The sequence below is a fragment of the Acinetobacter entericus genome (assembly GCF_026168575.1).
GTDB lineage: Bacteria > Pseudomonadota > Gammaproteobacteria > Pseudomonadales > Moraxellaceae > Acinetobacter > Acinetobacter bouvetii.
In genome coordinates, this window is sequence record NZ_JAPEQW010000015.1 from 1 (window position 1) to 57,074 (window position 57,074).

Annotated in this window: 58 protein-coding genes and 2 pseudogenes (1 of these 60 running past the window's edge); 15 read left to right on the top strand and 45 right to left on the bottom strand. The window is 44.7% G+C overall.

Annotation, left to right across the window (positions count from 1 at the left end; genetic code table 11):
* From OKC24_RS12115 to OKC24_RS12135, 5 genes and pseudogenes are all read right to left on the bottom strand, one after another.
* A pseudogene (locus OKC24_RS12115) lies at positions 1-63 on the bottom strand (GTP-binding protein); the annotation flags it as partial.
* Positions 64-156: 93 nt separating this feature from the next.
* Entirely contained in the window at positions 157-2,292 is a 2,136-nt protein-coding gene (gene fusA / locus OKC24_RS12120; RefSeq protein ID WP_005011812.1) for an elongation factor G, read from the bottom strand.
* A gap of 130 nt (positions 2,293-2,422) precedes the next feature.
* Positions 2,423-2,893, bottom strand: a complete 471-nt coding sequence (gene rpsG / locus OKC24_RS12125; RefSeq protein ID WP_005011815.1) for a 30S ribosomal protein S7 — start codon at positions 2,891-2,893, stop codon at positions 2,423-2,425.
* 179 nt (positions 2,894-3,072) lie between these two features.
* On the bottom strand, positions 3,073-3,447 hold the full coding sequence (gene rpsL, locus OKC24_RS12130) for a 30S ribosomal protein S12 (RefSeq protein WP_004648013.1): 375 nt from the start codon (positions 3,445-3,447) through the stop codon (positions 3,073-3,075).
* Between the two features lie 155 nt (positions 3,448-3,602).
* Positions 3,603-5,075, bottom strand: coding sequence for an EcsC family protein (locus OKC24_RS12135; RefSeq protein WP_131277678.1), 1,473 nt, complete (start codon positions 5,073-5,075; stop codon positions 3,603-3,605).
* A 271-nt stretch (positions 5,076-5,346) separates the two neighbouring features.
* Between OKC24_RS12135 and OKC24_RS12140 the strand changes: the two genes are divergently transcribed.
* Positions 5,347-6,576 carry a beta-ketoacyl synthase N-terminal-like domain-containing protein gene (locus OKC24_RS12140; protein WP_131277680.1) on the top strand — a complete coding sequence of 410 codons (1,230 nt, stop codon included), beginning with the start codon at positions 5,347-5,349 and terminating at the stop codon, positions 6,574-6,576.
* Positions 6,577-6,599: 23 nt separating this feature from the next.
* Positions 6,600-7,052, top strand: a complete 453-nt coding sequence (gene hemJ, locus OKC24_RS12145; RefSeq protein ID WP_131277682.1) for a protoporphyrinogen oxidase HemJ — start codon at positions 6,600-6,602, stop codon at positions 7,050-7,052.
* A gap of 56 nt (positions 7,053-7,108) precedes the next feature.
* Here hemJ and OKC24_RS12150 read toward each other — a convergent pair whose 3' ends face one another.
* The 7 genes from OKC24_RS12150 to OKC24_RS12180 all read right to left on the bottom strand — a co-directional run bounded on the left by OKC24_RS12150 (position 7,109) and on the right by OKC24_RS12180 (position 14,453).
* Positions 7,109-7,336, bottom strand: a complete 228-nt coding sequence (locus OKC24_RS12150) for a hypothetical protein (RefSeq protein ID WP_131277684.1) — start codon at positions 7,334-7,336, stop codon at positions 7,109-7,111.
* A 50-nt stretch (positions 7,337-7,386) separates the two neighbouring features.
* A complete protein-coding gene (locus OKC24_RS12155; RefSeq protein WP_131277687.1) occupies positions 7,387-8,400 on the bottom strand; it encodes a hypothetical protein in 1,014 nt (337 codons plus the stop codon).
* Positions 8,401-8,474: 74 nt separating this feature from the next.
* A complete protein-coding gene (locus OKC24_RS12160; protein ID WP_265465367.1) occupies positions 8,475-9,575 on the bottom strand; it encodes an acyltransferase family protein in 1,101 nt (366 codons plus the stop codon).
* 502 nt (positions 9,576-10,077) lie between these two features.
* Positions 10,078-11,520, bottom strand: coding sequence for an amino acid permease (locus OKC24_RS12165; protein WP_086210756.1), 1,443 nt, complete (start codon positions 11,518-11,520; stop codon positions 10,078-10,080).
* Between the two features lie 142 nt (positions 11,521-11,662).
* The gene (locus tag OKC24_RS12170) at positions 11,663-12,022 is read right to left on the bottom strand and encodes a RidA family protein (protein ID WP_131277690.1); all 360 of its coding nucleotides are present in this window, start codon (positions 12,020-12,022) and stop codon (positions 11,663-11,665) included.
* A gap of 37 nt (positions 12,023-12,059) precedes the next feature.
* Positions 12,060-13,157 (bottom strand): alanine racemase, encoded by a 1,098-nt coding sequence (gene alr / locus OKC24_RS12175; protein WP_131277692.1) that lies wholly within the window; start codon positions 13,155-13,157, stop codon positions 12,060-12,062.
* 36 nt (positions 13,158-13,193) lie between these two features.
* Positions 13,194-14,453, bottom strand: a complete 1,260-nt coding sequence (locus OKC24_RS12180; RefSeq protein WP_131277694.1) for a D-amino acid dehydrogenase — start codon at positions 14,451-14,453, stop codon at positions 13,194-13,196.
* A gap of 137 nt (positions 14,454-14,590) precedes the next feature.
* Here OKC24_RS12180 and OKC24_RS12185 point away from each other — a divergent pair, with 137 nt between their 5' ends.
* Complete coding sequence (locus OKC24_RS12185) at positions 14,591-15,058, top strand: Lrp/AsnC ligand binding domain-containing protein (RefSeq protein ID WP_018572660.1); 468 nt, start codon at positions 14,591-14,593, stop codon at positions 15,056-15,058.
* A gap of 62 nt (positions 15,059-15,120) precedes the next feature.
* Here OKC24_RS12185 and OKC24_RS12190 read toward each other — a convergent pair whose 3' ends face one another.
* From OKC24_RS12190 to OKC24_RS12215, 6 genes are all read right to left on the bottom strand, one after another.
* On the bottom strand, positions 15,121-15,255 hold the full coding sequence (locus OKC24_RS12190; protein ID WP_265465375.1) for a hypothetical protein: 135 nt from the start codon (positions 15,253-15,255) through the stop codon (positions 15,121-15,123).
* Between the two features lie 209 nt (positions 15,256-15,464).
* Positions 15,465-15,701, bottom strand: coding sequence for an acyl carrier protein (acpP, locus tag OKC24_RS12195; RefSeq protein WP_005011841.1), 237 nt, complete (start codon positions 15,699-15,701; stop codon positions 15,465-15,467).
* Between the two features lie 83 nt (positions 15,702-15,784).
* Positions 15,785-16,519, bottom strand: coding sequence for a 3-oxoacyl-ACP reductase FabG (fabG, locus tag OKC24_RS12200; RefSeq protein ID WP_265465379.1), 735 nt, complete (start codon positions 16,517-16,519; stop codon positions 15,785-15,787).
* The gene (gene fabD, locus OKC24_RS12205) at positions 16,516-17,502 is read right to left on the bottom strand and encodes an ACP S-malonyltransferase (protein ID WP_131277696.1); all 987 of its coding nucleotides are present in this window, start codon (positions 17,500-17,502) and stop codon (positions 16,516-16,518) included. The genes fabG and fabD overlap by 4 nt, the downstream gene beginning before the upstream one ends.
* A gap of 206 nt (positions 17,503-17,708) precedes the next feature.
* Positions 17,709-17,891: a 50S ribosomal protein L32 gene (gene rpmF, locus OKC24_RS12210; RefSeq protein ID WP_005011848.1), complete on the bottom strand. Its 183-nt coding sequence runs from the start codon at positions 17,889-17,891 to the stop codon at positions 17,709-17,711.
* Between the two features lie 75 nt (positions 17,892-17,966).
* Positions 17,967-18,524, bottom strand: coding sequence for a YceD family protein (locus OKC24_RS12215; RefSeq protein WP_131277698.1), 558 nt, complete (start codon positions 18,522-18,524; stop codon positions 17,967-17,969).
* A gap of 97 nt (positions 18,525-18,621) precedes the next feature.
* Between OKC24_RS12215 and OKC24_RS12220 the strand changes: the two genes are divergently transcribed.
* Entirely contained in the window at positions 18,622-19,284 is a 663-nt protein-coding gene (locus tag OKC24_RS12220) for an elongation factor P hydroxylase (RefSeq protein WP_131277700.1), read from the top strand.
* Between the two features lie 107 nt (positions 19,285-19,391).
* Positions 19,392-20,009 carry an L-threonylcarbamoyladenylate synthase gene (locus OKC24_RS12225; RefSeq protein WP_005011862.1) on the top strand — a complete coding sequence of 206 codons (618 nt, stop codon included), beginning with the start codon at positions 19,392-19,394 and terminating at the stop codon, positions 20,007-20,009.
* A 157-nt stretch (positions 20,010-20,166) separates the two neighbouring features.
* Here OKC24_RS12225 and OKC24_RS12230 read toward each other — a convergent pair whose 3' ends face one another.
* Together OKC24_RS12230 and OKC24_RS12235 are read right to left on the bottom strand one after the other, a co-directional pair.
* On the bottom strand, positions 20,167-20,760 hold the full coding sequence (locus tag OKC24_RS12230; RefSeq protein ID WP_130147646.1) for a hypothetical protein: 594 nt from the start codon (positions 20,758-20,760) through the stop codon (positions 20,167-20,169).
* A gap of 289 nt (positions 20,761-21,049) precedes the next feature.
* Positions 21,050-21,775 (bottom strand): GNAT family N-acetyltransferase, encoded by a 726-nt coding sequence (locus OKC24_RS12235; RefSeq protein ID WP_130147644.1) that lies wholly within the window; start codon positions 21,773-21,775, stop codon positions 21,050-21,052.
* 288 nt (positions 21,776-22,063) lie between these two features.
* On the opposite strand from OKC24_RS12235, the gene OKC24_RS12240 reads away from it, so the two are divergent.
* The 3 genes and pseudogenes from OKC24_RS12240 to rluB form a co-directional block, all read left to right on the top strand.
* Complete coding sequence (locus OKC24_RS12240) at positions 22,064-22,858, top strand: segregation and condensation protein A (RefSeq protein ID WP_130147642.1); 795 nt, start codon at positions 22,064-22,066, stop codon at positions 22,856-22,858.
* Positions 22,855-23,460 carry an SMC-Scp complex subunit ScpB gene (gene scpB / locus OKC24_RS12245; protein WP_130147640.1) on the top strand — a complete coding sequence of 202 codons (606 nt, stop codon included), beginning with the start codon at positions 22,855-22,857 and terminating at the stop codon, positions 23,458-23,460. The genes OKC24_RS12240 and scpB overlap by 4 nt, the downstream gene beginning before the upstream one ends.
* Positions 23,461-23,501: 41 nt before the next feature.
* A pseudogene (gene rluB / locus OKC24_RS12250) lies at positions 23,502-24,359 on the top strand (23S rRNA pseudouridine(2605) synthase RluB); the annotation flags it as partial.
* A gap of 491 nt (positions 24,360-24,850) precedes the next feature.
* Here the strand turns inward: rluB and bioD are convergent.
* The 7 genes from bioD to OKC24_RS12285 form a co-directional block, all read right to left on the bottom strand.
* On the bottom strand, positions 24,851-25,495 hold the full coding sequence (bioD, locus tag OKC24_RS12255; RefSeq protein WP_131277702.1) for a dethiobiotin synthase: 645 nt from the start codon (positions 25,493-25,495) through the stop codon (positions 24,851-24,853).
* The gene (gene bioC, locus OKC24_RS12260; RefSeq protein ID WP_171458889.1) at positions 25,492-26,277 is read right to left on the bottom strand and encodes a malonyl-ACP O-methyltransferase BioC; all 786 of its coding nucleotides are present in this window, start codon (positions 26,275-26,277) and stop codon (positions 25,492-25,494) included. The genes bioD and bioC overlap by 4 nt, the downstream gene beginning before the upstream one ends.
* A 10-nt stretch (positions 26,278-26,287) precedes the next feature.
* Positions 26,288-27,451 carry an 8-amino-7-oxononanoate synthase gene (locus tag OKC24_RS12265; protein ID WP_131277704.1) on the bottom strand — a complete coding sequence of 388 codons (1,164 nt, stop codon included), beginning with the start codon at positions 27,449-27,451 and terminating at the stop codon, positions 26,288-26,290.
* Entirely contained in the window at positions 27,448-28,764 is a 1,317-nt protein-coding gene (gene bioA, locus OKC24_RS12270; RefSeq protein ID WP_131277706.1) for an adenosylmethionine--8-amino-7-oxononanoate transaminase, read from the bottom strand. The genes OKC24_RS12265 and bioA overlap by 4 nt, the downstream gene beginning before the upstream one ends.
* 94 nt (positions 28,765-28,858) lie before the next feature.
* Entirely contained in the window at positions 28,859-29,599 is a 741-nt protein-coding gene (locus tag OKC24_RS12275; protein ID WP_265465391.1) for an alpha/beta hydrolase family protein, read from the bottom strand.
* A gap of 63 nt (positions 29,600-29,662) precedes the next feature.
* Positions 29,663-30,160, bottom strand: a complete 498-nt coding sequence (locus tag OKC24_RS12280) for a hypothetical protein (RefSeq protein ID WP_130147628.1) — start codon at positions 30,158-30,160, stop codon at positions 29,663-29,665.
* The gene (locus OKC24_RS12285; RefSeq protein WP_131277708.1) at positions 30,161-30,490 is read right to left on the bottom strand and encodes a DUF6176 family protein; all 330 of its coding nucleotides are present in this window, start codon (positions 30,488-30,490) and stop codon (positions 30,161-30,163) included.
* A 130-nt stretch (positions 30,491-30,620) separates the two neighbouring features.
* Between OKC24_RS12285 and OKC24_RS12290 the strand changes: the two genes are divergently transcribed.
* On the top strand, positions 30,621-31,193 hold the full coding sequence (locus tag OKC24_RS12290) for a peroxiredoxin (RefSeq protein WP_130147624.1): 573 nt from the start codon (positions 30,621-30,623) through the stop codon (positions 31,191-31,193).
* Between the two features lie 72 nt (positions 31,194-31,265).
* Here OKC24_RS12290 and ftn read toward each other — a convergent pair whose 3' ends face one another.
* Positions 31,266-31,730: a heteropolymeric bacterioferritin subunit Ftn gene (ftn, locus tag OKC24_RS12295; RefSeq protein ID WP_130147622.1), complete on the bottom strand. Its 465-nt coding sequence runs from the start codon at positions 31,728-31,730 to the stop codon at positions 31,266-31,268.
* Between the two features lie 374 nt (positions 31,731-32,104).
* Complete coding sequence (gene rlmF / locus OKC24_RS12300; RefSeq protein ID WP_130147620.1) at positions 32,105-33,079, bottom strand: 23S rRNA (adenine(1618)-N(6))-methyltransferase RlmF; 975 nt, start codon at positions 33,077-33,079, stop codon at positions 32,105-32,107.
* A gap of 289 nt (positions 33,080-33,368) precedes the next feature.
* On the opposite strand from rlmF, the gene OKC24_RS12305 reads away from it, so the two are divergent.
* The gene (locus tag OKC24_RS12305) at positions 33,369-34,454 is read left to right on the top strand and encodes an SDR family oxidoreductase (protein ID WP_130147618.1); all 1,086 of its coding nucleotides are present in this window, start codon (positions 33,369-33,371) and stop codon (positions 34,452-34,454) included.
* A gap of 66 nt (positions 34,455-34,520) precedes the next feature.
* Here the strand turns inward: OKC24_RS12305 and ligA are convergent, their stop codons facing one another.
* The 5 genes from ligA to OKC24_RS12330 form a co-directional block, all read right to left on the bottom strand.
* Positions 34,521-36,545 carry an NAD-dependent DNA ligase LigA gene (gene ligA, locus OKC24_RS12310; RefSeq protein WP_130147616.1) on the bottom strand — a complete coding sequence of 675 codons (2,025 nt, stop codon included), beginning with the start codon at positions 36,543-36,545 and terminating at the stop codon, positions 34,521-34,523.
* Between the two features lie 93 nt (positions 36,546-36,638).
* The gene (locus OKC24_RS12315; protein ID WP_130147614.1) at positions 36,639-37,631 is read right to left on the bottom strand and encodes a cell division protein ZipA C-terminal FtsZ-binding domain-containing protein; all 993 of its coding nucleotides are present in this window, start codon (positions 37,629-37,631) and stop codon (positions 36,639-36,641) included.
* A 1-nt stretch (position 37,632) separates the two neighbouring features.
* Complete coding sequence (gene smc, locus OKC24_RS12320; protein ID WP_131277710.1) at positions 37,633-41,085, bottom strand: chromosome segregation protein SMC; 3,453 nt, start codon at positions 41,083-41,085, stop codon at positions 37,633-37,635.
* Between the two features lie 10 nt (positions 41,086-41,095).
* Complete coding sequence (locus OKC24_RS12325; RefSeq protein WP_130147612.1) at positions 41,096-41,791, bottom strand: GntR family transcriptional regulator; 696 nt, start codon at positions 41,789-41,791, stop codon at positions 41,096-41,098.
* A 146-nt stretch (positions 41,792-41,937) separates the two neighbouring features.
* Positions 41,938-42,747 carry a sulfite exporter TauE/SafE family protein gene (locus OKC24_RS12330; RefSeq protein WP_130147610.1) on the bottom strand — a complete coding sequence of 270 codons (810 nt, stop codon included), beginning with the start codon at positions 42,745-42,747 and terminating at the stop codon, positions 41,938-41,940.
* A gap of 27 nt (positions 42,748-42,774) precedes the next feature.
* On the opposite strand from OKC24_RS12330, the gene OKC24_RS12335 reads away from it, so the two are divergent.
* Together OKC24_RS12335 and OKC24_RS12340 are read left to right on the top strand one after the other, a co-directional pair.
* Positions 42,775-43,536, top strand: coding sequence for a biotin--[acetyl-CoA-carboxylase] ligase (locus OKC24_RS12335; protein ID WP_131277712.1), 762 nt, complete (start codon positions 42,775-42,777; stop codon positions 43,534-43,536).
* Between the two features lie 15 nt (positions 43,537-43,551).
* Positions 43,552-44,295, top strand: a complete 744-nt coding sequence (locus OKC24_RS12340; RefSeq protein ID WP_130147606.1) for a type III pantothenate kinase — start codon at positions 43,552-43,554, stop codon at positions 44,293-44,295.
* Positions 44,296-44,451: 156 nt separating this feature from the next.
* Here OKC24_RS12340 and OKC24_RS12345 read toward each other — a convergent pair whose 3' ends face one another.
* Both OKC24_RS12345 and ffh read right to left on the bottom strand, forming a co-directional pair.
* The gene (locus OKC24_RS12345; protein ID WP_265465400.1) at positions 44,452-45,036 is read right to left on the bottom strand and encodes an RBBP9/YdeN family alpha/beta hydrolase; all 585 of its coding nucleotides are present in this window, start codon (positions 45,034-45,036) and stop codon (positions 44,452-44,454) included.
* Positions 45,037-45,227: 191 nt separating this feature from the next.
* Complete coding sequence (gene ffh / locus OKC24_RS12350; protein WP_130147602.1) at positions 45,228-46,634, bottom strand: signal recognition particle protein; 1,407 nt, start codon at positions 46,632-46,634, stop codon at positions 45,228-45,230.
* Between the two features lie 137 nt (positions 46,635-46,771).
* On the opposite strand from ffh, the gene OKC24_RS12355 reads away from it, so the two are divergent.
* Positions 46,772-47,581, top strand: coding sequence for a cytochrome C assembly family protein (locus OKC24_RS12355; protein WP_130147600.1), 810 nt, complete (start codon positions 46,772-46,774; stop codon positions 47,579-47,581).
* A 16-nt stretch (positions 47,582-47,597) separates the two neighbouring features.
* Positions 47,598-48,020, top strand: coding sequence for an NUDIX domain-containing protein (locus tag OKC24_RS12360; RefSeq protein WP_131277714.1), 423 nt, complete (start codon positions 47,598-47,600; stop codon positions 48,018-48,020).
* A gap of 109 nt (positions 48,021-48,129) precedes the next feature.
* Here the strand turns inward: OKC24_RS12360 and OKC24_RS12365 are convergent, their stop codons facing one another.
* From OKC24_RS12365 to OKC24_RS12385, 5 genes are all read right to left on the bottom strand, one after another.
* Positions 48,130-49,218: a fimbrial protein gene (locus tag OKC24_RS12365; RefSeq protein ID WP_131277716.1), complete on the bottom strand. Its 1,089-nt coding sequence runs from the start codon at positions 49,216-49,218 to the stop codon at positions 48,130-48,132.
* Complete coding sequence (locus tag OKC24_RS12370) at positions 49,215-51,764, bottom strand: fimbria/pilus outer membrane usher protein (protein WP_265465405.1); 2,550 nt, start codon at positions 51,762-51,764, stop codon at positions 49,215-49,217. The genes OKC24_RS12365 and OKC24_RS12370 overlap by 4 nt, the downstream gene beginning before the upstream one ends.
* Positions 51,765-51,791: 27 nt before the next feature.
* Positions 51,792-52,490: a fimbrial biogenesis chaperone gene (locus tag OKC24_RS12375; RefSeq protein ID WP_130147592.1), complete on the bottom strand. Its 699-nt coding sequence runs from the start codon at positions 52,488-52,490 to the stop codon at positions 51,792-51,794.
* Positions 52,491-52,512: 22 nt separating this feature from the next.
* Positions 52,513-53,049 (bottom strand): fimbrial protein, encoded by a 537-nt coding sequence (locus OKC24_RS12380; protein ID WP_130147590.1) that lies wholly within the window; start codon positions 53,047-53,049, stop codon positions 52,513-52,515.
* A 352-nt stretch (positions 53,050-53,401) separates the two neighbouring features.
* Positions 53,402-53,725, bottom strand: coding sequence for a fimbrial protein (locus OKC24_RS12385; RefSeq protein ID WP_130147589.1), 324 nt, complete (start codon positions 53,723-53,725; stop codon positions 53,402-53,404).
* A gap of 693 nt (positions 53,726-54,418) precedes the next feature.
* On the opposite strand from OKC24_RS12385, the gene OKC24_RS12390 reads away from it, so the two are divergent.
* Positions 54,419-55,351 carry a tRNA dihydrouridine synthase gene (locus tag OKC24_RS12390; protein WP_130147587.1) on the top strand — a complete coding sequence of 311 codons (933 nt, stop codon included), beginning with the start codon at positions 54,419-54,421 and terminating at the stop codon, positions 55,349-55,351.
* Positions 55,352-55,427: 76 nt separating this feature from the next.
* Here OKC24_RS12390 and OKC24_RS12395 read toward each other — a convergent pair whose 3' ends face one another.
* The 4 genes from OKC24_RS12395 to OKC24_RS12410 all read right to left on the bottom strand — a co-directional run.
* Entirely contained in the window at positions 55,428-55,553 is a 126-nt protein-coding gene (locus OKC24_RS12395) for a hypothetical protein (protein ID WP_228257635.1), read from the bottom strand.
* Between the two features lie 43 nt (positions 55,554-55,596).
* Positions 55,597-55,791, bottom strand: a complete 195-nt coding sequence (locus OKC24_RS12400) for a hypothetical protein (protein ID WP_228257634.1) — start codon at positions 55,789-55,791, stop codon at positions 55,597-55,599.
* Between the two features lie 104 nt (positions 55,792-55,895).
* The gene (locus OKC24_RS12405) at positions 55,896-56,555 is read right to left on the bottom strand and encodes a nuclease-related domain-containing protein (protein WP_130147585.1); all 660 of its coding nucleotides are present in this window, start codon (positions 56,553-56,555) and stop codon (positions 55,896-55,898) included.
* Positions 56,556-56,607: 52 nt separating this feature from the next.
* Positions 56,608-57,074 carry the 3' portion of a methylated-DNA--[protein]-cysteine S-methyltransferase gene (locus OKC24_RS12410; RefSeq protein ID WP_130147583.1) on the bottom strand. Its footprint extends 13 nt past the window's final position, so the window shows 467 of its 480 coding nt (coding positions 14-480); its start codon lies off the right edge, out of view; its stop codon occupies positions 56,608-56,610.

The window sequence follows — 57,074 nt, forward strand, 5'->3', positions numbered from 1 at the left end:
AACGTGACCAATTGTGCCCACGTTAACGTGTGGCTTATTACGTTCGAACTTAGCCTTAGCCATGAGATCTTCCTTTTTTAACTACTCATGCAGGGACACTGCATGAGCACTTGGTTTTTAACTATGAATTAGTTTGGGCTTATAGTAATCGAAAGATTACTCGTCGTCACCTTTTTTACCGCCAGACTGGAACTTAGAAATGATGCCTTCAGCCACGTTACGTGGAGTTTCAGCATATTTAGAAAATTCCATTGAATAAGTTGCACGGCCTTGAGACATAGAACGCATTTGAGTCGCGTAACCAAACATCTCTGCAAGTGGAACTTCAGCTTTAATTGCTTTAGTACCGCCAGGCAAATCATCCATACCTTGAACCATACCGCGGCGACGGTTTAAGTCACCCATGATATCGCCCATGTAGTCTTCTGGAGTTTCTACTTCAACTTTCATGATCGGTTCAAGCAAGATTGGATCTGCTTTCATGAAACCGTCACGGAAGGCATAAGAACCTGCCATTTTGAACGATAATTCGTCAGAGTCGACATCGTGGTAAGAACCGTCGAACAATGTAGCTTTAATGCCAACAACTGGGTAACCAGCCAAGACACCATTCTTCATACGCTCTTGGATACCTTTATCCACAGCGCCGAAGAATTCTTTAGGTACTACACCGCCTACAACTTCTTCTACGAATTCGTAATCTTTTCCTGATTCAGGATCAAGCGGTTCTAAACGTACGTATACGTGACCGAATTTACCTTTACCACCAGTTTGACGTACGAACTTGCCTTCTTGCTCAACTGACTTTTTGATCGTTTCACGGTAAGAAACCATTGGCTTACCAATGTTTGCTTCTACGCCGAATTCACGCTTCATACGGTCAACAATGATGTCAAGGTGAAGCTCACCCATACCAGCAATAATTGTTTGACCAGATTCTTCATCTGTACGAACGCGGAATGATGGATCTTCCTTAGCCAAACGGCCTAAAGCGATAGACATTTTTTCTTGGTCAGCTTTAGTCTTTGGTTCAACAGCCAATGCAATTACTGGCTCTGGGAATTCCATACGTTCTAAAGTGATGATATTTTTCTCATCACACAGCGTATCACCAGTAGTTACGTCTTTAAGACCTACACACGCAGCGATATCACCGGCACGGATTTCTTCAACGTCTTGACGATCGTTTGCGTGCATTTGCACGATACGGCCGATACGCTCACGCTTAGATTTAACTGGGTTATAAACCGAGTCGCCTTGCTTAAGAACACCAGAGTAAACGCGTACGAAAGTCAAGTTACCTACGAATTTGTCGTTCATGATTTTGAACGCAAGCGCAGAGAACGGAGCTTCATCAGATGCTTCACGAACAGCTTTAGTTTCAGCTTTGTCGTCAAGAACACCTTCAATCGCTTTAACTTCTGTAGGCGACGGCAAGAATTCAATTACAGCATCCAACATACGTTGAACACCTTTGTTTTTGAACGCAGTACCGCAAAGCATTGGCTGAATTTGACAAGCCAAAGTTTGAACACGCAGACCAGCTACGATTTGCTCTTTGCTCAAATCGCCATTGTTCAGGTATTCATCCATCAACTCTTCAGAAGCTTCAGCAGCAGCTTCTACCATGTTGGTGCGCCATTCTTCAGCAGTCGCTTGAAGTTCAGCCGGGATTTCACCGTATTCGAACTGCATGCCTTGTGAAGCTTCATCCCAAATGATCGCTTTCATTTCGATCAAGTCGATTACGCCTTGGAAGTTTTCTTCAGCGCCAACAGGGATAACTACAGGTACAGGGTGCGCACCAAGGCGTGTCTTCATTTGTTCAACAACACGGAAGAAGTTGGCGCCAGTACGGTCCATCTTGTTCACGAATGCTAAACGAGGCACTTGGTATTTGTTCGCTTGACGCCATACAGTTTCAGACTGAGGCTGAACACCGCCTACAGCACAGTAAACCATGCACGCGCCGTCAAGAACACGCATAGAACGTTCAACTTCGATTGTGAAGTCAACGTGTCCCGGAGTATCAATTACGTTGATACGGTGTTCAGGGAACTGCTTAGACATACCTGACCAGAATGTAGTCGTCGCAGCAGAAGTAATGGTAATACCACGTTCCTGCTCTTGCTCCATCCAGTCCATTGTTGCTGCACCGTCATGTACTTCACCAATTTTGTGAGATACACCTGTGTAGAACAAGATACGTTCAGTTGTTGTGGTCTTACCCGCATCGATGTGCGCAGAAATACCAATGTTACGATAACGAGAAATTGGGGTTTGACGAGCCATGATTTCTTGCATTCCTAAATTTTGTTATTAAAACAGGACGCTTTAAGCTGCAGAGCAGCTTAAAGCGATTCGATGACAAAACAGTGAAAACTGCTTTGCCACCCTCCTGAATAGGGGCTGTTTTATCCGCTTAGAAACGGTAGTGAGAGAAGGCTTTGTTGGCTTCAGCCATACGGTGCACATCTTCACGTTTTTTGATCGCTGCGCCTTTGCCTTCAGCTGCATCAAGCAACTCGCCAGCAAGACGTAAAGCCATAGTTTTTTCAGAACGCTTAGCAGCAGCATCTACTAACCAACGCATAGCCAAGGCAGTACGACGGGATGGGCGTACTTCCATAGGTACTTGGTATGTAGCACCGCCGACACGGCGTGCTTTTACTTCGACCATAGGACGAACTTTTTCAAGAGTAGTCTCGAAAAATTCAACTGGATCTACTTTTGATTTTTCTTGAACGCGGTCTAAAGCACCGTAAACGATACTTTCAGCAATAGATTTTTTACCATCTTGCATTACGTGGTTCATGAATTTAGCGATTGTTTGGCTACTGAACTTCGGATCCGGAAGGATTTCACGAGCAGCAACTACGCGACGTCTTGGCATTTTAAACTACCTAATAAATATGACACTTCAGGTTTATCCAGCATCAGTGCAAAGTGTCATGCACCCTTCGCTGGCCTTACTACACGTCGCTTGAATTTCACAAAATTAATGCAGAAATCAGACAAGCGAGACGATAAAGGATTGCAGTTCTAGCGAACTAAGAGCTTAATCTCGAAAGATTATTTCTTAGGACGTTTAGTACCGTATTTAGAACGAGACTGGTTACGATCTTTAACACCAGCGCAGTCTAAAGAACCACGAACGGTATGGTAACGCACACCTGGTAAATCTTTTACACGGCCGCCGCGGATAAGAACAACACTGTGCTCTTGCAGGTTATGGCCTTCACCGCCGATGTAGCTAGAAACTTCAAAGCCTGAAGTTAAGCGAACACGGCAAACTTTACGCATTGCTGAGTTAGGTTTTTTAGGTGTAGTTGTGTAAACACGTGTACAAACACCACGACGCTGTGGACAAGCCTTCAACGCAGGAACTTTTGATTTTTCAATCAAAGTCGTACGACCCTTGCGGATCAACTGATTTGTTGTTGCCATTTGGCAATTCTCCCGTTAATAAAAAGCCCCAAAACCATACTGCTTTTTGAGGGCATGCAATTGTAATTCAGGAAGCCAAAATGGTCAAGATTCAGCATGCAGCCAAATCTTGACTGGATTACATTCAATCCAATATTCAGAAGCGTATAAACAGCTTATTCCCCTGCATCATTTGCCGGCTTTTTTGTAACTCTTTTCTTTGCCGGCTTTTTCGCAGGTTCCAGCGTCTTTTCCACTGCAGCGTCTATTGCAGCCTCTACTGGCTGTTCATCGACAAAACTGCTGTCTGCATATGCATCGTCTGCATCAGGCTCTTCAATCACTTCGGATAGAGCCGGCTTTTGCGGCGGAACAGCTTCACTAGGGGCGACTTCTTTCTTCGCCAAGGCATCCAGCTGTTCTGAAATACCTGAGGCCTTGTCTTCCGGCTGCGCTTTAGGCGCTTTGCCTTTTTTCATGATTTTCACTTGGCTGATATTGCGGTTGCCCGAAATATCAGCCTCCCGCCCTATCACAGGCTCTTTTAAGCTGCTTTCAATCGACTTAATGGATTCCAATAATTTGGGCGCAGCCTGCGCCAGCAGATCCAGTGACTTTTCATAAGCCGCCAAGGGCGACAGCTGATGATCTGCATGCTGAATCAAATATTCACGCGCATGTGAAAATACCAATTGCGCTTTTTGATTCGCCTCATCAACGAGACGGCGGCTATAGACCGCGCTGATTCCCGCACTGGCCAACGGAGTCAGCTGGGTCAGCTTATCCAGTACCGAAACCTTAGGCACTTGGTTGAGCCAGCCCCATTTGTATTGTCCATGTTCATCAATCAAATGCTTTTTCAGCGCCTCAGCATCATTGCTGGAACCCAGCATTTGCTGCAGCTGACTGATATCACTGTTTTGAATGGTGCTTGAAAGGGCTTTTAAGCCCATCAGCAATGCCTGCTTTTCTGCAATAATGCCTAAATCAATCTGTTTAAAGATGTGCTGCACAATATCCTGATCGCTTTCTTTGCTCAAATCGAAACCGTAAGCGCGCCCGACTTGATAAATCACCCGCAAAGACATCACTAGGGAAGCAGGAATATCAACAGCCGATCCCAATGCCCCTGTTGCGCCTGTCAGTGCGCCTTGCACAGCAGCGATCCATTTATTTTGCTCCGCCAAAGCTGAGCTGAGGCGTTTAGAGCGGTCAACATCTTGAGTCAGTTCTTCTAAATCACGCACGCCTGCCTGATCCAGCACATCATCCACTGAACTTAAACTGTTGCTGAAGTGATTCAGCTGATCAAAGAGATAGTCTGAAACTTTGTCTGAAAACTGCGGCGCTACAAGATGCGCCACACTGTTCACCTTGCTGTAATGACGGCCCAGCAGCTGACGTGAAACATTCGGGACATGTTCGCGCAGCACCTGCTGCGGATTATCATAGTTTTTGACGTTAAAAATGCCTTTATACTGTGCAGTTCCTTCTATTGCCTTGGCATGGTTTTCTGATGAGGAAAGCTTAGTGACGGTGTCCGGCGCTGCCTGATTCAGCAATGACGCGCCTGCCGCACTGAGCTTTTTAGCCACTCCAAAGGCATTTGATAAGAATCCTGCTGTCTGTTTATTATTAGAATCCGCCATTCATTCCCCCGCATTTGCAATTCTTGAAATTGTGGATAAATACTAGGTCCTGTCTGAGTTTATCTCAATATCATTGTGTATCTTTTAGTTAACTTATCGGCCAACTGTGTTCAATTCCAGCTCAGCATAAATAGGCATAGGATTTGCCATAAGAATTCAAAAATCTTTCTGCTATCATGATTGCAATTGAATAACATGAGATGTAAACCGCCGCAGCGTCTTGAATGCGCGGGGCTTCTGCATCTCTAACTCAACATAAAGGGATCTGTAGATGAAACGTGTTGTAATCACTGGTATGGGGATTAACTCATGCATTGGTAATACATTGGAAGATGTTACTCACTCTTTGCAAAACGGGATTTCAGGAACACGTTTTAATCCGACTTATGCGGAATTGAACTTTAAGAGCCATATCAGCGCAGCTGCTGAACAGGACTTTGACGGCATTGACCGCCGCTTAAAGCGCTTTATGGGCGTTTGCGCCATGTATGCATACAATGCAGCCTTGGCTGCGGTTGAAAATGCAGGCTTAACGGCAGAGCAAATTGGCGGCAATCCGCGTTACGGCATTACTGGCGGTTCAGGCGGCGGTTCAACGGCATCTGTCGTTGAAATGAAAGAATTGCTGGACACCAAAGGCGCACGCAAAGTCGGCCCATTCTTCGTGCCGCGCAACATGTCAAACACCATTACGGCAAACGTTGGCGTTGCTTTTAAAATGCAAGGTGTTGCACATACCATTACCAGCGCATGCGCAACGTCTGCAGATGCCATTGGTTATGCCTACAACCTCATTCAATTGGGCAAGCAGGACTTAATGCTGGCAGGCGGCGGTGAAGAAGATCACTGGTCTCAAAGCTTGTTATTTGATGCCATGGGCGCGCTGTGCTCAAAATACAATGACACGCCAGAAACAGCGTCTCGTCCTTACTCTGCTGACCGTGACGGTTTCGTGATTGCTGGCGGCGGCGGCTTTGTGGTGCTTGAGTCTTTAGAACATGCGCAAGCGCGCGGCGCCAACATTTTGGCTGAAATTGTGGGCTATGCGGCAAACTCTGATGGTGCAGACATGGTTGCCCCATCTGGAGAAGGTGCGACACGCTGTGTACTGATGGCGCTTGAAGAAGCAAAACAGCACGGCGTAGACAAGATTGACTATGTGAATACGCATGGCACGTCAACGCCTGCCGGCGACATCACTGAATTAAAAGCAATGGAGCGCGCATTTGGCGAAGGTCAAGTTCCTCCACTGAGCTCAACCAAATCAATGACAGGCCACAGCTTAGGTGCTGCTGGCGTACAAGAAGCCATCTACTCAGTCCTGATGATGCAAAATGACTTTATTGCACCCAACATTAACGTGACTGAACTGGATGAAGGCGCAAAACCATTTGATATCGTGCTTGAAAAACGTGACGCAAAATTGAATACTGTGATGAGTAACAGTTTCGGTTTTGGCGGCGTAAATGCATGTCTCATTTTCAAAAAGTGGGAAGGCTAAGCCGCCCATTTTAGGGTGACTTGATGGATGCTCCTTCTGATGCTTTCTTGTGGGTGAAAGCATTACATATTATTGCCGTGGTGTGCTGGTTTGCTGCATTGTTCTACTTGCCACGGCTCTATGTTTACCATGCCATGAGTGATGATGCCGTCAGCCATCAGCGTTTTGAGGTCATGGAACGCAAGCTGTACCGAGGCATTATGTGGCCGTCGATGATTGCAACACTGATCACGGCGCATTTCTTGGTCGATTGGGGTGATGCAACACGCCACTACCATGAAGCCCTGTGGTTCTACCTCAAAGTCGGTTTGGTTAGCTTGCTGGTGATTTACCACTTTGTTTGCGGTTATTACCGTAAGAAATTGATTGGTCATGCGCACTACAAGTCACACAAATTTTGGCGCTTCTTTAATGAAATGCCAACGTTGATTTTATTTGCAGTGGTGATTTTGGTGGTGGTTAAACCGACGTTCTAACTAAAAATTTATAAATAAAAAAACCTCCGAAATGGAGGTTTTTTATCTGTTAGTGGTTAATGTTTCGGATAGATCTCAACACAACTATCTTGTTGCAATCGTTCATTTAACTTTTGCCTTTTTTCAAAAGGATTCACGATACAAAGCTGATTGGCATTTTTAATAAAAACATAGCCTTCTTGACTTTTTTCAGAAATTTCCCGATCTGTATTTTGACCTGAATGTATAATATTAAATACCTGAATTTTATTATTTAAAAGACGTGGGCGTAATAGGTCATTCACCCAATAAGTACTACTACCAACCTGATTAAGAATATTGCCAATATTATTACTTAAAACCCACTTCCTCTGCCTAGGCAACTGGATTTGATTAATTTTAACACTTCAATATAAGGCTGATAACTTAAATTAGCTTGATTCATTGACTGATTAAAATTAAAGGCAAAAGGGGTATAGATTCTCCCCCACAATTTAGCCAGATCTGATGACTGATCATATGCTCGTTTTAGAAGTTCATCGACACTTTTAAAAATATAATAAGCATTACGCATTTCATAAGCAGCTTGTTTCTCAAAACTCAACTGTTCGATATTTAATTGGGGTAATTGAGTTTTTTTAGACTGACGCTGAGCTAGAATATTTAACACATCAATAGCTTGACTCACCTGAGCAATGACAAGAGCCTTCTCAACACTATTTAAATTTTCATTCAAACGATTAAGCTTTAAATGAATATATTCTAAAACATCACCAGCACTTCCCTTCAAATATAGATTGGTCAGAAATAATGTGTGGATATCATGATATAAGGCATAGGGAGGATTAGCATTCGGTGTTTGGATGAGTGAATGATAATTTTGCTGACTAATCTCTTGCTCATAACGCTCTATTAAGAACTTATTCCTAGAAATTAAAGCTTCAATTTCCCTTTTATTTTTACTCCAGAAAGCAGTATCAAAAAATTCAGCCGACTGTAAATGAGCCTTTACCCCCTTAAGTAATTCTTTATCCTCTTTACTCCAATGCTTCTCATAATTAATTCTTTGAACATTAATTTCTGGGAAATTGTGACTTGATTTTTTTGTAGTGAAATCCTCTTTGTATAATCTCCAATCTAAATCATAACTTTGCTTTCCCAATTGTAAAGGTTCAATATTCTCCATCGCATCAAACCCATTAGCATAAAAGAAAGCTTCTTGTTTTATGTTAAAATCATAGGCTGGAACAAGCTTTAAATTATTGATCGCTTTTTGACCTAGCTTAACTTCTTTCTGTAACCATGCTATATAAGAACTGCCGAAAATTAAGCACAGAACAAATAACCCCACACATTTTTTTTGAAGCATACCTTTTCTCTTATTATTTAGTTTAGATCTATACAGCTCGCCATAAACACTAAAATTTTTTAACGCACCGAAGCTTAAATCCAGCTTTTTCGAATCCTCTTATTCAAGGGAGTCGAATAATATTTCTCAATCGCCCAACTCAAAATAAACACCGTGATAAAATAAACAGGCAACAACATCAACTTTTCAGCTGCTAAAGTATCTTTTGGGAAATACACCACTTTCATTAAGCCAAGAATAATCAAATGAAACAGATACATTTCATAACTACGCTGTCCAATCCAAACCAAACTCTGGGCCATGTATGAGGCAGGTTTAACTTCGAGATCTTGGGCAAAACACAATATGAGTAACGCCGTAAGTAGCGCAAATACGCTGATGCTCCAAGTACTCACCTCTTTGATGGGTGCGTAAAAATATAAAGCGGTCATCAGAAGCATTGTTACTGCAACAATCATTTTTTGATTATAAATAGTTCCCTTGAAATACTGTGCATACATTGCGGTGAGGCAGCCAATAGCAATTCCATCAAAGCTAGAAAAATAATGATACAGATACGCGCCGCTTTCCTCGCCAAAATGCAGGGCACGAAAATACGGTGCATACGCGATGACGGCGAGCAGAAAAACGATAAAGCCTTTGCCACGACCAAGCCCTAAACACAGGACGGGAAAGGCTAAATAGAAGACTTCTTCAACCGATAAAGACCACAATACGCCCAAAGCATAGTTCACCCAACCATATTCAATAATCAGTAGATTCATCCAGAAACTCAAAGCTGAAAGAACAGTCACAGCATAGGACACCTCTACGCCATTGGGCGACTGATTGATAAAGGGTTGTAATCCTAAGCTTCCGAGCACACTGACCATCGCGACCAATAACACCAGACACGGCATGATTCGGGCAATACGACGGATATAAAAATCTTTCAGCTTAATCTGCGCCAAAGATCCACTACGCTGTAAAGTATGCTGGGTAATCAAAAAACCTGAAATAACAAAAAACATGGTCACACCATAGTTGCCTTTTCGGGCAATCAAGGTACTTAAGCTCTCGCCCGCAATGGGGATACCGAGAAAGGTATCGTGTAACTTATAAGGAATATTAAAATGGTGAATCAACACCAAAAGGATGGACACGCCACGCAGGATGTCAATTTTATAATTACGCATAAATCATTGTTAAAATTTTAAAGTGCTTCATTAAAAGTGAAACCATCAGATTTAAATAGCTTTTATATATAAAATCATACAATTATCTAACACTGAATTAGAACCCATTGATTCAGCTCAAGCAAAAAGAAAGCCCTGCTTATGCAGGACTTTCTTTCAAATATCACAAGTACAGAATGAATTTAGCTCTTTACTGCGGAGTCTTACCGTTTTAAGTTTCCATTGCTGGAGTTCGTTTTGCTCCTTGCGAAGTTGTACTTCTCATTTGCCAAAAGAACCAAAAACATTTGTCATCCGCAAAACCTATTCACTTTCTATATTTAAAAAATTTTCTTTGCAAAACAGTCCACTTTAAATGCTAGACAGGTTGCGGATGACATTGTCACGTATCGAATAAAACTTCAAACTTAAAAAAGAAAATACCAGTCAGTTAAGAAACTGACTGGTATTACTGATTATGCAGGGCTTTCTTTCAAATATCACAAGAACAGAATGAATTTACTTAGTTATCCAGTTGCTGTTCTAACAGACGTTTTTTCATACGTGGCTTGTACAGCAGTTGATAGGTCACGGCTAAAATAATCACCCATAGCGGACTGATCATCAATGCGCGAAGGGTATCCGCCTCTAAACTCAAAATAACCAACGTGAAGAATAAGAAGATTAAGACCACATAAGACATCCAAACACCGCCCGGCATTTTAAAGGTCGATTTTGCATGTAGCTCAGGACGCAATTTACGGTAGCGGATATAGCACACCATAATAATGCTCCAAATACTGATAAACAGAATCACACACAATGAGCTGGCTAATGTAAAGGCTTCAACGGTGTTTGGTACAAAATACTGTAGCGCCGCACCTGCCATGATAAAGGCACATGAGAAGAATAGGCCTTTTGCTGGTACCGCACGTTTTGACAGACGCGCTAGGCTCTGTGGTGCTTGCCCTTCTCTTGCCAAACCAAACAGCATCCGTGATGTAGAGAACACGCCGCTATTCATGGAAGACATCACTGAAGACAGTACCACCAAGTTCATAATGATGGCTGAAGTTGGGATACCCGCATGTAAAAATAGTGAAACGAATGGGCTTTGATCCGCAGGAATTTGATTCCATGGTGTCACCGACATCACGACAAATAGCGACAACACATAGAATAAAATAATACGGGTTGGAATCGCATTCACTGCTTTCGGTAAGTTCTTTTCAGGGTCTTTGGTTTCAGCAGCCATGGTTCCAATCAGCTCTACACCGACAAAGGCAAAGAGTGCTATTTGGAAGCCTGCTAAAAAGCCACTACCACCTTGAGGGAACATCCCGCCATGCGACCAAACATGACTAAAGCTTGCAACTGAACCGCCCGGTGCTTGGAAATGACTAAACACCATAAAGCCACCAATCACGATCAACCCTAAAATGGCTAAAATTTTGATTAAAGCAAACCAAAATTCAATTTCGCCAAAGAGTTTCACGGTCAGCAAATTTAGCCCAAGGACAAACAGTACACAGCCGACACTGATTAAAGCCTGCCCCATAGGCGTAAAGGTCATATCTGGCGGAAGCCAAAAACCGAGATAGTTAATAATGGCTGCCAAGTCCGCTATACCGACCAAGACCCAACCGAGCCAATAGGACCAACCGATATAGTAACCCGCACCCGGCCCAATCAGATCATGAGCCATGTCTATAAACGACTTATAGTGCAAATTTGACAATAAAATTTCGCCCAATGCACGCATTAGGAAAAAGAACATGGTCCCGATAATCATATAAATGATTAGGATAGAAGGACCAGCAAGAGAGATGGTTTTGCCCGAACCCATGAATAGGCCCGTACCAATCGCGCCACCAATGGCAATCAATTGCAGGTGGCGGTTGGATAATTTCCGTTGTAATTCATGCGATGATGCATTTGCACCGTCAGCTTGTGGTGTGGTCGTCATAATTTAACATCCTGTTAATGTCCTTTTTTGCGTATAAACCATGTTCATACAGTGCTCGTTTTCCTAACGGGCGGCATTTATACGCTGATCAGCCATTCAGCCTGAGCCAAAGGGCTGATACACACGGGGAGAGTTTAAAAAATTAGTTTTGTGCAGCCGTTACTGCAATTTCGATCAACCAGTTTGGATTCACCAAATCAGCTTGAATCGTGGCACGTGAAGGCGCCACACAACCGTTCATCCAATCAATCCAAATCGCATTGACTGTTGAAAAATCAGAGAGATTTTTGATGTAAAGCTGAGCAGATAACAAACGTGATTTATCTGTATTTGCCAAAGCTAAAAGCTCATCAATCGTTGCTAAAATTTCACGAGTCTGACCTGCGACATCATTGTCGGTATTTTTTGGCACTTGCCCTGACAAATACACCACTTGATTAAACACAGTGACTGCACTCATGACTTCGTTGGTATTGAATGTTTGAATGTCTGAATGTGACATAGGTCTTTCCTTGTATGAAACTGTATAAAAATAAAATTTAATCTTGGATAAAATTGACACGTGCAGTGACAGCACACATCAGCTCATAGCCAATCGTGCCTGAACCTGCTGCGACTTCATCAATACTAAGCACAGCGCCCTGTTTCGATGTACCCCACAACACCACTTCGTCGCCAACTTGGGCATTTGGGAGGTGAGATAAATCAACTGCCAACATGTCCATGCTGACCCGTCCGACCAAGCTACTGCGTTGTCCATCGACTAAAATAGGCGTACCTGTTGCGGTAATCCGTTGATAACCATCGGCATAACCACAAGCCACAATACCCACACGCATGTCGTTTTCAGCAATGAACTTTGAGCCATAACCGACACTATCACCTGCTTTTAACTGCTGAATGGCAATCAACTCGCTACGCAAACTCATGGCAGGTTGCAAATCCCAGTCTTCAATGGAGTGGCTTGGATAATCTGGAGAACTGCCATAAAGCATAATGCCGCTACGGATCACATCCGACTGCAACTGTTCATGACGTAAGATGGCTGCGCTGTTGCTGACTGAACGTGCACCCGGTAGATCATGGGTAATGGCATCAAACAACTGACATTGATGCGCAATGCCATCACGTCCGAAACGTTCACCATCGGCATCCGAAAAATGCATCATATGGGTCAAACGTCGAACTTGAGGCAAGTTTGAGAGCTGCTGCCATACTTGACGGTACTGTTCAGGACGGAAACCTAAACGGTTCATGCCGCTGTTCATTTTTAAATAAACATCGAACTGCGCCTCTAAAGGAAAACGCGCTAACCATTCAAGTTGATATTCACTATGAATACTGAAGCTTAAACCTAGCTCATGGCAGTCAAATAGATCTTGCTCTGAGAAAATACCTTCGAGTAACAGAATTGGGCCTGTCCAGCCCAAAGCACGAATGCGTTTTGCCTCTGCCAAATCGAGCAGCGCAAAACCATCGGCAGATTTGAACGCTTGATAGACGCGTTCAATACCATGACCATAAGCATTGGCTTTGACCACCGCATAGACTTGGCTATTCGGCATTTTAGTGCGGGCAACATTTAAATTATGCTGCAGTGATTGGCTATGAATCACTGCAGTAATTGGACGTGGCATTTTCTTCTTCCTTGAATCAATACGGCCTAAAACGGATTAGGCTGCTGAAGGATAACGTTGAATAGAGAGACCTTCAGTACTGATGTCTGGTTGATGATTCATCACCAAGTCACTGATGAGCTTGCCTGAACCACATGCCATGGTCCAACCCAAGGTGCCATGCCCTGTATTTAAGAATAGGTTTTTAAAACGAGTCGCACCAATGATTGGCGTTGAGTCTGGTGTCATTGGACGTAAACCGGTCCAGAAACTGGCTTCAGCTAAGTTCCCACCTGGGAATAAGTCTTGAGTCACCATCTCCAAAGTTGCACGGCGATCTTGGTTTAAACCGTGGTTGAAACCACTCAGTTCTGCCATCCCCCCCACACGGATACGTTGGTCAAAACGCGTGATGGCAATTTTATAAGTTTCATCAAGAACCGTAGACTGTGGCGCAAATGCAGGATCTACAATTGGAATGGTTAGTGAGTAGCCTTTGACAGGGTATACAGGCAAATTCAAATTCAATGGTTTCAAGAAATCACGTGAATAACTACCAAAAGCAAGCACATAACGGTCTGCTGTTAGCACTTGACCATCAACCACCACACCTTTGATTTCATCGCCTTCAACCACAAGATTTTCAACGTTTTGGTTAAATTTAAATTTTACACCCATGTCTTTCGCAAGATTGGCCAAAGCATTGGTAAATAAGTAACAGTCGCCTGTTTCATCATTTGGTAGATGTAAACCACCGACCAGTTTGTCTTTGGCATAGGCTAAAGCTGGCTCAACTTTGGCTAAGTCATCTTTTAATAATAGTTCGTAGTCGACGCCACATTCTTTTAATACTTGGATGTCACGCTGTACTGCATCCAGCTGCGCTTCATTACGGAAAACCTGCAAAGTTCCTTTCGCACGGTTTTCATAGTGAATGCCGGTTTCTTTACGCAGTTCACGCAAGCAGTCACGGCTGTATTCAGCAACACGGGTCATACGCTCTTTGTTAATGGCATAGCTTTGCGGATTGCAGTTTTTCAGCATTTGTGCCATCCAGTTCAGCTGCCACATGCTGCCGTCAATGTTAATCGCCAACGGCGCATGATGCTGGAACATCCACTTTACAGCTTTAAAAGGAATACCCGGTGCAGCCCATGGTGTAGAATAACCTGGAGAGATTTGCCCTGCGTTGCCAAAGCTAGTTTCTTCAGCAGGACCAGCTTGACGGTCTAAAACCGTAACGCTTGCGCCTTGTTGTGCAAGGTAATACGCACTTGCAACACCGATGACACCACTACCTAAGACAATTACACGCATGATTGATCCCTTACACACACTAGTTTATTTCACTAGTATATTTTTGGTTCAATAGTTGATTTTGCTATTTTTGCAGCTTAATTTCAGTGGATTCACTTGTTTTATCGTGAAATTATTAAAAAGACAGGGAAAAATAAATGCGCAAATTAGACCGTATCGACCGCATGATTTTGGATATTCTGCAAAAGAATGGCCGCATTGCCATCAGCGAATTGGCGGCTCAAGTCAATCTGTCCACCACCCCCTGTTCTGAACGGGTCAAACGGCTGGAACGCGACGGCATCATCATGGGCTATTACGCCCGGCTTAACCCCGAACTCGTCGATAAGCGCCTGCTGGTCTTTCTAGAAATTAAGCTCTCAGCTAAATCTGGTGATGTTTTTGAGCAGGTGGCCCGGGATTTAACCGATATTCCAGAAGTGCTGGAATGCCACCTGATTTCAGGCGATTTCGACTATTTAGTCAAAGCGCGCTTAAAAGAAATGAGCGCTTACCGCAAGCTGCTGGGCAATATCCTGAAAAAGCTGCCGGCTTCAGCGTCATCCCACAGCTATGTGGTGATGGAAGAAGTGAAGGAAAGCCTGTATTTGGATGTGGATTCTTAGCCTACCTTAATATAAAAACTGCACAGCAGCCGCCCAAATGACGCGCAGTAAAAAAGCCGCTGTCATAGGCAAACCCTGACTCTTAATGCCCCAAAAGCTTGTTGGCAATTTCCTGCAGTCAGCTCTGCAAGTATTGCTGGCGGTTCTGCCGGCGCTGTATTTTTACCCACGCCTTTAACAACATCAAAAAGATTCATGCTGAGCGTTTCTTATTGTTTTACCTTAAGTTATGAAGCTGAAATGCAACAATTCATGCACCATTTTTATAGCGAAAAATACAGCCGCTTTCAGCTGCCATTCATGCTAAAAACGTAAATTCATCTAAAGATAAAACTGAACAGGCTTCCATAAAAAAACCGCCAATACTGGCGGCCTTTTTATTTCAGCAAAGCTGAAAAATCGGAAATTAACCCAGTTTCTTAGAAACATAGTCAATTGCAGATTGAACAGTTGTGATTTCGTTAGAATCTTCATCTGGAATAGTGATGTCGAAGTCATTTTCGAAAGACATAACAAGCTCAACTAGGTCAAGAGAGTCAGCACCTAAGTCATCCATGAAAGATGCTTCGTTTTTAATCTCGTCAACTTTAAGGCCAAGTTGTTCAGCAACCGCTTGTTTAACGCGTTGTTCGATATCGCTCACAGGAATTCTCCTCATTGCTTGTGGCGTTTTTAATGCCGTTAGTTTAATTGAATATAAATAATTTGGAAAGTTTATACTTCGGCTTAAGCCATGTATAAACCGCCATTTACGTGTAACACTGTACCTGTAATGTAACTTGCTTTGTCTGAAGCCAAGAAACTTACAGCATCAGCGATATCCTGAGGCGCACCTAAACGGCCTAAAGCCACTTGATCGCTCATTTTCTTACGAATTTCTTCGCTCAACTGTTCTGTCATTTCTGTTGCAATAAAACCGGGCGCCACACTGTTTACAGTGATTTGACGGCTGCCCATTTCTTTTGCAAGGCTGCGGCTGAACGCTTCAATGCCGGCTTTGGCCGCAGAATAGTTCGCCTGGCCTGGGTTGGCGAAATGCGCAACCACAGAACTGATGTTAATAATGCGTCCAAAACGCGCTTTGGTCATGCCTTTCAGCACACGTTTAGACAAACGGTAGACTGCTTTCAGATGAATATTCAAAATATCATCCCAGTCATCTTCTGACATGCGAAGCAGCAGGTTGTCTTTGGTAATGCCTGCATTATTCACTAATGCAAGAACAGGACCATAATTTTGCTCAATGTCTGACACTAAAGCATCAATCGCTGCGCTATCGCGTACATCCAGCACCTTGCCAGCGCCATGTTCGCCTAATGCAGCAGAAAGCTTTTCTGCGCCGGATTCAGAAGTTGCTGTGCCTACAACAAAATAACCGTCTTGAATCAGCTGCTGAGCGATGGCTGCGCCAATCCCCCGGCTTGCACCTGTAACCAGTGCAACTTTGCGTTCTTGTGTCATGCAATTTTCCCTTCAGCCATTAAAATGGCGTTTAGTGCATCTTCCAAGCGACCTGTTGAGTCTAATGGAAATGCTTTTTCGATATTTGGCAATCGTTTTGCCATATTTGCAAGCACATTGCCCGGACCGCACTCTGCAACATACTGAACCCCTTGGTCCTGAATGAACTGCATGGTTTTGCTCCACTGCACAGACTGGTACAGCTGTGCAGTCAATGCCTGACGCAATTGCGCTACATCAGTGGCAATTTCCGCATTGACATTTTGTATTACAGGTATGCGCGGCAGCTCAATGGCAGTTTGTTCCAAAGCTTCCGCAAACTGCTCCGCAGCAGGTTTCATCAATGAACAATGCGACGGCACAGACACCGGCAGCGCAATCGCTTTGCCTGAATTTTCTTTCGCCAACGCAATGACTGCATCTACAGCGTCTTTAGCGCCTGCAATCACGACTTGGCCTTGCGCATTGAAATTGGCCGCTTCAACACTGCCCTGACCCGATGCGCTTACTTGGGCGCAAAGCTCAATTACTTTCTCATCATCAAAGCCCAAGATCGCTGCCATAGCGCCTGTACCCTGCGGCACAGCATCCTGCATCAGCTTGCCGCGCAAGTTGACCAGTTTCACAGCATCGCCCAAACTCATTGCGCCTGCCGCCACCAAGGCACTGTATTCACCTAAAGAATGGCCTGCGAGGTACTTCGGCATAATCCCGCCCAGCTCCAGCCATATGCGCCATAAGGCAATACTTGCAGTCAGCAGCACGGGCTGAGTGAATTCAGTTTGATTTAAACCTTCACCGCTTTGCGCGATATGCCACAAATCAAAACCAACTGCTTCCGATGCTTCAGCAAATGTCGCTTTAACACCGCTAAACTGTTCTGCAAGATCAGCCAGCATGCCGATTTTTTGTGAACCTTGGCCAGGAAACAAAAATGCAGTTTTAGTTGCCAGAGCCGCTTGCTCGAGTTGTTTAGCAGACATAAAAAAATCCTTTAATTAAGATATGCTGAGACATGACAAATGTTCACTATTTCAGCAAGACCTCATATCAGCTCATATGTGGTGCGGAAATTTAACATTTAAATTTGCATTTAGTAATTGCCAAATACAACAAAAATCGGCACAAAAAAAGGGAGCTTAACGCTCCCATTTTTTTCTACTAAGCTTGACGCTTAATACATCATCAATTATTCAGCAGATGCTTTAGCGAATAATTGACGACCACGGTAGACACCATCTTTAGTTACGTGGTGACGACGGTGAGTTTCACCAGTCGTTTGGTCTACTGTTAATGCATTCTCGGTTAAAGCGTCATGTGAACGGCGCATGTCACGGCGAGAGCGACTTTTACGGTTTTGCTGAACGGCCATGATGGCTCCTTACAAATCGAAAAAATGGATCAGAACAAATTCAGTTGTCTTATACTTCACAGTATAACACAAAAATTAGTTAAGTTTACCCTTCAAACCTGCCAAAACATCAAACGGGTTATCCCGCTTTTCTTCAGCAAGCTCTTCAACGGCAGGCTGATGCTTATGCTCACAAAACTCATGCTTTGGAGACAAAGGCATCAACAATAACAATTCATCCTCTATAAGCGCCAGTAAATCAGCAGTTGCAGGCGCATCAAAGCTGCCCTTAACCGTTGCTTCACTTTCACCTAGAACAATGAAATCAGCATCCTCATCCAAGCGCTCTATCAGTGACTCATCATCCACAAGAGCCAGATGGAAATCTAAAACAAGTTCAAGATCTACAGAGTTCAGACAGCGCTGACATTCTACAGATACTTTTGTTTCAACGTGACCATCCAGCCATACAATGCGATGATAGGCATCCATTGATAGCTTACAGTCTATGTTAATCAATTGATCATCAATTGATCCAACAGCTTCACGGGAAATTCGAACAAAACGTGATAATGGCAGTTGACCTGACCACTTGAAGCCTTGTTCGGCCCATTTAAACGGCTCAATCTGTGCCGGAAAGGTATTTGCTGACATAATTAAGGCGGCAATTCTACAAATTCATCAGTACTCTGTCAAAGATTAAGATACAATTTTGTACTTATTTAGACAGACCATTTGGGTAATTCAAGTCATGCATCTGTTGCAGCCGCAAACAGAAGTGAATGTTTCATCACTTATGAGCACACTTTCAACCGCCAATTCTGACAGTTCAGCCAAGCCAGTGCAACTCTCGCAATGGGCTAAAGCATCATCAGAACCAGAACAGGTCGATTGGCTCATCTTACACTTTAATCACTGGTTTTCCCACTTAAATGTCACTTTAGTCAAAGGTGATTTTGAACCTGAATATTTCCCAGCGGATGAAACCGCCCCTGCCCGCATTCAATTTGCGCACGGTTTTTTCAACAGCGCCCTGCATGAAATCAGCCATTGGTGCATTGCAGGCGATCAGCGCCGCCTCTTGCCGGATTTAGGCTACTGGTATGCGCCAGACGGCAGGACAGCTGAACAGCAGGCGTTATTTGAACAGGTGGAAATTAAGCCGCAAGCCATTGAGTGGCTATTTTCCAAAGCGTTTGGACGCAAATTCCGCGTCTCTTTAGATAATTTAACAGGTGAAGGCGGCAACGGCGCTTCTTTTAAGGACAATGTCTACGCACAGCTGCAACGCTATTTTAGCAGTGACGCAGCGCTTCCGCGTGATGCGCAGCGCTTTATCGACTGCATCTGTTACTGCACCCGAAGTGGCAAAAGCTTACATTCGAATGAATTTCAACGTGAAATGCTTGATTAAGTGGCTCAATTTCCACTCTAATAGATGACGTGCCTACCGTGTGCAGATCCATCATAGTTTAAACTGATAAAAATAGCCTATAAAAGCCAGAATCCGGAGGAACTGATATGCTGCATTTACGCGTACATCCCGAAAATCCTCAGCCCCGCCTCATCAGCCAAGCGGTCGAACGCATCCGCGCAGGTGACGTTATTGTGTACCCGACCGATGCCGCTTATGCCATTGGCTGCCAGATTGGCAATAAAAATGCCATGGAACGCATTGCGCAAATCCGCCAGCTCGATGCCAAGCATCAATATGCCATTATCTGTTCAGATCTTTCAGACATTGCCACCTATGCCAAAGTGGACAATGCCATGTACCGCCTGCTGAAAAGCAATACACCATCCATTACCACATTTATTTTGCCCGCCACCAGCGAGGTGCCGCGGCGCTTAATGCATCCCAAAAAGAAAACCATCGGCCTGCGCATTCCAAGCAACCCGATCTGCCAGCAGCTGCTGAAAGAATTAGGTGAGCCGCTGCTGACATCAACGCTCATTTTGCCGGAACAGACAGATCCGCTTGATGATCCCTATGAGATTGAAATGCAGATTGGCAAGCAGATTGATGTGCTGATAGACGGCGGCCTCGGTACATTAAATACCACCAGCATTGTCAACCTCGCGGGTGACCATCCAGAAATCATCCGCCGCGGCGCTGGAGATGTCAGCGCATTTGAATGAATCAGCAGCGTTAAATAAGGCTGCCTTCAATAGTGCCAATAATCTCTCTTATAAAAAAACTTGCTGAATAAGCTTCAGCAAGTTTTTTTGATTGTGCGGCATATATGGCTCAGCTAAAACGCTTTATCTTTTAAATCTTGCTGATGTATTTTCAGCATTAATGCGCTGCCGCCTCTTCACTGCTCGAATATGCGGCAACGGGCGCAGTGGCAGTTACTGCGGGTGAAGGAATCGATGGCGCTGGAGCAGGTGTCAGCGTCATTTGCGGTGGACTCGAATCAGCAGCCTGTTCTAAATTTTTTAAGGTTAAAAAATTAGGACACGCGGAAAGCTTTTGCTGATGTCCAGCCAATTCAGCGCCAAATTTATTCTTTAAAGAAATATGAAAAGTGACTTGATCCTCTTCGAGCACATTCAGCAGCGCAGTTCGCGCTTTCTCTTCCATCGGACGAAACGACTCCATTGACTCACATCCCATAGTACTGACCATGCTGCGCACATCTTCCGGCAAATCTGTTCCAGAATACGCAGTATTGCGCATATAAAAGCGGATATTTGGATATTGATCCAGTACAGAAAAGTCAATTTTCGCAGCACGCATCAATGGCCGGTATTTCGCCTCAAATTGGGCAAATCCCCCAGACTTCAAATCATGTCGCGCTTCATCTTCAAGCTGCATCATCTGATATTTTGGATAGCCCAAAAATACACCAAAACAGATCATCCCAATCAGCACCAATATCAGCGGCATTTTTCTAGTTCCTTATTATTCAATTTTATTTTCAACCAGTTATGCCACAAATTTAATCTATTCCATCAACCCTAGACAATAGCTTTTAGCTTTTTTTCTAAGCCCTGCTCCATCCTGAATTTTAAGCCCTCTTCTTCAGGCCAAAAGCACCGGCGATTTATGATGTCAGATGCAGCCGAGAAAACCGCCCAAGAACAAGAGCAGTGAAATCAGGCATTGGATCGGCGCTGGCCACCTTAAAAGCCCCGCGGCTCTCATAGCTGTTGTATTTTATTTGAGCTTATTTTTTCTAATGCTGCTGAATAAAATCCTGCAGGCGGCGCTTTTGCTGTCCGAATGCATCAAAATTATCCGCACTCAGCCAGGCTTGATAGGCATTGTCCAACTCAGGCCATTCTTCATCCAGCATCGAAAACCATGCTGTATTGCGGCTGCCCCCTTTGACAATATAGTGCTGGCGGAACAGCCCTTCATAATGAAAACCGAAACGCAGCGCAGCGCGTTTGGAGGGTTCATTTAAATCATCGCATTTCCACTCTAACCGGCGATAACCTGCGCTAAAGCAGGCACGCAGCAACAAGTAAATGGTTTCTGTGGCAGCTCTCGACTGTTTCAGCTGATGTGAAAAATACACATTGCCAATTTCTGCGGTGCCGTGCGCGCGCTGTATATTCAACAGCGCCGCCCAGCCCACAGCACGCCCATCGGCTTCAATCACATAGTGCGTTGAGTTTTGAAAATCAAAAGCGCGCTGAAGCGCGTCATTTAAAGCGTCAGCGCTCGGCATTGGCGGATAAGGCAAATATGTCCAGCACCGTGCATCAGGTTCTGTGCAGACACTCTCCCACAATTGCCGCAGCCTCGCCGCATTCAATGTCTGCACTGAGAAAGGCAATAAGCGGACACTGCTCCCTTGCAGCATGTCAAAGCGGTGTTCCGGCTGAATATTAAGCTGCACAGGCAGTCCAATTTTTTGACCAAATTCATTTTCTTTAAATTTTAAGCAGTTCTTCATCGCAACCTGATCTTTTTTTATACATAAGTGCTATTCAGCTTGCATCATACCGCATCAACAACAAGACAGTTTTCATTAAAAACATGACTTGCGTCATCATTCCATCGGCAATTCAAGGTTTTTTTTAAGGAATTGCCTCTGCCGCGATTTATTTCAAGCCGGTTTTCCATTAAACTACCGCGATACTATATCTTTGCTTTTTCTGATCATCTGCTCGCGATTGCGTTTCCAATTTGATTTGAAATAGCTTTTTCATGCTTTTGAAAATTCGCGTGGCCTAAAACTGCAATGAATCAAACCGTCCATGAGCCAATGGAACTCTCTGCACACATCCGTGTTTTGGATGAATGGCAAGATACAATTCCAGAGGATCTCTACATTCCTCCCGCCGCATTTGAAATTCTTTTAGAACATTTCGAAGGGCCGCTCGACTTTTTGATTTACCTGATTCAGAAAAACGGTTTCGACCTGCTGCAATTGGATATTGCGCCCATTGCCGCGCAATACCTGTCATACATGGATGCGATGAAGTCTCTGAACATTGAACTGACCGCAGATTATATGGTGATGGCTGCGCTGCTGGCCGATTTAAAATCCCGCCTGCTGCTGCCGAAGCCGAAACATCTGGCTGCGCCTGAAAATGATCCAAAACAAGAATTGATCGACCGCCTAGAAAATTATTTACGCATTAAGCAGGCCGCTGAGCGCTTGGGCCAAATGACCATTTTAGAGCGTGATACCTTTGAAACCAATGTCACTCTGGGACATGTGTCGTTCAGCAACGATGGCTATGAAGCCAGCTTGCTGCGGGATGCGATTCTCTGCGTCTTCAACCGCCCAGAACCTGTCGTGCATCAAGTCCTGCAAGAGCCGGTGCTCTTGGAAGAGCGCCTTGCCTACATTGAAAGCAAATTGCAAAACGGCGCAGTGCTCGAATTTGAAGCCCTGTTAAAACCAAGCCAAGGCCGCATGGGCATGGTCGTGACTTTCATGGCTATTTTAGAGCTGACCCGTCAGCAGAAAGTCAATATTATTGCCACGGGTATTGAAGCGCCGCTTGCGATTCAGGGGGCACATGCATGAATAATGACGTGAATTATGAATTGAATCTGGATACTGCGCCGCAGCAGGAAGATATCCACGAAGTGCTGATGCAGCTGGAAGCCATTATTTTTGCCAGTGACGCAGCTGTATCTGTTGCCCGCTTGAAAGAAGCGTTTCAAGACCGATATACCAAAATAGAAATCCGCCAGTTGCTGCAGCAGCTCACATTGCTGCAGCATGGCAGATCAATTGAATTGATTGAAACTGCACAAGGTTTCAGATTTCAAGTTCGCGCAAAATATCGTAATATTATTGTACAGACATGGCCTGAACGACCATCTCGTTTATCGCCATCTTTGCTCGAAACCCTCGCTGTGATTGCTTACCACCAACCAGTGACCCGAGCAGATATAGAGCAAATTCGCGGAGTCACCAATAACAGCCAAATTTTACGTACGCTGTTTGACTGGAACTGGATTAAAGAGTCCGGTTTCCGAGAACTCCCAGGAAGACCTGCGTTGTTAGTTACAACGCCACACTTTTTAAATGCTTTTGGCCTTCACTCTTTAGGTCAATTGCCTCCCCTGCAGGATGCCAAGGAAGCTTTTATGGCCCTCGACGCGAATGCGCCGAAGTCATAAATAGGTGAACTGTTGATGATAATTTCTAAGGTTATGCTGTCATGAGTGAAAAATTGCAAAAAGTGCTTGCACGTGTTGGTTTGGGTTCTCGCCGTTATATGGAAGAAGTCATTGCCGCTGGGCGTGTAAGCGTAAACGGGCAAGTTGCCCAAGTGGGTGAACGCATTGAACCGGGCGATGAGCTTCGCATCGACGGCCGTAAAGTGCAATTTCAAATTGAAGATGAAATCCGCCGCCGCGTGCTGATTTACTACAAGCCAGAGGGTGAAATCTGCTCGCGCAACGATCCGGAAAACCGTCCGACTGTATTTGAGCAATTGCCGCAAATCCAAGGTGACCGCTGGGTGATGGTGGGCCGTCTAGATATTAACTCGACTGGCTTGCTGCTGTTCACAAACGATGGTGAATTGGCGAACCGCTTAATGCATCCATCCAATGAAATTGAACGCGAATATGCTGTCCGCGTCATGGGTGAAGTGACTCCGCAGCTGAAAAACAATATGCTGAAAGGCGTCACACTGGATGATGGCCCTGCCAAATTTGAATCATTCACAGAAATTGGCGGTGACGGCATCAACCGCTGGTATCAAGTAGTGGTTAAAGAAGGCCGCAACCGTGAAGTGCGCCGTATTTTTGAATCCCAAGGCTTAAAAGTCAGCCGCCTGCTGCGTACCCGTTACGGCACAGTCATCCTTCCGCGCGAGCTGCGCACTGGCCGCTGGATGGAATTGGACAAACAAGATATCGACAACTTAACCAAATCTGTAGAGCTGAAACCGCGTCAAGGCACGGGCCTATTTGGCATGGCTAAACGCCGCAACGAGCGCATGCAAGATAAGCCGATGTCTGCGCGCCGCGGCGGTTTCCTGCGTCAGCAGCGCCGTGACAATGAAGAAGAAGGCCAGCAAAAGCCAGTATTTGGCCGTGAACGTGAACGCCGTGATGAAACCAACCAATTTCAGCAGCGTGAACGCCGTCAAAACAATACGCAAGGCGCGTATGGCCAGCAGCGTGAACGCAGCAGCAACGGCAATCAGGGCACTTATGGCCAGCGTGACCGCCAGGAAGGCGCTGCAAACCGCGAACGCCGTGACGACAACTTTGGCAACCGCGAGCGCCGAGATGAAAATGCGCCGCGCAAGCCATACGGCACTAAAAAAATCTTTAAAAAATTCTAATCTAAAGACTTTTTAAAGAACAAAAAAAGACAGAGCCAAGCTCTGTCTTTTTTATTTCTATTTTACTGCGGTTTAATATGCCCGCTTTTGCATGTACGCCTCATTATCACTGGGTCTACAATGCATATAATTCAAATGGCACATTCAACCTTACTTGCGGCAGCGCATTTAATTCAGCATGAGGCGCTGGATCACCTGACAATGCATCTGCATTATTTCAGTACAGGAATATCAATCCACAGCGCTTGTGGAAAATGTTTCGCTAAATACGCTTTTAAATACTCTGCTGTATTTTTAGAAATCAATTCATCCTGTGATTCATCATTTAAATTGTAGGCCAATGCATACAGATCTAAACCGCGGCTTTTCAAGGCTTCCAAACTCAAAACCGTATGGTTGATGCTGCCCAAACGCCCTGAAGTGACCAAAATGACAGGATGCTTTTTCTCTGCGACATAATCAATCGTCAACAAATCTGTAGTGAGCGGCACCATCAAACCGCCTGCGCCTTCCAATAAAACCACTTCATATTTGTCAGCCAATTGCACTGTAGCATGTTCAATTTTTTGAAAATCAATTTCACGGCCATCGAGCTTGGTCGCGAGATGCGGTGATGCAGGATAGCTAAAAATTTCAGGCATGGTCAGTTTCGCTTCATCTTCAGGAAACCACCCCATGCCCATAATTTCACGATGCTGTTCAATATCTTCTGAAATATCAACATTGCCCGTTTGAATCAGCTTTTGCGTGATGGTTTTCTGGCCTTGCGCATTCCACAATTTTGCCAAATAGCCCGTTGCATAAGTTTTGCCAATGCCTGTGTCGATGCCGCTGATAAAGTAAACTGAACCTGTCATGGCATTCTCCGTGCGATGCAATAAATGGGATGATAGGTCAATGGAAATTGCGCCTGACCTGATTCATCACTGAATGAAAACTGTTGATAAGCCTGATAAAAATCGACCAGCGACTGTTTCGTCCAACGGAAATTAGACGCCGTTGCCGTCACACCTGTGGCTTTTAAATGCTGTAAAACCTGTTTGGGATATTTAAAATTCAGATGAGCGGTTTGTTCTGAAATCTGTAAAATTTCAAAACCATTGCGTTCTAACAAATTTTGAATCGTTTCAATATTAAAATAGTCTAACCCCTGTCCTGTTAAGGCTTTAATTTGCTGCAAATTTTGCTGTCCAAACGTAGAAAAGCAGAAACAAGCATCAGGCTTTAAACTGTGGAATGCTTTTTGAAAAATGCCCTCTAAATTCTGCACCCACTGCAAAGCGGAACTTGAAGTGATCAAATCTAAATGCTGCGGAAATTCAAGCCGCTCAATATCGCCAATCAGATATTCGATCTTGGAATGCGATGGAAAATGCTGCTGGATTTCAGCATATAGATCATTTAACACCAGATGTTTGACTTTCAGATGATGCAGCAGCAAATGGCTTAAATTGCCTGAACCGCAGCCAATTTCCAAAACGTGATTGAGATGCGCAGGGCAATATTGCTGAATTAGATTAAATAAATGCTGTGCAATCTGCTTTTGCACAATAGCATGCTCAACATAGCTTTGCCCTGCCTGAGCAAAGCGCAGCGCCACTTGGGATTTATCAATGTCTGAATGATTCACGCGCTTCATCACCATCTGCTCACAATAACGGTGTCAGCTGATTAAGATCAGTCTGGGTTATCTGAGCAGTCAGCGAAATACGTAGGCGTGAGCTGTGCTGCGGCACCGTCGGCGGGCGCACAGGCATGATGTAAAAACCTGCATCTTGCAAAGCCTTTGCTTTCGCTACCGTTTTTCCCGATTCACCAATAATCACAGGCACAATATGTGAAGTCGATGGACAATCAAAACCGTTAGATTGAACCGCTTGCTGCAAACTTTGACTGATTTGCTGTAAATGTTGACGCTCTGCTTTTAAATTTAAAACTTTCTTGAAGATAAAATCTGTCCACGCCATACAGATCGGCGGCTGAGCGGTGCTGAAAATCAACGGCCGCATCGAGTTAATCAGGAAATCCCGAATGACCGGATGGCAAATCAGATAACCGCCAATTGAAGCCATGGCTTTGCCAAATGTTCCGACTAAAAGGTCAATATCATCCATCACGCCATATTGTTCGGCACAGCCTAGACCTTGCTCGCCACGAACGCCAATCGCATGCGCTTCATCGACATACAGCATGACTTTGGAAAATTGCTTTTTAATCCGAACCAATTCAGCCAAATCGGTTTCATCGCCATCCATACTGAAAATAGACTCCGTCACCACAATGATCCGTTCGAAAGCTTCATCCTGATGATATTTTTGTAAAAGCTGGGACAGATGCGCCAAATCATTATGGCGATAGCGCACATATTTGGCAGTCGATAAGCGGATGCCATCAATCATACTGGCATGAATCAGCTTATCCGCCAAAATCAAGGTCTTACTGTCTGCAAGCGCAGGTAAAATCCCGATATTCATGTGATAGCCGCTGTTGAATAACAGCGCTGCACGACCGTGAAAGGCTTGGCTTAAACTCGCCTCAAGCTGTTCATATTCAGGAAAATTCCCTGTCAGCAACCGAGAGGATGATGAACTCATCCAACGCTGTGCGTTCGGGGTTTCATCAAAAAACTGCTCACGAAGCTGAATATTCGACGCTAAACCTAAATAGTCATTCGAGGCTAAATTCAGCATTTTTTTATGGTGAATGGTGATATAGCGATCTTGCTGAATATTGGCCGTAAATTGACGCAGATTGCCTTGCTGCTTTAAATCATCCAATTGGCTTGCAAAGTGGCCGAGCAATGGACTGTTCATGCTCTTTGCTCCTGAATGTTCTTAATATTTTTAACCACTTCAGCCAATTGTTCCAACAATATTGTTAATTCTTTCTCGGAAATAATATAAGGCGGCATGACATAGACCAATTTTCCAAATGGACGAATCCAAATGCCGCGGCGGACAAATTCTTGCTGCAGGGTTTTCATATCGACATTAAAGCTTAATTCCACCACGCCAATGGCGCCAAGTACGCGTACATCTTTAACATAATCAAGCTGTGCAAGTGACTGTAAATGGATAGATAATTGCTGTTGAATGCGCTGAATGTTGGCTTGCCAATCTTGAGAAATCAGCATTTCGGTACTTTTCACTGCAACCGCACATGCCAATGGATTTGCCATAAAGGTTGGTCCATGCATAAATACGCCTGCTTCACCCTGACTAATAGTTTCAGCGACTTTTTTGGTGGTGAGTGCCGCAGACAAGGTCATATAACCGCCGGTCAGTCCTTTGCCGATGCACATAATGTCAGGTTCTACCCCTGCCCACTCCCATGCAAAGAGCTTGCCTGTACGCCCGAAACCTGTAGCGATTTCATCAAAAATCAATAGGACATGATATTTTTCACAGAGCAGTTTGGCTTGGCGTAAATATTCGGGATGGTAAAAACGCATTCCTCCTGCACCCTGCACAATCGGTTCGAGAATTAAACCCGCAATATGTTCATGCTGTTCAGCTAGAGTCTTTTCCAGTTCAGCAATATCCGCCTGATTCCATTCTTCATTAAAGCCAACTTGCGGCGCAGGAACAAAAATCCGATTCGGCAGGCTTGAGCCGAAAATTTGATGCATGCCCGTGACAGGGTCACAGACCGACATGGCATTCCAGGTATCCCCGTGATAGCCCGAACGAGGCGTGACAAAGTTGGTTTTCTGAACCTTGTCTTGCGCATGCCAAAACTGCACCGCCATTTTCAAAGCGACTTCTACGGCAACAGAGCCAGAATCGGCAAAAAAGATTTTATCTAAACTTGGCGGGGTAATTTTTAGCAGCAATTTGCCGAGTTGAATCGCAGGATCATGGGTAAAGCCGCCAAACATGATATGCGACATGTTCTGCAGCTGATCGGTCACTGCCTGATTCAATTGAGGATGATTATAGCCATGAATCGCGCACCACCAAGAAGACATCCCATCAATAAGCTGACGGCCATCGTCCAATTCAATGATTACCCCTTGCGCCCTTTTCACTTTGAAGGCCGGAAGCGGATGGGTCATAGAGGTATAAGGATGCCAAATATGCTGCTGATCAAAAGTTTGATCATCTAACTCAATCAATGAATCGGCCATCCTTAACTCCATGTGCAACATCTACAGCAAAAAATCTAATTTGCAAATCTTAAACCTGCATGAATTAAAAATAAATTGCGAGATTTGCCACTTATCAGGATGTTTGATTTATTTTTTGTAAATATTGGCAGATTTTGTCAGTTATGCTGTCATATTGAAAAACTGGAAAGCCATGCGAGCCGCTAATGAGCTCAGTTTCTAAAAATTTTGCATTGAAGTTTTGAAAATTTTCAGCAATTTTGTAACTAACTAAGAAATCTTGTTTTGCAAATAAATGATACTGATGCCCTGCATAATTTTTCAAGATACTGACATTATTGAGTTGTTCAAGGCAATTCAAACCCTGCTTTAAAATGTCTAAATTCTGCGGCTGTATCAAACTTTGTAAAGTTGCGAAGTTTTCTTTGGTGGTTTTTACGCCTTGACAAACCATAAAGCCAAATTTACGCAAAGTGGCAATCGCATCTTGCTGGAAGGATTGTTTAAAGCTTTGGAATGTCGCCTGAGGCATCGCTGTATGCCATTCTGCATTTTCAATACAGCTTTCTACAAAACATGGATTTGAAGCCAGTGTAATCAAGACTTTCTGCTGATGATATTGTTTGGAAATTTCATCGGCTAATAAGACCGCAAGTTGCCCGCCCAGAGACCAGCCGATAATCACATCAAAGGCTTTAGCTTTTTCAGCCTGCTGCTGTAATGCATGCTCATCCAAAGCATTAAAAATATTGATCAGTTCAACGCTATGGCCTTTATTTTCCAAAGCCTGTTTGAATGAATTGAGCAGCTTGGTTCCACCGCCCCAGCCTGTGATGAGTAAAACTTTTTGATTCAATGGAGGACTCTTATAACAACAAAACACCAATATTATGAAATAATTTCGCTTTTGTTCCTATGATCAATATGCTTGATCGAGCTCAATTAAATGCGCTATTGCGGCATCAAATGCCTTTCGTTCAAATTCAAAACTTTGATCTTCAACCCACCAATCGACAGCAGAAACCACAGCATTGATTTCATTCACAGCCTGGCCAAATCTTTTCCAAATAATTTTTGAATCCATTTGCACTTGTTCAACAACTAAAGTCGTACAGGTCAAATCCAAATCATCTGGGCAAATTAACAAAGGGACAATCGCCGAACTACATTGATCATCTGTTGTTTTTAGAAGAGTCCAAGCAGCTTTATTTTCTGGCTCATCAATCAGCCAGCCTTGTGCAGGAACCAATGAAAGAATAGATAGATCATCTTTTAACTCCATAAATTGATTCATCCACTGGTTTAAGGGAAGATCATCAATAGCCAATATCGGAAAAGGTTTAAGCTCACCTTTTGCAGTATAAATCACACCATGAATAGGATGATCATCTAATAAAACCGCCTTAATTTCATTCATCTATTTGTCCATGTTTTCCAGATCGGCCAATAACGTGGCCTGATAGCCTTTTGCCCAATTGGTTTTAAACTGCTTGTGCATGGCATCTATGGGAAAACTGCTTTCCCGTCCAATTTGCTGCGCCTTGGCAATATCTTCAGCGCGCATATAGGCAATCAAATAATCTTTGCCTTCAAGCGCCACATGAAACCATGATTCAACGCTCACACCTTCAGCTTTTAAGGTTTCAATCGCTTCATCCTGACGTGCATTTAATTCTGTTTGCCATGCTTCAACATTTGGCATCGAATCCGGTTTAAGCTGAATCAACACTGCGCCAACATCGGTCATTTTATTTCTGCTTATTTTCAATGGATTTCCATCATAAGATGATCAACAATAAAAACCAGCATTTCACATCAAGCAAATACAATAAACTTTGCTAAACTCAAAACAAATTCAATTTAGGCATGTATGCACGATGAAACTCAATACACTGTTTAAGATCAGCTTACTTTCCCTTTCTGCAGTTTTCGGGTTAACGACAGTGAGCCATGCTGAAAGTTCAATTTTCTCTAAACCGGCGTCAGAGCAAAGGCAATGGGTAGGCAAAGCCGCACCAGCCTTCAAGCTGCAGGACCAAAACTCAAAATGGCACGAACTCAGCCAATACAAAGGCAAATGGATCGTTTTATATTTTTATCCGAAAGATAATTCGCCTGGCTGCACTCAGGAAGCCAATCAATTCAAAGCGCTTTATCCGCAATTCATTAAAAACAATGCTGTGGTTTTAGGAGTCAGCCTGGACGATGTTCAATCACATCAGAAGTTTTCAGAAAAGCTCGGACTGAATTTTCCGATTCTGGCCGACCATGACCATAAACTCGCAGCACAATTGGGTATCATCAGAAACTTAGGGATTGCGAAAATCGCCAAACGGGAAACTTTCTTGATCGACCCGCAAGGGACAATTTCCTATCACTATAGCAGTGTCAATACGCAAGCTCATGCAGGGCAAGTGCTGGCAGATATTCAGAAATTTTCAAAGAAATAAAAGATAAAAAAGCCTTCGAACATTCATTCAAAGGCTTTTTTAACATCAAAAATTCAAGCGGTGCCGTTCAGCTTACATCTGAGATTGAATATAGTTTTGCAGGCCAATCAGCTCAATCAAACGCATTTGTTTTTCAAGCCAGTAGGTATGGTCTTCTTCGGTATCTGACATTTGCTGACGGAGCATATCGCGGGTCACATAATCACCCTTTTCTTCGCACAGCTTCACGCCCTGCGCCAATTTTCCGCGCACATGATATTCCAGCGCCAAATCCGCTTTCAGGCAAGTCACAACATCTGAACCAACGTCAATCGCGTCACGATCCATGTTTGGAGTGCCTTCAAGGAACAATACACGGCGAATCAGGGCATCCGCATGCGCGCCCTCTTCTTGGCTTTCATGATCAATCCGTTCAAAAATTTTGGATAAGCCCCAGTCTTCATACATACGGGAGTGGATGAGATATTGATCACGAGCAGCCAGTTCGCCACCGATCAACATATTTAAGTAGTCTACGACTTCTGGATTGCCACGCATTTTAATTAACTCCATACCCTTTTTTAAATATTATGGACAAGTTTAATGGTGATTGCAAAATTTTAATTTTGTAAGTTTATGATTTATATAAAATTTAAATGATAAACATACGCATTTGCAGTTCAATTCCGCGCATTTTTCACATATAAAATAAGCCCTTGCAGAATATTTAAAGCGCTTTGAGCGTGAAATATGCAAAGAACGCCGAATGCTGTTTTTTGTAACAATTAACAATGCGTCTTGTTTAGCGCAACCATCACCTGATTGATTCAACACGCCACGCTTGAGCTGCTGCGCTTATATACAGGGAGCACTGTACTGATGCTTCATGCATTGCAGTCAAAGATAAGGTACCATTTCCAGAGAAGACAGGCTTAAGCTGAAGCCCAACGCGCATTCTTCCACGCTTGCTGTTGCGTTGAATCTAGAAAAGACCAAGCAACAAAACGGCTTTCTTTTTGTCCCTGCATCATTTTAATGGTTTTCACATCTACTGCTCCGCTCTTAGCTAAGGCATTTAAGAGCATAGGCAATGTTGTTTTCTTGGAAACCAGTGTACTAAACCAAAGGCATTGCTCAGCAAACTGGATGCTCTCTTGTACCATTTGGCAGACAAATCGTTCTTCGCCGCCCTCACACCAGAGTTCGTTTTTTTGACCGCCAAAGTTTAACACCACCTTTGTCCGATCAACCGGCTTGCCTAGCTTTCTTAATTTTTGAGTTGCTGTCGCGTTTGCTTCATCTTGCGAGGCATGAAATGGCGGATTACACATCGTCAAATCAAAACGATCTGAAGGTTTAATCACACCGTTGAAAATATTGCCCGCTGTCTTCTGCAATCGAATCTGAATCCCTTTACGCAGATTAGGATTTGCCTCCACAATAAATTGAGCACTCTTAATGGATGCAGAATGAATGTCTGAGCCGACAAATTTCCAGCCATAGCTCCGATGACCAATGATCGGATAAATACAGTTCGCGCCAACCCCAATATCTAACACATGAACGGCCTGTCCCGTTGGAATCTGCCCCTTATTGTTGGCACTCAACAAGTCAGCTAAATAGTGGATATAGTCCGCTCTACCCGGAATAGGCGGGCAAAGAAAATCTTTGGGAATATCCCAATATTGAATGCCGTAAAAATGCTTGAGCAATGCTTTATTGAGCATTTTCACAGCGTGCGGATCAGCAAAGTCTACCGATAAATCGTTATATTTATTTGGGCTGACAAAAGGCGCAAGTTCCGGACAACTCTTAATTAACTGAGGAAAATCGTAACGACTGCGATGCAGATTTCGTGCATGTAATTCCGATTTTTGCTGCGGAAAAGATTTCTTTACTTGCGCCATGTGTATGCCAATAATCAACGGGAGAACAGAATCATCTGATAAGGCAGGATCTATACCTGCAGATTAATCGATATTGTACGTGAATTTAACGCTCAATGACGCCCCAATCCTTTTATTTGTCTATCCAGCATTCATCCCATCTTAGCGTTTTTTGAAATCAATAAAAAATCGCTTTTGCAGCGCTCTCATGAGATTTCTGCTGAATTCAGAGCACATTAAACTCAATAATAAAAATATATTTTTTCAAATTAATCAAAGACAAAACTAAATATTCTCAATATGATAAAAAATGCGTCAATTAAAGTTGAAGAACATGAATACCAAGACAACACCGATACTCGTTACAGGCGCCACAGGCTATATTGCCAGCTGGGTAATTAAAAGTTTACTGGAGCAAGGGCATACGGTTCATGCCACAGTACGTGATCTGAATAAGAAAAAGAGTTTTGCCCACCTCGAAAAAATCGCCAATCAAAGTTCAGGCTCACTGCAGCTGTTTCAAGCCAATTTGCTGGAGCCGGGTTCTTTTGACCAGGCCATGCACGGCTGTGAAGTTGTTCTGCATATGGCTTCGCCTTTTGTGGTCACCAATTATAAAGATGCCGTTAAGGACATTATTGAACCCGCTGTTTTAGGCACTGAAAATGTCCTGAACAGTGTCAACAAAACTGAATCGGTCAAGCGTGTGGTCGTCACCTCAAGCATTGCATCGACCTATGGCGATGCCATTGATATCCGGCAGACAGCCAACAATGAATTTGATGAATCACACTGGAATACCACCAGTTCCGAAACGCATCAGCCTTATCCGTATTCTAAAGTCATGGCTGAACGTAAAGCATGGGACATGCAAAAAGCGCAAACGCGCTGGGATTTAGTTTGCATTAATCCTGCGCTGGTGCTTGGCCCATCGCTTACGCCGAGCACACAGTCTGGCAGCGTCGAAGTTCTGCAGCAGTTTGCCAACGGCATGACGCTGGCGGGTGTTCCGCCCATGTGGAACGGCATTGTCGATGTGCGTGACGTTGCAGATGCGCATCTGCAGGCGGCCTTTAATCCAAAGGCAGAGAACCGCTATATTATCAGCGGCGGGACCTTAAGCCTGCTGGAGATGGGTAAAATCCTGCGCCAGCGTTTTGGCAATAAATTTCCCTTTCCGCGCAATCAGCTGCCTAAAGCAGCATTCAAGCTGCTGGGCCCTTTCATTGGCTTTTCCAAATCTTTTGTAGAACTGAATATGGGGTATCCGATTTACTTTAATGCCGATAAAAGCAAAAAAGAATTAGGCATTCACTACCGTAATATTGAAACCAGTCTGGTTGAGCATTTTCAGCAGCTGCTGGATGATGGTGTGGTGAAGAAATATATTCCTTAGTCCAATCTGCTGTATAAAAAAACCGCCTATTGGCGGTTTTTTTTAATTTAATCTCAGAGCAGGCCTTTAGTACTGCTCTAGAAATGCCAAGAATTCCTGTTCATTCAATACAGGCACACCTAGCTTTTCAGCTTTTTCCAGTTTAGATCCAGCCTTTTCACCCGCAACCACACATTTGGTTTTACTGGAAACACTGCCGCTGACACGCGCACCCAAGGCTTGAAGACGCTGAGTTGCTTCATCACGCCCCATGGTACTTAATGTTCCTGTCACCACCCAGCTTTCACCATTAAGCGGCTGACGTGTCGGCGCAATAGGCGCATCCCAATGTATGCCTGCAGCCAATAAACGATCAACCACTTCAAGATTGTGCGGCGCCTGAAAGAAATCCACAATCCATTCTGCAGTGATCTCGCCGACATCAGGAGTTTTCTTCAACGCTTCAATATCCGCATTCCGCAGCGCATCCAAAGTCTGAAACGTATTGGCCAGCATGCGTGCTGTGGTTTCACCTACGCCGCGAATCCCCAGCGCGTAAATAAATGCAGCCAAGGTGGTTTTCTTGCTGTTCTCAATCGAATCCATTAAATTCTGAACAGACTTTTCCCCCATCTTTTCAATGGTCAGCAGCTGTTCACGGTGTTCGTGCAGGCTGTAAATATCCGCCACATTTTGCAGCAAATCCAAATGCAGCAGCGACTCTACCCAGCGGTCGCCCAAGCCCTCTATATCCAAAGCCTTGCGTGAAACAAAGTGGCGAATCGCCTCAATACGCTGCGCCGCGCAGTACAGGCCGCCTGAACAGCGCGCCAAAGCTTCCCCTTCCGGCATCACCACAGGCGATGAACAGACTGGGCAGCATTCAGGCAAATGCACTTCTACAGCATCATTTGGACGGAATTCAGGCCAAACCTTTTCCACTTTCGGAATCACATCACCGCTGCGGTATACACTGACTGTATCGCCGATGCGCACATCCAGACGGTGAATTTCACCGATATTGTGCAAGGTCACATTCGAAACAGTTACACCGCCTACAGCAACAGGATTCAAGCGCGCTACCGGGGTTAAGGCGCCTGTACGGCCCACTTGCCAGTCAATATTCTCTACCGTGGTTAAGGCCGCCACCGCAGGGAATTTATAAGCGGTCGCCCAGCGCGGCTCCCGGCTTAAAAAGCCTAAAGTCTGCTGCTGTTTCAGATCATTCACCTTAATCACCATGCCGTCTATTTCAACACTGAGAGTTGGACGTTCGGCATTGATCTGCTCATAAGCCGCCTGCACATCTTGAATACTGTCACAAATAAAGTGGCGCTCACCGACTGCAAAACCAAACTGGGTCAGCCATTCCAGACTCGCGGACATGGTGCTTTGACCATGATCCGGCTCACATTGCGCAATGCCGTAGGCATAAAATGCCAAAGGCCGCGAGGCCGCAACTGCAGGATCGAGCTGGCGCAGGCTGCCGGCTGCAGCGTTGCGCGGATTGGCAAAAGTTTTTTCGCCTTTGGCTTCATTTTCCGCATTCAGTTTGTCAAAGCCCGCTTTGGGCATCAAGACTTCACCGCGCACTTCCAGCAATTCAGGCACCGCTGTTTTTTCTGAACTTAAGACTTTAGGCAAATTGCGGATGGTTTTCACATTTTGGGTAATGTCTTCTCCTGTTTCACCGTCGCCGCGCGTTACGCCGCGCACCAGCACCCCATGCTCATACCAGAGTGAAATGGCTAGGCCGTCAAACTTCAGTTCAACATCATATTCAATTTTCTGATTCGGCAAACGCTCTTCTGCGCGGCGCGCAAACGCATATAAATCTTCTTCATTGAACACATTGCCTAAAGACAGCATGGGCACAGCATGCGTTACATTGGCAAATTTGGATAACGGCTTTGCGCCTACCGTATTTGTCGGCGTATCAGGCTGCACTAAATCAGGATGCTGCTCTTCCAATGCTTTGAGTTGGTGAAATAACTGGTCATATTCACTGTCAGCAATTGTCGGCTGATCCATCACATAGTAAGCATGATTATGCTTGGCCAGAATTTGAATCAGTTGGCGCATTTGCGCAACAACAGTGTTTTGCTGTGTCATAGTTTCACCATAAAAAAGGGCGGTAAATTCTCCGCCCTCAAAAAAATTCTTAATCTGCCGCCATTATAAAAATCAGCAGCGGCAGTTTCAATGCTAAGCTTCCGCTACCGCCTGACCTGGACGGTAATCGATTGCCTGATGGCGCCAATGTTCACGCAGCTGCGGCGTAAATTCCTGATTGTTCTGATCATACACCGTGCCCTCAATTTCACGGGCAATCAGACGAGAAATGCTGTCCATGGTATCAAAGGCAATCTGCACATCGCTGTGCGGCAAGGCCAAAAAGAAAGCCAAACCCTTCACTTGCTCCGTCGACAGCGTTTCCAAATCAAACCCTGCGGCTGCGCCATCATTGCTGATTTGCAGCACAGAGAACAGCAGCTTGCCGCCATCTTCGCTATAGCGGTGAAAACAGGCCATTTCACCAAAGCGCAGTCCATATTTCAGCAGTACTTTCAGCGCTTTCTCACCTGACAGCGCGCGACTATCAGGATAGACATTCAATGCAATATACGTTTCTGCAGTCGCCAGCGCGCTTTCATCATCCACCAGTTTCTGCTCATAAAGATGCGCATCTAAAATATTGCTTTCATCTTCAAATTCACTGATTTCCGCTTTTTCAATTTGATTCAGGCTTAACTCTGGCGCGGCTTTGTCCAGCGCAGCATCATGGGGCTTTTTGGCGCTTTGCGCGGCTGTCAGAATTGCCTCTGCAGTCTGCGGTGCAGCCGCTTCAGCCGGTTTTTCTTCTGATGGCGCAGCAGCCGATTCAGGCTGGACATCTTCCGTTTTACGTTCTGAAACTGCTTGCGCAGGCTCAGACGTTTCTGATGCATCCGCCTGCACAGCCGGCTCAGGTTTTGCATCCGCTAAGGTCGGTTCCACGCGCTGCGCTGAGGACGGCTCCGCAGCGCTCAGCTGGCTGCGGACATGCCGCGGGATCACTGGCTGCTGGCTGTCAGGGTCGATATGCAGCTCCGAATCCAGCGACGGCGCCGCATCAGATGGCTTTTTCAAGACCAGCTTAAGGCCAACCAAGATCAAAATGACAGCAGCAACAATCCCAACGATTGTGGTGATTTCCATGTTATGACTCCGCAACTAAACCGTATTCTTTTGCCTGCTCTAAATTCACAGTCACTAATTTTGAAGTTCCCGGTTCCGGCATGGTCACACCGAGCAAGTCAGTCGCCATGGTCATCGCCAGTTTATTATGTGTAATGTAAATGAATTGAACCTGTTCAGAAAGCTCTTTTACCAAATTACAAAACCGCCCTACATTGGCATCGTCTAAAGGCGCATCCACTTCATCCAGCACGCAGAATGGCGCAGGGTTCAGTCTGAAAATAGCAAAAACCAATGCCAACGCTGTCAGGGCCTTTTCACCGCCAGACAGCAGAGCCAGCGAACTGTTGCGTTTGCCCGGCGGGCGCGCCATCAGTTTTACACCGGACTGCCAGCCGTCTTCAAGGCTTAAACTTGCTTCGCCGCCATTAAAGACTTTCGGAAACAGCTCCCGCAGCTCTTCATTCACCTGATCAAAAGTGGTCATGAACAGCTTACGGGTTTCCTGATCAATGCTTTTCATGGCGCCTTGCAGCTGCTCGACAGTTTTTTCCAAATCTTCTATTTGATGACTGAGTTCTTCATAGCGTTTCAAAACGTCTTCATATTCAGCAGACGCGGCCAAGTTCACTGCGCCCAATTTATCAAACTGCTGCTGGGCTTTTTCCAGTTTCTGCTGATGTGAAGCAACATCAAGGCTCAAGCCTGTCAGCATCTCACTGTTCAGCTCTTTCAGCTGTTCACTGTAATGCTGCAGGTCTGACTGCGCGGCTTGCCAAGCCAAACGCTTGCGTTCCAATTCTGACCGCAGCTTTTCATCCTGCTGCTGCTGGCTGTGGCGCTGTTCGGTCAGCTCTTTTTGCTTAGACTGCACATTGTTCAGCTCCAGCTGCCACTCTGCCCATTTTTTTTGCAGCTTTTCAGTGGCTTCTGACTGTTCTGCGTATTGTGACTGCAGGCTTGGCAGTTCCAATTGCGCGGGGTCGACAAATTTCTGCGCCTGCTCCATTTGCGCCGCAATCTGCTGGCGCTGCGCTTTTAAGAATACAGCATCTTTTTCCAGAAGCTCTATTTGCTGCTTAGCCTGCAAGGCTTGACGGCGAACCAGTTCCAGCTCCTGCTGCGCCTTTTGCGTCACTTGCTGCGAATCTTCCAGCTGGCCGGTCAATTCTTCCACTTGAAACTGCAGCGTCTTAAAATTCGGCAGCGCCAATTCCAGCTTCATATTCAAGGCGTGCAGATCAATTTCCAGATCATCTTTCTGCATGGCGTCTTCTTCCAGCTGCGCTTCCACTTGCATCAGCTGATCGGTCAATTGCTGCTTCTGAACAGCAAATGCTTGCGCCGCGCTTTGCACTTTAACCACAGCCACATCCGCCTGCTGCAGTTCTTGCTGCAGTTTTTTCAACTGCCCCTGTTCTGCCTGCAGCGCTTGCTGCAGCTGCTGCGCCTGTTCCTGCAGCGTTGGCAAACCACTTTCCGCCTGCACAAATACTGGCAATTTTTCTGCCAGAGCCTGCTCAATTTCGTCTAAACGGATGCGGTGGCTTAGGGCACCCTGGCCCGCTTGGCTATATTCATCATAATGCAGGCCAATCACCCAGTCTGAACCGACCTGATAGCCGTCTAAAGACAAAATAGACTGGCCCGCCTGCAGCTGGCCCTGATAGGTCAAAGCTTCCTGCAAACTCTCTGCAACCGCCACTTGCCGCCATAAAGAAGACTGCGGCGCATCCACCCAATCCGCCAGGCAAGCCAGTTTTGGCAAGTCAATTCTTGCAGTTTTTGAATCGGTTTTCAGCTGGCGCGCAACGCTGTCCTGAAATTCATCAGCCTGACTGAGCACTTGCGCATGCAGCCACTTCGCCAAATATTTTTCAATCAGCGGCGCATGAGCTTTGCCCTGTGCAGACAGCTGCAGCGCTTGCATTAAGCGCGCGGATTTTGCCGGAACTTTTGGACTGGCTTTAATCAGCAATTGATTGAGGTTTTTCTGTTCCGACTGCAGCACCTGAATTTCAGATTTCAGCTCCTGCATCAGTGATTTCTGCTGCGTCAATTCATCAGTCAACTGTTCTAACTGCTGCTTTACATCAGCAATCTGCTGTTCTTTATAAGCGCAAATCTGCTGCAGCTGTACTTTGAGCTGTTCCAGCTGCTCCAGTTCATCTTGCTGTGCGTGATGCTGAATTTGCAGGGACTGCTGTTTTACAGTGTCCTTTTGCTGTTCTAAACGGCTGATGTTCTTTGTCAGCTGTTCGCTTTGCGCCAGCATCTGCAGTTTTTGCTGCTGCTGCTTTTCCACCTGCGCCTTAACCTGTTCGTACTGCTGCTGCACCGCAGACTGCTGCGCCTTTAAATCGCTGAAACCCTGTATCCGCTCTTGGCTTTGGCTTTCCTGCAGCTTCAGCTGTTCATCATATTCTTCCTGCTGCGCATGCAAAGTTTCCAGCTGCAAATCAATCAGCTGCAAGCGCTCTTTGCTTTGAAATTTCTGCTGCTCCAGCTGCACCAAGCTTTCAGAGTTTTGTGAATATAAAGCCTGCTTCTGCTCCAGCGTCATTTTCAATTCAGCGAGCTTTTTCTCAGCCTGCTGCCATTCATTCTGCAAAGGTGTCGACTGCTGAATCAGGCGCTGGAACAGCTCACTGGTGGAGGTTAAATCATGCTCTAAAGTATTCAGTTCAGACCGCACCAGCTTGAAGCTTTCGCCCAGCGCATTCATCTGCACGGTATATTCCTGCTGCAGACGAGTGCTTTGCTCACACTGAAAAGACAGCACTTCAATTTTAATGGTGCGGATTTGCGTTTCGAGCTCTTTATATTGCACCGCTGTTTCAGACTGGCGCTTTAAGGTCTTCAGCTGTGATTTCAGCTCTGATGCAATATCTTCTAAACGAGATAAATTGGACGTGGTGTGCTCTAAATGCTGCGTAGTTTCACGGCGCCGCGCCTGATAGCGTGACACACCGGCGGCCTCTTCAATGAAGACCCGCATTTCTTCAGGCTTAGCATCAACCAAACGGTTAATCATGCCCTGCTCAATAATGGAATATGAACGCGGGCCTAGGCCTGTGCCTAAGAAAATATCGGTAATATCACGGCGGCGGCATTTGGCGCCATTCAGAAAATATTCAGATTTGCCGTCGCGGTTAACCTGACGGCGCACGGCTAATTCGCTGTAAGCGTTATATGCGCCGCCCAGCTTGCCATAGGTATTATCAAAGCGCAGTTCTACGCTGGCCATGCCGACAGGCTTGCGCTTTGCCGTACCGGTAAAAATCACGTCCTGCATGCTGCCGCCGCGAAGCTGGCGCGCGCTGGATTCGCCCATCACCCAGCGGATGGCGTCAATGACGTTGGATTTTCCGCAGCCATTCGGCCCAACTACAGCGGTACGGTTATCTTTGAATTGTAAAGTTGTACTGTCGGCAAAAGATTTGAAGCCTGAAAGTTTTAAACTGCTTAAACGCATAGTGTCCTGATTAACGTCGTGAGCGTCTAGCCCACGCGAGTTCAATTTGTTTCATCCGTGTCAGCGATTCCAACACAAGGTTACGCAAGTGTCGACAAAAATCTTCCATAAATAAAGCAGCTTGTTGTGACTTTCTGATTAAAACTGCATCGCTTACCAGCTTAAACAGCTCAGAAGATTCCTGAAGCTCGCGGCGCGAGATATTTAAGGTTAAAAAATAGCTGCGGCGCAACGACGGCAGCAGCTCTTGATAATAGCGCATCAAGTACGGATTGCCGACCATTTCATGCTGGCGCGCCATGCTTTGAAAGATCAAATCATAAAATTTTTCGGTATGGCCTTGGCTGGTTTCAATATTTAATTGTTCTAAGAGCAGCTGAATGCGCTCGGCTTCATGGCTGCGCCAAGTTTCAGCCATCCGGTGCACAATTTGCCCCAGCAGCAAGGATGCCATATCAAAAAGGGAACGCACTTGCATCGCTGACATTTCAGAAACAATCGCGCCGCGCCGCGGAAAAATTTCAATCAGCTGGGTGCGCTCTAAAATCAGCAATGCCTCGCGCACTGAACCCCGGCTGACATCCAGCTCTGAGGCAATGCGCAATTCTTGAATGCGCTCCCCTTCCACCAGTTCGCCGCGAATAATCTGCTCACTGATATGCTTAGCGATTTGTTCTGACAAACTTTCCGCATTTTGTGGCTGCATGCTGTTCCCGTCTTGTTTTTATAAAAATGCAAATTTAGATTTCTCCGAATCTGCATTCATTTAAACGGTTTTCCGGCAAATTAAATATGACATTGTCAGACAATCTTATGTCTATAAAGCCAATCCGCAGTTCAGCCTACCGGTTTTTAAAACAGCTGGCTCAGGCCTTGATACATAAAATAGCTGCCTACAGCGGTCAGCAGGCAGGCAAAGCATTTCTTCAGCATTTCTGGAGACAGCATATGCGCCACTTTTGCCCCCAGTTTTGCAGTGATAAAACTCATGACGCTAATGCCAATAAAAGCATAAATATGCACATAGCCAATCGTATTCGGCACAGCAACATCGGCCTGTTTGCCAAACCACATAAAGCCCAAAGCGCCGGCAACCGCAATCGGCAGGCCGCACGCTGCAGACGTCGCCACGGCTTTCTGCATGACGACACCGTGACGGTTGAGATACGGCACGGTCAGACTGCCGCCGCCAATGCCGAAAATGGCTGAGGCGATGCCAATCCCTCCGCCGGCAGCCAGCTGCATTGGAGCAGAAGGCATGCGGCGCTGCGGGTCTACGGCCACACCCGCGCCTCTGAACATTTTGAATGCCACCCAAATGGCAAAGCAGCCGATCAGCAGCTGCAGGCCTTGCCCTGAAAGGTAGTCTGCAATGCCTGCACCCAGAAATGCGCCCAGCGCCAAACCGGGCGCCAAATTGCGGAATACCAGCCACAGCACTGCGCCTTTTTTATGATGCGCGCTGACCGAACTGATTGAAGTCACAATAATGGTCGCCAAAGAAGTGCCCAGCGCCATATGCATAATAATCGACGGATCGTAATGCATTTGGGTAAAAACAATATACAGAATCGGGACAATTATTAACCCGCCGCCTACCCCAAATAAGCCCGCAGCAAAACCAGCGATTGCGCCGATCAGCAAATATATGATTAACTCCATCAATTATTCCACAACTCTCAGATTCAAATGGATTTAGAGACTCGATTACTGCAGCAAATGCTGAGCGATGCAAATCAGCTTCCTGAAGTGCTGCTCTTAAAACCCGTGACCGCATCCACCAACGATGATGTTCGGGAGATTGCGCTCAAAGGCGTACAGCAAGTCCTGGTCACCAGTGTTCGGCAAACGCAGGGGCGCGGACAGCGTCAGCGCCAATGGGTGTCGCCGGAAGGCAACATCTATTTAAGCACATTGCTCAATACCCGAACAGCTATTGACGGCCGTTTAGCGCTGGAAATTGCGTTAAATATCCTGCAAATGCCGAGCCTGCAGCATTTAAATTTACAGGTAAAATGGCCAAACGACCTGTACAGCGCAGCTGGGAAATGGGGCGGCATCTTAATTGAGCCCTTGAATGCTCATCAGGCAGTGGTCGGTGTTGGACTGAATGTGCTGCCTTTGCCTAAAGAAGGGATAGATCAGGCCGTAACCTCGCTGACAGAACTGGGTTTGACCCGATTTGACCGCATTAAGCTGACTGCCGAACTGTATCTGGCGATTCAGCAGGCCGGTGAATGGTTTAATCATGAGAGCTGCAATTTGGCGGCCCGCTTCAATCATTATGCGGCCTTTAAAGACGAAGCGGTCGAAATTGAACATTTGCAGGGCATCAGCCAAGGCATATTTTGGGGTATCCGCAGCGACGGCGCTATAGAAATCCGCAATGAAAACGGCATTGAACACTTTTTTCAAGGCCGCTTGCGCAGAATCGGCGCATTGGGTCAGTGATTTAGAGATTCTTACATGAAGAATTTATGGCTTGATATTGGCAACACCCGCCTGAAATATTGGATTACCGAAAATGGGCAAATCATTGAACAGGCGGCGGAACTGCATTTGCAGTCCCCTGCAGAGCTGCTGCTGGGTTTAATTCAGCATTTTAAAAGCCTTGATTTACAGCGTGTTGGTGTTTCCTCTGTGCAGGACAAAAAGAACAATGACCGCATTAAAAAAATTCTCAAGTTTTTAGAGATTCCAATTGTCTTTGCCAAAGTGCATGCAGAATTTTCCGGCCTGCGCTGCGCATATGAAGACACCGCTAAATTCGGCATAGACCGCTGGCTGCAAATGCTGGCAGTGGTGCATGATCCGCAGCAGAAATACTGTGTGATCAGCTGCGGAACAGCTTTAACCATTGACCTGACCAATGGCTTTGAGCATTTAGGCGGCTATATTCTGCCGAATTTGTATCTGCAGCGGGATTCCCTCATCCAAAATACCAAAGGCATTAAAATTCCAGATGCATCTTTTGACGAACTCAGCCCAGGACGCAATACCATCGATGCGGTGCATCACGGCATCTTGCTCAGCCTGCTCAGCACCATTGAAAAAGTCATGGATAAATACCCCAGCAAACTGATTTTAACCGGCGGCGATGCGCCACTATTTGCTCAATATCTGCAGCGCTACCAGCCTGAAATTGAAACAGATCTGCTGCTGAAAGGCTTGCAGGTTTATATTCAGGCTTTATCGGCCTCTAAAAACTAAATCTTTTGCCTTTTGCAACATAATGCTTTCACGCATTTTTCTGCATTCAGCAAACTGCATTCCCTTCTAGCTAAGAAAAGATTGATTAAGGCCTGCTCTTAAGCCTTGGCGCATTTTTTCTAATCTTCTATTCAGCAACATGGCCAAAGGCCCGTTTCAAGATGACAATAAGGGCTTTATCAGCTCCCAAATTTCATGAAACTCGCTATAGCCGTCTTTACGCATAAAATGTCCTGCTTTTTTCACCTCAAAACATTGCGCGTTTAGCAAATTGCTTAACTGCAGCGTCAAGGGCGGCGGGACAATCGGGTCATTGGAAGACAATAAGCAAAAGGCCAAAGGCATAGAGGTCTGCAGTTTGACGCTGTCTAATTTTGCTGCCGCAATAAATTCATTTAATTCAGGTATCACCGATAAAGGCGCAGCAAAACCTGAAACAAAAATACCGGCCTGAATATTTTTTGCAGCCTTCTGAAAATGCTGAGTCAAATAATGCAGTACAGCCGCGCATCCTAGACTATGCACAACAATAATGGTGTCTTCATTCAAATGCGGAATTTGCAGTGCGAGAGATTGCTGCCAGACCTCAAAATTAGGCTGGCTGGATTCCGGCAGCATCACCCGCTTGGAAAAATGACCGGCAGCATGCACTTTCCGGCTCAGCCACGGAAACCAATGGTCATTCGGAGAAGCTTGGTAACCGTGCACAATATAGACTTTTTTCTGTTTCATATTATTCATGTTCGCGTTTTTCTTATGTATTACTGGCTGCCTATTAAAATAGCATGAGACCAGATGCATGAATATGACCTGTTTTTATAGGATTAATGGGTAAGCCTATCTATATTTTTTGCATTTGCCATTTGAATCAAAATAGGCATTAACAAAAAAAGGCGTATAAAACGCCTTTTTTTCACTTACCGCATCATCATTTATTTTTGGTCTTTGCCGCCGAATAGCGGGCCCATGCCGCCGCCGCCGCCAAACTGCTTCTGCATATTGCCCAATGATTTCATCATTTTTGCCATACCTGACGGATTGGCAAACTTTTTCATCATTTTCGCCATCTGCGCATGCTGCTTAATCAGCTTATTCACTTCCACCACATCCATTCCGCAGCCCGCTGCAATGCGCTTTTTACGGCTTGGATTCATCAGGTCTGGGTTACGGCGTTCTTTGATGGTCATCGACTGGATAATCGCTTCCATCTTTTTCACTTGCTTTTCAGGATTCGCTTGCGCCAGCGCATCTTGAATCCCGGCATTGCTCATGCCAGGCAGCTTATCCAAGAAGCCCATCATGCCGCCCATTTTATTCATTTGCTCAAACTGCATCAGCATGTCTTCAAAATTGAAGCTGCCGCCTTTTTGCAATTTTTTCGCCATTTTTTCGGCTTTTTCTTTGTCGATTTTACGTTCAACTTCTTCGACCAAAGACAGCACGTCACCCATGCCCAAGATGCGCTGCGCAACACGTTCCGGATGGAATGGCTCTAAGGCATCCAGCTTTTCGCCCATACCCAGGAATTTAATTGGCTTGCCTGTGATTGCGCGTACTGAAAGCGCCGCGCCGCCGCGGGCATCACCGTCAGTTTTAGTCAGGATCACGCCGGTAAGCGGCAATGCATCATTAAAGGCTTTGGCTGTATTGGCAGCATCCTGACCCGTCATGGCATCGACAACGAATAAAGTTTCAGTTGGCTTAATTGCCGCATGAAGCTCTTTAATTTCGTCCATCATGTCATCATCGACATGCAGGCGGCCTGCGGTATCGACAATCAAGACATCAGCAAATTGAATTTTCGCTTGTTCAATGGCACGGTTGGCAATAGTAATCGGCTTTTCATCAGCACTTGATTCAAAGAAAATCGCGCCAACTTCGCCAGCAACAGTCTGAAGCTGCTTAATGGCGGCTGGACGGTAAACGTCGGCAGAAACCATCGCGACTTTTTTCTTTTGACGTTCTTGAAGGAAACGTGCAAGTTTTGCCGCAGTAGTTGTTTTACCCGCACCCTGCAGACCGGCAAGCAAAATAACCACCGGCGGTTTGGCGGCAAGGTCAAGGCTTTCATTGGCCTCGCCCATCATTTTGGTCAGTTCGTCATGGACAATTTTGACAAACGCCTGGCCAGGCGATAACTGAGTCATCACTTCCTGACCCAATGCTTCTTCCTTAACTTTCGCGATAAACTCACGAGTTACAGGCAACGCCACATCGGCTTCAAGAAGCGCCATACGCACTTCACGCAACGTATCTTTAATATTGTCTTCGGTTAGCTGCCCAGAGCCAGTAACATTTCTTAAACTCTGCGTGAGCCGTTCTGTTAAGGTATCAAACATTGCAAAATCCGCTTAAAATGGTTGTTGCAAAAAAATCTTTCTTAAAATAGAAAATTTATGCATAGAATGCTATAGGATACTGTAGTTCGCATCGAATTTACATCTCTGAATTTTCATCATCCTGAAAAAGGTTTGACATGATTAGCCTGCCCTTGGTTTACACAATTTTAGCATTAATCGCATACACCACATCTTTTTGGTATTTGTTTATGCATTTAATGTCTAAGCGTGTTCCCAATCACTGGTTTGTCGGTGTAATTTTAAGCTTAGGCCTGCTGCTGCACGCCGGCGTCTTGTATAACGATATGCTGACACCTGCAGGCGTGAACTATAATGTGTTTAACATTATGTCCTTCACTTCCGCTCTAATGCTGCTTCTCAGCATCTTATTCAGCACCTATCGGCCAGTCTTGCCGCTGGCTTTAATCGGCATTCCTGTGGCAGCCACAGGACTGATCCTCGGCTTCGCATTCAGCAAACATGATTTATTCATTTCACAGAATTCATTCGGCCTCGACCTGCATATTATTCTGTCTTTATCTGCTTATGCTATTTTGCTGATGGCTACGATTCACGCCGTACTGCTGTGGTTCCAAGACCGTGAACTCAAAAACAAGCAAAAGCGCCGTGTTTGGGTCAACTTGCTCCCCCCCTTCCAAGCCATGGAGTCACTTCTGTTTGATATGCTGATTGCCGGTTTTTCACTGCTAACTTTAGCCTTAGGCTTTGGTTTCTTTACCATTGACAATTTTTTTGGGCAGCATTTAGCGCATAAAACAGCGTTCAGCATCGTGTCCTGGTTTGTATACGGCGCATTGCTGATTGGACATTATCAATTTGGCTGGCGCGGTCAAAAAGCCATCCGCTTTACCATTATTGGATTCTTTTTATTGGCTGTCGGATTTATTGGTTCTAAATTTGTATTGGAAATGATTTTAAACCGCTAAATACAAAGGTGCGTCTATGGAAAAAGTCTGCCCGTTTATCCTGCGAAAAAATACAGAATTTCAAACTGAGCTGTTGGTTTTTCAGCATCCGGTGTCTGGCATTCAGCTGGTCAAAGGCACGCTGGAAGAGAATGAGCCGGTTGTTGATGCGGCCATTCGAGAGCTTTTTGAAGAGTCCGGCATTATAAGAACGGCTGAGCATTGCACCTATATCGGCCAGAAACCGATTGCGTCTATGTCATGGCATTTTATTGCGGTTGATATTCAGGATCTGAGCTTAGCGGAACAGTGGCAATATCAAACCTTAGATGATTATGGCCATGTCTTCAGCTTTTTCTGGATGGCTGCGCCGTATCTGCTGGACATGGATGCCAGCCAAATGCATCCTAAATACCTAGATGCAATCCGCTATATTTTGCGCAGCCAATCCAAACCCTAGGCCTCAGCAGGCCGAATGAATTTAGGCTCCTGCTCATTTCCCATATTGTAAACATCACAGCATTAACCGCCTTAGACTGAAAAATACCGCGCCTACAGCGGTTCAGCCGCTATTTAAAATAGACTTCATAATTAATGACGGAGGTGAATTTTCCGGCATTTACCGGCTTTTTCAGAAACAGTACGCCCGCTTCAAAGTTTTTACTCAGCTGCGTTCCTGTACTGTAGCCAAAATCAACCGTGTCATTTAAGCTCAAAGGCGCGCTGTTTCCTGATTCAAACAGGCGGATTCCCACCACATCTTTCATGCCTGTTTCTATGGCAGTGACCGTTTGATCATCCACTTTATATGCCGAACTGAACACGCCAACAAAAGGGTATTTTGCGCAGTCTTTGCCATTGGTGGTGACATTAATGGTAAATGGCGTTTTCCTTAGAACGGTATTTAAGTCCTGATAAGCATAGTATTTGCCCAAATCCACACTCTGCGTGCTCAGCACAGGGACACATTCCACATAATTAATTTTAATCCCGCTGGCTTTTTCCTGAAAATTGCCGTTGCCGTTGCGCCCGCCAATACCGTCCAGCTGGAAAACATCATAGTTTTTCACTGTTGCAGGAAAGTTGCTGCCTGAACCGCGTGCCTTAATATATAAAGAATAGGTTAACGTAATGGTTTGCGGATCACTGCAGCGCCGTCCCGACGCATATTTTCCAATCAGCCGGCAATTATTTGCGGCCGTTGACGTAGACCAGTAATTATCAGATTGATAGCTGAGCGCGCGCTTGCCGGTCGCGATTTTATCGGTGGTTTTTGTAATGGGATATTCTTGGCCATTAAAACGGATGCCCATAATTAAATTGGAGTTGCCAAAATCTGTCGCTAATTTTTTCGCAGCGTCATCGACATATAAATAAGCATCTTCACTGGAGTTGGTCGTTGCATCATCATAACAGGTAAACGTCGATGAATAAGTTTGGGACTCCCAAAGCAGGGTATTGGCATCACTATTAAAGCTGGTGACCGTAATAGTGCCGACATTTGTGGTATTGGTGGTGTTTTTTGCTGTATCAATATTAAAATTGCTGGTCGCTTTGCCGCCGGACAGGCAGCGCATAGCCGATGCGCTTTGCGCAGCACTTAAACTGATGGCGATTAAAAATGCATTCAAAAGTAGTGAAAGCCATTTGCTCTTCATTTAGATTCTCCTGCTTCACATATTAATGCCAGTTCATCGTAACCAATATCACGGCTGCTGAGCTGCGGTAAAGTAAAATGACACTGCTGGTTTTCAGCACTGCCCCATTTCGCGGTCAAAACCTGCCCTGACTCAACATTAGTCAGGTAAGCCTGGCTGTCTAATCCCACCAAGCCATAACGGTTGAGGCCTTTCACATCGCTGATTTCCGTACCGGCTGCCAATCCATGGCCTTTATAGTTCAAATTGACCAGCACGCTGTAACCTGTCTTCACATCAAATTTTACTTTCACAATCGCGTATTTAGTAGGAACAATATCATTCTTCACCAATTCATCAATAAAGATATTTTGCCCTAAATCTTCCGCCTGCAGCGCTACACGGTTTTTTGCATAAGGGTTGCTGCTGCTCATAATGGCATAGCCATGCTTATCCAATTTTAAACCGGTTTGATTTTCAATACGGATATTGCTGGCGCCTTTGGCTTCAATCAAAATCGGCGAATTATACATTTGCTGCCCGAAAATTACTCCATGGGAATGTACAAGCAGGCCGCCGCTCACCCCTGCGTAAAGCTGCTGGTATTGATCTGCATAAGCATATCCCACGTTGGCATTGCCTTTTGTGCCCTGATAAGCAGCATTCACATTAAAATGATCACCGCTTCTTTCAGAATGCCCCGCCAGCAACTGCGCCTGCAGGTTTTTATCTTTCAAAAAACTCGCAGACAGCGCGCTTTGCAGTGTTGCACCCGAGCTTTCAGAATAGAGAGCGCTGTTATTGGCAATAACATCATGCTGCTTAAAGGATTTTGGCGTATCAATCGGCAGGCTCAAATTCAGCCCAACAGAATAGTCAGAACCGCTGAAGAGGCTCCTGCTGTTTTGATAATACAGGCCATAAGACATACGCTGAATATTGTTATTATAGCCAATTTGCCAATTGCGCTGATCGTATTCCTTTTGCCAAAACTGAGTATTGGATACATTGGCATACAGCTGGCCCCATTTGCCAAGACGCTGATTCAGTGAAATTTGATACTGATTTTTTTTATTGAAAAACACAGGTGAATAATATGACTGTGTTTGAATACCAGCGGAATTTGCAGGGTCATTTACTGTTGATGAGTTTTGGTACTGATATTCATACGCGCCGTTCTGCCATTGCGCCTTTTCTTGTACGGCATCTGAAAAGCTGAAATATTGCTCACTGTAATGAGATCCGGTCAGATGAATATCAGTTCCCAGTGTATTGATGGATTTTGCATAGTTCATACGCACAGCTAAACCATCTTCCTGACGGCCGCTGAGTAAAGTATTGCGGGCATAGCTCAGATCGGCAGAAACAGCGCCCCAATTTCCCAATGACCACGCTGTGCCGCCTGCAATAGAGTGATAATCCTCTGCAGCCAGTACGCCTGCATACGGCGTCAGAAAATTGTTGAAACCCAGCGTATAAGTCAGCTGGCCAAAATACGGCAGCTTTGCGCCTGAACCGCTGCGGTATTGCCCCGCAGTGATCTGATATTTATGCTGCCCAGCGCGCACCATATTCGGTATTGATGCATAAGGCTGCGTATAAGTGCGGACAGAGCCGTCACTTTCAATAATTTTGATTTCCAAATCACCGCTGTCGTTCGCGCCATATAAATCGGTGATTTCAAAATTGCCTGGCGCAACATTCATGCTGTACACCAAGTAATTATTTTGACGGATTTCGACCAGCGCATTGCTGCGCGCTGTGCCGCGGATCACTGGCGCATAGTTTTGCAAACCGATTGGCAATTGCGCCTCATCACTGCTGAATTGCAGGCCGCGGAAATTAATGCTTTCAAAAACATCGCTGCGGGTATTGGCATCGCCCAATTCCAGGCGCGCCTTTAATAGAATAATGTCGCGTTCAAGCTTATTGATGACATTGTCCCAAGATGCAGACTGCCCTGTGCTCTTTAAAAAGCTGCTCTGATTGCGGTAACGCCACGCGCCCCAATTAAAGCCGCTGTTCAATAATAGGCTGCTGTTGCTGGTATCAGGGCCTGACTGGCTTTTATAGGTATTCGTATTGGCGCTGTAATTTAAGATCAGCGCATTAATGCCCTGATCATACAGCTTTGGTGAAATATAGCCGCGCGCATTCTGCCGTAAAAAGACCTGAGGAATTGATAAATTTAACGTTTGCAGACCAGCATCAAAATTCAGTTTTGCACCGGATAATGCCGTCAGGTCATAACAGGCCGAAGATGGCTGCGCATCCGTTTGAGTGTCTAAAAGTATTTGATAGTCTTCAATAAAACTGGCATCAACACAGGGAACAACATCTTGATCTTTTTGATAAAATTTTACTTTCCTTTTTTCAATGCGTTGATTATTCAGGTAAATGCTGAAATCATAATCACCCGGCAAAATGCTGTAGCCTTTGGTGACAGCATCAAAAACCACTTGGTCGGTAACATCTTTGAGAAATGCTGTATTAAACGCTGTATCTTCGGCCTGTGTATTCAATGCAGCAAGGCTCAGACTAAGCAAAGACAGTTTTAAATAATGCAAGTTCAAATCCAACTGCAGGTCAAATCATTATTTCAAAATAACTTCGGGCATTTCAGTATTGCCGCCATAGTCATTGATATAGGTGAATTTAAGGCTTTTTATATTTTCCGGCACGTTGCGCAGCACATCAATGCTTTGGAAGGGCGGCACCATATCCTGATTCATATGGCTGATCGGCTGGCCATTTTTGCCTAAAGTCAAATCACCGATCGTAATAAATAACGGGCTTTCATTTTTCAGCTTCAATGTGCCATGTTCAACAGACCACCGAAGTTTTTTTACTGCTGCCGGCAAATCCGCTTCAATTTGCTGCGGGCGGTAGAATAATTTAATTTTTGAACGCACTGCCAGCTGTAAAGTGTTTTCCTCTTCCGGCTTTGGCGGTATTTCCTGCACATTAATCCAAACTTGGCTTTCGCGGTCTGTCGGCAAGCCTGAACCTGAATAAATGAATCGTAAAACAGATTCTTTTTGCGGTTCAATTTTAATTAACGGCGGTGTCACAATAAAAGGCACTTTAGCTGAAGCTGTTTTATCTTCACCAGCTTCAAGCCAAGTTTGCACAATATAAGGTTTAGACGCGTTATTTTTCAGATTTAACGTCGCAGCTTTGCTGTCACTGTGATAAATCACACGGCTAGCCATGGCCTGAATCGCAGCATTGCTTGGCGATGCAAACGCAAGGCCGGATAAAACAATTGCGAATAAAGATGGATTCAGGCGCATGACAGTTCCTCTCGGTGCTAAATTATTTCTGCTGCAATGTAATGCTTACAGTTGCATCTGCTTTACCTGCAGTCACAGCAGTGCCAGTCGCTTGATAGAACGCTTGCAATTGCAAAGTTCCTGCAGCAGTTGCACCAGTGCCAGACGCAGTTAAAGCAGCGTTAGAATCGGCACCAACTACTGTATTTAAATTCACTAAATTTGATGTACTGTTTGTGTTTGCAATTGCAATGCCGACACCTGTTGCAGCCGATGCTTTCAACAGCTTAGCGTTCGTTGCATCTGCTGTGCCTGCAAAGTTAACTTGATAGTTGCCAGCAACACAGTTGGCTGCGTCAATCGTAAAATTTGCTGGTGTTGATTTGTCGCCAGCTGCTTTAAACATAGACGTTGGCCATTTGCCTAAAACAACTTCATTGCTGCTGCTGTTGTTAATTTTAATATCACATGCAGCATTCACAATTTCACCAGTAAAGTTAATTTGACCCGCTGCAAATGCTGAAGTTGTGAAAGCCAATGCTGAAACTGCTGCGAATGCCAAAGAAATTTGTGTTTTCATTTACTTAACCTAAAGATAATCAATAATTTTTTTCCGCTTATTGCGGGACTTACTAAAATATGACCACAAACACAAAGAAAATACAAAATGTGACATATCTTACATTTTTTGAATCATAGCAGAAAAAAAATATTTGAAAACTCTTTTCATATATTTTTTGTAAACAAGACAGGGAAATATCAACGAAACAGCTCAAAATCGCTTTACTAAATTTTTAATATATTGTTTTTATTAAATTTGTTAATAAATAGTATTTTTAACAAAAAAATACTATTTATTGCTTAAAATATATCTAGAAATTTTATTCAAAAAAAACTAAGCTATTGAAAATAGATGAGTTATTAAAAAGAAGTCATTTATAATTTATTTCAAGATTTAAGGCTTTTTTTTCAGGAAGTTGCTTTAAATTTACCGCAAAAAAAGTGGAACGTGTTTCGGCCTGCTGCTGCAGATAGGATTGAATTTCTACAGCCGAACGATCTTCAGTCTTCATGCGCTCAATGGCGTTTGCAAATTGATTTTCTAAAACTTCACATTTTTTTTCATTATCAGAATAATTTAAATCACATGTGTTTTCATAAATTTCTCCGCTGAAATTCAGATTAATCGCTTCTTGAGCAAAAACAGCTGAAGCCGCACACACAGATATCAAAATTATTGCGATATTTTTTAACATGACACCGCCCCTGCTTATTATCTTTTATAATTTTTATAGCACAGCTGCTCAATCCGTTATTCTTCTTAATTATCAAAAAAATAAAGGATTGATAACTTGATCACATACCGCACGCTTTTAATTTCCAATTGCTCATCCTGTGTGCAGGGACACCCATATTTTATTTTTCAGTGATATCCGCCCTTTAAAACAACAGCCTCTATGCATATGCTATTTATTATAAAAAACTTAAATTAATCATGAAGTATAATTAAACAAAATTAGCAGGATAGCCAAATTTACCCCCTCGGTATTGGCTATCAAGGCTAAAAGCCTATTTGCCAAAAAATTCCCTACAAAAGCATTTTATATGATGGTTTTTAACGGCTTCAGCAGTACGCCCTATGGCCAAGCCAATCAGAATAATAATTCTGCACGGATATTCTTTTGATAATTTTATTTTAATGGTCTGATTTTGAAAAATAACCTTTGCGGCGCATTATAATATGCTGCAGCTTTCCGTCCCGATTATATGCTGTTTCATATTTTCGGCCCGCTCTATAATATCTGAAAGCGCCAGACTGCTCATATATTGACATTATCCGCCTGCGATATTAAAGCGCTTAAACCATAGAATAAAAGCGGTTTGAGCTAAACTAGACAAGTATAGGAAAACAACGTATAACTCCGTTTTTCTTCGTACAGGCAATGGCCGTGAAACTTATATTAGCACCCATGGAAGGCTTAACCGATCCAATTATGCGCGATGTTCTCACATCCGTCGGGAGCTTTGACTGGTGTGTCACTGAGTTTATCCGGGTCACCAATTCCGTCCTGCCCGACCATGTCTATCACTCCTATTGCCCTGAATTGCTCAATGAGGGGAAAACGGCAGCAGGCACGCCTGTACATGTGCAGTTTTTAGGAAATGATCCTGAAATGATGGCAGCTAATGCGATTCGCGCGGTTGCCTTAGGCGCACCTGCAATTGATATGAATTTTGGCTGTCCTGCAAAAACAGTTAACCGTCACCGTGGCGGTTCCGTGCTGCTGGATGAACCTGAAGTTGTGTATGAATTAGTCAAAGCTGTACGTGATGCTGTACCAAGCCATATTCCGGTATCGGCAAAAATGCGCTTAGGCTATATGGACCGCAATTTCACGATGGAAAATGCCCATGCCATTGAAGATGCTGGCGCAACATGGGTTACTGTGCATGCCCGCACCAAAGCTGACGGCTATACTCCGCCCGCCTTTTGGGATCAGCTGCGCCCCATCCGCGAAGCATTAAAAATTAATGTGATTGCCAATGGTGAAATTTGGAATAATGCCGATGCCAAGCAGTGCCGGATTGAATCAGGCTGTGAAGATCTAATGATTGGACGCGGAGCTGTGACCACCCCGGACATTACCCAATGCATCCGCCAAAATACCAATGACGCGCTGATTACATGGAATGAGCTGATTCAGTTGCAGATCCGCTTTTTAAACGGCACATATAAAAAAGAAATGAATATGGTGGGCCGCTATAAGCAATGGCTGGGCATGATGTCTAAGCATTATCCTGAAGCCAAAGAGCTTTGGAATGAAGTGAAAAAAGTTAGGCCGCTCGAAGAAATTGTGCAGAAACTGCAAAGCCATCAATAAATACATGGATTAAGATCTAAAAGCCCTTTCTCAAAAGGGCTTTTTCATCTATAGCTGAATATCCAGATCAGATGCTCTAAGCAAATTCAGCCTGCAGCAAAAATTCAATTTCGTCCGCCGAAAATTCTTTCAAATAGGATGACGTCGGGTTTAAGACCAAAATTGCACCTTGCGTCATTTCCAATAAGTTTCTGGCAGGCATGCTCAGATAAGGTTCACCTGCATCTCAATCAGCATAAATCATTTCAGATGACAAAAAAATGGGATGGCCTGCTGCCAAGTTCTGCTTGCAGCATGCAGAGTTGAATGCGGCCATTCGCTTGCGCTAGGCCTAGACAGTAAATTTCTGAAAGCAGCAATTGCTTCAAAAATGCAGGCGCGTTTTCAGGATTTTCGGCAGCCTGGTGAAAAAGCGCGTCTAAACGCGGATTGCTCATCATATTGTTCTTGTTGAGTTGCTTTTATTTTGCAGAGCATCATAGCAAAAGCGTTCAAAAGTAGAATTGCTGTCAGCGGACTCAGCTGTTTACTATGTATGCATATTTTAAACCGTTTCATTTTTCTGCCTTAGGTTTTCCACATGGGTCCGATTGGTCTTCCATGACTTTTCCAGCACTGCTTTTTCAATCCGCAATTGAATCCGTTTCAGCGTCATCTCCGGAATCAGCTCTTCACGGAAACCTTTGACATAATCTGCCCATGCGGCGCCGCGGAATACATTCTCAGGCATAGAGCTCTTAAATTCACAGTCTGGCATAAACACCACAATCGAATGCATCCATGCCGGCTCAACAAGATCGCTCAAAAGGGTTTGCAAAACTTTTTGATGCTTATAGTTTTGATGCAATGGATTTTGAAACTTAAACGATTTTTTATAAATTTTCTGCGTCCACATTTTTTGACGCGCGCCGCCAAAGATCCAGCCCTTATAATTTTTGGTTTCAATGACAAAAATGCCGTAAGGGCTTAATAAAATATGGTCAATCTGCGTGGTTTGATTCTGCTCATCAGGTAAAGTGCAATCGTTCAATAAACTGTACTTTTCTTTATCCAAATACAGTTTAGCCTGTGTGCTGACTGCAAACTCGCCTATTTTCCCTTTCAGAAAAGGCGTAAATACTTTGAAAAGGCCAGCAGCAACAAGCAATAAAATCAGCCACCATAGCTGTGAAAACAGCGGGGAAAAAATTTGCACTATATCCATTCAATCCAGTTCATATTATAGTTTTAACAAAAATAACATAAACTTACTGAGTTCATAAAGTTTCTAATTTCAATAGAATATCCTTATTTTCCAGCCCGCCGGCAAAGCCCACCAATTTGCCATTCGCCCCCACTACACGGTGGCACGGCGCAATAATCGAAATTGGATTTTTACCGTTGGCTGCGCCGACTGCACGCACCGCTTTGACATTGCCGATCTGTTCAGCAATTTGCTTGTAGCTGCGGGTTTCACCAAAAGGAATGGTCAACAGCACCTGCCAAACTTTTTCTTGAAATTCAGTCCCTTCAAAATCCAAAGGCAAATCAAAAACTTTACGTTGACCTGAAAAATATTCATTCAACTGCTTTTGGGTTTCTAGCAAAATTGGATGTTTTTTATCTTCAATCAGCTCTGCCAAACGAACACGTTTTGGGTCTTCATTTTCCCAAAGCACCGCAACAAGCGCTGTGTCATGCGCAACCAGCTTAAGCAAACCAACAGGTGAAGCCATTTCCATAA

Coding starts and splice junctions, on each gene's coding strand:
- scpB (WP_130147640.1), top strand. CDS start 22,855: ATGAATAATGACGTGAATTATGAATTGAATCTGGATACTGCGCCGCAG.
- OKC24_RS12335 (WP_131277712.1), top strand. CDS start 42,775: ATGGATTTAGAGACTCGATTACTGCAGCAAATGCTGAGCGATGCAAAT.
- fusA (WP_005011812.1), bottom strand. CDS start 2,292: ATGGCTCGTCAAACCCCAATTTCTCGTTATCGTAACATTGGTATTTCT.
- OKC24_RS12345 (WP_265465400.1), bottom strand. CDS start 45,036: ATGAATAATATGAAACAGAAAAAAGTCTATATTGTGCACGGTTACCAA.
- hemJ (WP_131277682.1), top strand. CDS start 6,600: ATGGATGCTCCTTCTGATGCTTTCTTGTGGGTGAAAGCATTACATATT.
- OKC24_RS12235 (WP_130147644.1), bottom strand. CDS start 21,775: ATGAAGAACTGCTTAAAATTTAAAGAAAATGAATTTGGTCAAAAAATT.
- OKC24_RS12140 (WP_131277680.1), top strand. CDS start 5,347: ATGAAACGTGTTGTAATCACTGGTATGGGGATTAACTCATGCATTGGT.
- OKC24_RS12325 (WP_130147612.1), bottom strand. CDS start 41,791: ATGCAGCCACAAAATGCGGAAAGTTTGTCAGAACAAATCGCTAAGCAT.
- OKC24_RS12265 (WP_131277704.1), bottom strand. CDS start 27,451: ATGAACAGTCCATTGCTCGGCCACTTTGCAAGCCAATTGGATGATTTA.
- OKC24_RS12160 (WP_265465367.1), bottom strand. CDS start 9,575: ATGCGTAATTATAAAATTGACATCCTGCGTGGCGTGTCCATCCTTTTG.
- OKC24_RS12280 (WP_130147628.1), bottom strand. CDS start 30,160: ATGAATGAAATTAAGGCGGTTTTATTAGATGATCATCCTATTCATGGT.
- OKC24_RS12360 (WP_131277714.1), top strand. CDS start 47,598: ATGGAAAAAGTCTGCCCGTTTATCCTGCGAAAAAATACAGAATTTCAA.
- bioD (WP_131277702.1), bottom strand. CDS start 25,495: ATGACAGGTTCAGTTTACTTTATCAGCGGCATCGACACAGGCATTGGC.
- OKC24_RS12385 (WP_130147589.1), bottom strand. CDS start 53,725: ATGTTAAAAAATATCGCAATAATTTTGATATCTGTGTGTGCGGCTTCA.
- alr (WP_131277692.1), bottom strand. CDS start 13,157: ATGCCACGTCCAATTACTGCAGTGATTCATAGCCAATCACTGCAGCAT.
- OKC24_RS12375 (WP_130147592.1), bottom strand. CDS start 52,490: ATGCGCCTGAATCCATCTTTATTCGCAATTGTTTTATCCGGCCTTGCG.
- OKC24_RS12155 (WP_131277687.1), bottom strand. CDS start 8,400: ATGCTTCAAAAAAAATGTGTGGGGTTATTTGTTCTGTGCTTAATTTTC.
- ftn (WP_130147622.1), bottom strand. CDS start 31,730: ATGCGTGGCAATCCAGAAGTCGTAGACTACTTAAATATGTTGATCGGT.
- OKC24_RS12230 (WP_130147646.1), bottom strand. CDS start 20,760: ATGCCGCTGATATTGGTGCTGATTGGGATGATCTGTTTTGGTGTATTT.
- bioA (WP_131277706.1), bottom strand. CDS start 28,764: ATGGCCGATTCATTGATTGAGTTAGATGATCAAACTTTTGATCAGCAG.
- OKC24_RS12305 (WP_130147618.1), top strand. CDS start 33,369: ATGCGTCAATTAAAGTTGAAGAACATGAATACCAAGACAACACCGATA.
- OKC24_RS12355 (WP_130147600.1), top strand. CDS start 46,772: ATGATTAGCCTGCCCTTGGTTTACACAATTTTAGCATTAATCGCATAC.
- OKC24_RS12340 (WP_130147606.1), top strand. CDS start 43,552: ATGAAGAATTTATGGCTTGATATTGGCAACACCCGCCTGAAATATTGG.
- OKC24_RS12285 (WP_131277708.1), bottom strand. CDS start 30,490: ATGACCGATGTTGGCGCAGTGTTGATTCAGCTTAAACCGGATTCGATG.
- rpsG (WP_005011815.1), bottom strand. CDS start 2,893: ATGCCAAGACGTCGCGTAGTTGCTGCTCGTGAAATCCTTCCGGATCCG.
- ffh (WP_130147602.1), bottom strand. CDS start 46,634: ATGTTTGATACCTTAACAGAACGGCTCACGCAGAGTTTAAGAAATGTT.
- OKC24_RS12165 (WP_086210756.1), bottom strand. CDS start 11,520: ATGACGACCACACCACAAGCTGACGGTGCAAATGCATCATCGCATGAA.
- OKC24_RS12220 (WP_131277700.1), top strand. CDS start 18,622: ATGCATCTGTTGCAGCCGCAAACAGAAGTGAATGTTTCATCACTTATG.
- fabG (WP_265465379.1), bottom strand. CDS start 16,519: ATGACACAAGAACGCAAAGTTGCACTGGTTACAGGTGCAAGCCGGGGG.
- OKC24_RS12290 (WP_130147624.1), top strand. CDS start 30,621: ATGAAACTCAATACACTGTTTAAGATCAGCTTACTTTCCCTTTCTGCA.
- OKC24_RS12180 (WP_131277694.1), bottom strand. CDS start 14,453: ATGCGTGTAATTGTCTTAGGTAGTGGTGTCATCGGTGTTGCAAGTGCG.
- OKC24_RS12240 (WP_130147642.1), top strand. CDS start 22,064: ATGAATCAAACCGTCCATGAGCCAATGGAACTCTCTGCACACATCCGT.
- OKC24_RS12135 (WP_131277678.1), bottom strand. CDS start 5,075: ATGGCGGATTCTAATAATAAACAGACAGCAGGATTCTTATCAAATGCC.
- rlmF (WP_130147620.1), bottom strand. CDS start 33,079: ATGGCGCAAGTAAAGAAATCTTTTCCGCAGCAAAAATCGGAATTACAT.
- rpsL (WP_004648013.1), bottom strand. CDS start 3,447: ATGGCAACAACAAATCAGTTGATCCGCAAGGGTCGTACGACTTTGATT.
- OKC24_RS12400 (WP_228257634.1), bottom strand. CDS start 55,791: ATGATGAGCAATCCGCGTTTAGACGCGCTTTTTCACCAGGCTGCCGAA.
- OKC24_RS12185 (WP_018572660.1), top strand. CDS start 14,591: ATGCGCAAATTAGACCGTATCGACCGCATGATTTTGGATATTCTGCAA.
- OKC24_RS12315 (WP_130147614.1), bottom strand. CDS start 37,631: ATGGAAATCACCACAATCGTTGGGATTGTTGCTGCTGTCATTTTGATC.
- OKC24_RS12365 (WP_131277716.1), bottom strand. CDS start 49,218: ATGAAGAGCAAATGGCTTTCACTACTTTTGAATGCATTTTTAATCGCC.
- ligA (WP_130147616.1), bottom strand. CDS start 36,545: ATGACACAGCAAAACACTGTTGTTGCGCAAATGCGCCAACTGATTCAA.
- bioC (WP_171458889.1), bottom strand. CDS start 26,277: ATGAAGCGCGTGAATCATTCAGACATTGATAAATCCCAAGTGGCGCTG.
- OKC24_RS12395 (WP_228257635.1), bottom strand. CDS start 55,553: ATGCCTGCCAGAAACTTATTGGAAATGACGCAAGGTGCAATTTTGGTC.
- OKC24_RS12330 (WP_130147610.1), bottom strand. CDS start 42,747: ATGGAGTTAATCATATATTTGCTGATCGGCGCAATCGCTGGTTTTGCT.
- smc (WP_131277710.1), bottom strand. CDS start 41,085: ATGCGTTTAAGCAGTTTAAAACTTTCAGGCTTCAAATCTTTTGCCGAC.
- OKC24_RS12215 (WP_131277698.1), bottom strand. CDS start 18,524: ATGTCAGCAAATACCTTTCCGGCACAGATTGAGCCGTTTAAATGGGCC.
- rpmF (WP_005011848.1), bottom strand. CDS start 17,891: ATGGCCGTTCAGCAAAACCGTAAAAGTCGCTCTCGCCGTGACATGCGC.
- OKC24_RS12405 (WP_130147585.1), bottom strand. CDS start 56,555: ATGGATATAGTGCAAATTTTTTCCCCGCTGTTTTCACAGCTATGGTGG.
- OKC24_RS12380 (WP_130147590.1), bottom strand. CDS start 53,049: ATGAAAACACAAATTTCTTTGGCATTCGCAGCAGTTTCAGCATTGGCT.
- fabD (WP_131277696.1), bottom strand. CDS start 17,502: ATGTCTGCTAAACAACTCGAGCAAGCGGCTCTGGCAACTAAAACTGCA.
- OKC24_RS12190 (WP_265465375.1), bottom strand. CDS start 15,255: ATGAATCTTTTTGATGTTGTTAAAGGCGTGGGTAAAAATACAGCGCCG.
- OKC24_RS12170 (WP_131277690.1), bottom strand. CDS start 12,022: ATGTCACATTCAGACATTCAAACATTCAATACCAACGAAGTCATGAGT.
- OKC24_RS12225 (WP_005011862.1), top strand. CDS start 19,392: ATGCTGCATTTACGCGTACATCCCGAAAATCCTCAGCCCCGCCTCATC.